Origin of the sequence: Novosphingobium sp. 63-713, from assembly GCF_001898925.1 — a bacterium.
Lineage (GTDB): Bacteria > Pseudomonadota > Alphaproteobacteria > Sphingomonadales > Sphingomonadaceae > Novosphingobium.
This window is the reverse complement of record NZ_MKVS01000026.1, coordinates 170,643-225,668: the sequence shown is the minus strand read 5'-3', so window position 1 is coordinate 225,668 and position 55,026 is coordinate 170,643. Positions and strand designations below refer to the sequence as shown.

Sequence of the window (55,026 nt, the reverse complement as noted above, 5' to 3'; positions counted from 1 at the left end):
TCGGCTGCGCCATGGTTCAGGCCATCTCCAGCAAAGCGGCGGCGCGGCGGCGGGCCTGCGCATCCACCTCATGCACCTCGTCAATAGCAGCCGGAGGGGGCGGCGCATAGGCATTGAGCACATCCTCGACCATCGCCGGAATGCGGGTAAAACCGATCCGCCCGTTGAGGAAGGCATCGACCGCCACCTCATTGGCCGCATTCAGCACCGCCGGAATGCCGCCACCCGCATGAGCCGCCTGCCGCGCCAGTTTCGTGGCGGGGAAACGCACCTCATCGGGCGCGCGGAAGGTCAATTCGCCAATCGCGGCCAGATCAAGCTGGCTCGAGAGCGGCGTCTCCATCCGCTCCAGCCAGGCGAGGCACGAGGCGATCGGCACGCGCATGTCGGACGGCCCCAATTGGGCCAGCGTCGAGCCATCGTGATATTCGACCATCGAATGAATGATCGATTGGGGATGCACGATGATGCGCAGCCGGTCCAGACCCACGGGAAACAGATGATAGGCCTCGATAAATTCGAGACCCTTGTTCATCATGCTGGCCGAATCGACGCTGATCTTGGCGCCCATGCTCCAGTTGGGATGCTTGATCGCCTGCGCCGGGGTGGCGCTCTGCAATTGCTCAAGGCTCCAGTCGCGGAACGGGCCGCCGCTGGCCGTCAACGTGATCCAGCGGACATGATCGACCTTATTGCCCGACAGGCATTGAAAGATCGCATTATGCTCGGAATCGACCGGCAACAGCGTGGTGCCATGCCGCGCCACCGCCGCGATCATCAACTCGCCCGCCGAAACCAGCGCTTCCTTATTGGCCAGCGCCACAGTGCGGCCCTGCTCGATGGCGGCCATCGTCGGGGCCAATCCGGCGCAACCGACAATCGAGGCCATCACGATATCGGCCGGACGCCGCGCCGCATCGACCAGAGCCTCCGCCCCCGCCATCGCCTCAATGCCGCTTCCCGCCAAAGCCTCACGCAATGCAGGAAGCGCAGCGGCATCGGCGCAGACCGCCACCTCGGCCTCAAACTCACGCGCCAGCGCGGCCAGCGCCTGCGCATTGCCATTGGCCGTCAGCGCGACAACCCGCCAATCCCCACGATTGCGGCGGATCAGATCCAGCGTGGAGGCGCCAATCGAACCGGTGGCGCCAAGAACGGATATTGATCGCACTTAGAATCTTCCTATTGCGCCGAATATTCCGGCAACGAACAGCACCGCGAGCAAACCGTCAACCCTGTCGAACAGTCCGCCGTGGCCCGGAATGAGATGGCCGGAATCCTTCACGCCCGCGCGGCGCTTCATCCAGCTTTCGAAAAAGTCGCCGGTCTGGGCGATAATGGCGGCCAGCACACCTGCAACGACCACCTCCAACCAGTTGATGGCCAAAGGCGATGTCGTGCTGGTCAGGTGCAGGGCGGCCATTTCACGCGCCGCGCGCCACAGCGCATAGGCCTGAACCCCGCCCACTGCCAGACTTGCCCCGATCGCACCGCCGAGCAATCCGCTCCATGTCTTGCTGGGGCTGATTTTCGGTGCGATCTTTGGCCCGCCAAAGGTACGCCCGGCAAAATAGGCGCCAATATCGGTGGCAATCACCGCCAGCACCGGAATCATCACGGAGACCGTATCTTCAGCACGCAGCACGATCAGCATCTCGGCTGCCAGCCCGACATAAGCCACACCCGCCACCAGCCAGATCAACCGCGCCCACCAGCTTGCCGCAATCGCGCGTGAGAGCTTGCTCCATTCCCACAGCACGCCCGTGGCGATCAGCAGCACGAACACCATCCAAGGCAAACCGCCCAACCAGAGCGCCCCACCCGCCACCGCCACCATCACGATGGCCGAAAGCGTGCGGGCCTTGAGATCGGAGTTTTTCTTGGGAGCCGCAGCCCCCTCGCCTTCAGCGGCCGCCAAAACGACGCTCCCGCTGACCAAAGGCGCCAAGCGCGTGGGCCAGGTGGTCAGGCGTGAAATCGGGCCACAGGACGTCGGTGAACCACATTTCGGCATAGGCCGCCTGCCACAGCAGGAAGTTCGACAGGCGCACCTCGCCGCTGGTGCGTACCACCAGATCGAGCGGCGGCAGACAGGCGGTGTCGAGCTCGGCCTCAATGCTCTCGGCCGTGATCTCGCCCTTGGCCGCCGCTGCCGCTGCCGCGCGGGCGATCTCCTGCTGGCTGCCGTAATTGAGCGCGATGGCCAGAGTCAGCTCGCGATTGCCTGCCGTGCGCGCCATCGCGCCTTCAAGCAATTCGACAATATCATCCGACAAGGCCTTGTAATCGCCGATGATTTTTAATCGCACCCCATTGGCCGCGATTTCATCGATGTCGCTGATGATAAAGCGCTTGAGCAGCCCCATCAGGTCGGACACTTCCTGTTCCGGGCGGCGCCAGTTTTCCGACGAAAACGCATAAAGCGTCACCGCCTCCAGCCCCATGCCGCGCACCCCGCGGATCAGGCGGCGCACCGCCTCGACCCCGCGCTGATGCCCCAGCACGCGGGGCAAATGGCGCTTCTTGGCCCAGCGGCCATTTCCATCCATGATGATGGCCACATGGCGGACCCCGTGTTCGGGCCCGCCAGAAGCAGGAAGCAGCGCAGCGGTCACTTGCCCAGGATTTCCTTTTCCTTGGCCGCGGCGGCTTCGTCGGCGCCCTTGATCGCCTCGTCGGTCAGCTTCTGCACTTCGGTTTCAAAGCGCTTGCGCTCGTCTTCCGAGATGAGCTTCTTGTTCTCGTCGGCCTTGAGCGCCTCCATGCCGTCGCGACGGACATTGCGGATCGCGATGCGCGCGCCTTCGGCATATTTGCTGGCGAGCTTCGCCAGTTCCTTGCGGCGTTCCTCGGTCAGATCGGGGATCGGCAGACGGATCGTATTGCCATCGGTGATCGGGTTCAGGCCCAGACCCGCCGAACGGATCGCCTTTTCCACCGGGGTCACGCTCGAACGATCCCACACGGTTACGGTCAGCATGCGCGATTCGGGCGCGGCCACCGTGGCGCAGGCGTTGAGCGGCATGTGGCTGCCATAGATTTCGACCGTGATCGGATCGAGCAGCGCGGTATTGGCGCGGCCCGTGCGCAGACCCGACAGATCGCCCTTCAGCGATTCCACCGCGCCCTTCATCCGGCGCTCAAGATCAGCCTTGTCATATTTGGGAGCAGCCATTGGTATTCTCCTGAATTACTGCACAATCGTCTGAACGCCCTGTCCGGCCAGCACACGGGCCAGATTGCCACGTTCGCGGATGGAAAAGACGACGATCGGAATCTTGTTGTCACGGCACAGCGCGACCGCGCTGGCATCCATTACCTTGAGGTTGTCGGCCAGAACAGTGTCATAGTCGATCGTATCGTAACGCTTCGCCGCAGGATCCTGCTTGGGATCGGCATTATAGACGCCGTCCACGCTGGTGCCCTTTAACAGCGCATCGCAACGCATTTCGGCCGCGCGCAGGGCCGCGCCCGAATCCGTCGTGAAATAGGGCGCGCCAACGCCTGCGGCAAAGATCACCACGCGGCCCTTTTCCAGATGGCGCTCGGCACGGCGGCGGATAACCGGCTCGCACACCTTGTCCATCTCGATCGCGCTCTGCACGCGGGTGGGCACGCCCAGTTGCTCGAGCGCATTCTGCATCGCCAGCGCATTCATCACCGTGGCCAGCATGCCCATATAGTCAGCCTGCGCGCGGTCCATGCCCTTGGCGGCGCCCGCCATGCCGCGGAAGATATTGCCACCGCCGATCACCAAACAGATTTCCAGACCGCTTTCCTTGGCCGCCTTCACCTCTGCGGCCATTTCGGCCACGAATTCCGGGTCGATGCCGAAAGGCTGGCTTCCCATCAACACTTCGCCCGAAAGTTTCAGCAAAACGCGCTTATATTGGGGCTGAGCCATGGTTTCGATCTATCCTTATGCTTCGCAAGCGCCCTTATACCGTGGCGCTGCCTGTGCCAAGGGCGCGAAAAAACTAATGTACACAGCGATAGAGAAAACAGCCGGAAGGGCCAAACAAAAAGGCCCGCCGTTTCCGACGAGCCTTCATGCTTTCCCTGAGGGAAAAGAAACTTACTTCAGGCCGGCGGCAGCAGCCACTTCGGCGGCGAAGTCGGTTTCTTCCTTTTCGATGCCTTCGCCCAGCTGGAAGCGGACATAGTCCACCAGCTTGATCGTGGCGCCGGCAGCCTTGGCGGCAGCGGCAACAACGTCGGAGACGGGGGTCTTGCCGTCCATCACGAACAGCTGCGACAGAAGGGCGTTTTCCTTGGCATACTTGGCCACGGCGCCTTCGATCATCTTGGCCTGAACGGCTTCGGGCTTACCCGATTCAGCGGCCTTTTCAGCGGCGATCTTGCGCTCACGCTCGATCAGAGAAGCGTCGAGACCTTCAGCCGACAGGGCCAGCGGGAAAGCGGCGGCAATGTGCATGCCGATCTGCTTGCCCAGCGGCTCCAGAACGTCGGCCGGAGCATTGCCTTCCAGAGCGACCAGCACGCCGATCTTGCCCAGGTTGGGGGCAGCAGCATTGTGCATGTAAGCCACGACCACGCCCTCGGAAACCGAAACGGCCTTGATGCGGCGGACCTGCTGGTTTTCACCGATGGTGGCAACGTTGCTGGTCAGCTTTTCGCCAACCGTGCCGCCGTCGGGATAGGCAGCGCCCTTGAGCGCTTCGACGTCGGTGATCTCGCCGTTCAGGGCAACTTCGGTGGTCTTGCGCACGAAGTCCTGGAACTGGTCGTTCTTGGCGACGAAGTCGGTTTCCGAGTTCACTTCGACCGCGATGCCCTTGGTGCCGGCAATCGCCAGACCCACCAGACCTTCGGCAGCCGTACGGCTCGACTTCTTGGCAGCGGCAGCCAGACCCTTGGCGCGCAGCGCGTCAACGGCAGCTTCCATGTCGCCATTGGCTTCCTTGAGCGCCTTCTGGCAATCCATCATGCCAGCGCCAGTGCGTTCGCGCAGGTTCTTCACGTCGGCGGCAGTAAAGGCCATGTCCGATAGTCCTTAGACAAGAGTTTTATACAGTTGCGCCGGGCCACATGGACCCGGCGCGTTCCAATTTTGTGACGGAGCCATTTTCAGGCCCCGTTCCAAAGGCTTATCAGCCTTCGATCACTTCTTCGGCAACCGGCTCGGCCATCGCGCCGATGTCCGCGCCCGAAGCGACCACAGCAGCGCGGTTACCCTTGGTGGCAGCAGCGGCAACAGCGTCGCAATACAGGCGGATGGCGCGCGAGGCGTCATCGTTGGCGGGGATCGGGAAAGCGATGCCTTCGGGCGAAACGTTCGAGTCGAGGATGGCGACGACCGGGATACCCAGCACGTTGGCTTCCTTGATCGCCAGCTCTTCCTTGTTGGCGTCGATCACGAACATCACGTCGGGGATGCCGCCCATGTCGCGGATACCGCCCAGCGACAGTTCCAGCTTGTCGCGCTCGCGGGTCAGCTGAAGGATTTCCTTCTTGGTCAGACCCGAAGTGGCGCTCGACAGGCGCTCTTCCAGCGTCTTGAGGCGCTTGATCGACTGGCTGATCGTCTTCCAGTTGGTGAGCATGCCGCCCAGCCAGCGGTGGTTGACGAAGTGCTGACCGGCAGCGCGAGCGGCTTCAGCGATGGGCTCCTGGGCCTGACGCTTGGTGCCGACGAACAGGACCTTGCCACCGGCCTGAACGGTCGCCGAGATGAACTCCAGAGCGCGGCTGAAGAGCGGCACGGTCTGCGACAGGTCGAGGATGTGGATGCCGTTGCGCGCGCCGAAGATATACGGCTTCATGCGCGGGTTCCAACGGTGGGTCTGGTGGCCGAAGTGGGCACCGGCTTCGATGAGCTGCTGAATCGTAACGACGGGAGCCGCCATAAATATGTCCTTCCGGTTGTTCCTCTGAGACGCTGGAACCGTGCGGCCAAGGCCATGAAGGCCCGAATTCCCGCTGCGGCACCGGTGAAGATGCGTCCCATGTGGGTTGGCCCGACCTTTGTGAAACCCGCAAAGCGCGAATCCCTCCATAGATCAGGTGCCGCGCCCTTAGCCCCAGTTCGAGAAATAATCCAGCGCCATTTTGGAGGGGACCGGGCGTAATCTTCGCAAAGAATCCTCGGTTCATCGCAAAAAGCGCTTGACCGAACGGAACAGGTGTGGAACAAATTGCCAACAGAACGGAACTAGGGAACATCCAGAGAGGAACCGTTCAAACTCCTACTGGTTATCCACATGTTGTACGCAAGGCCGGTCGTCAACGCAATCGACGATCCCGCCCGATGGACAAAGGACTATACCGCGATGCTGACTCTTGCGATCAATGGTATGACCGGCCTGATAGCCGCCCTCGTTATCGCCTCCCTGATCCAGAGCGCGCGGTCCTTCATGCCCGCGTGGCGTCAGCTCAGCGCCGAGGTAAAGCGGCTCGAAGCGGGTAGCGTGCTGCGCGTCACCCTGAGAGAGGCCGACGCGGCCGATTGGGAAAGATTGGCAGCCCCTGCGCAAACTGCGGCAACCCCGATCCCGGCGACGCAGGGCGAGCGCCCCGCCATCGCACCGATCGCGCTTATTCCCCAGCCTCGCCGCGCACTTCATACGCCTTTGCGCCACGCGGCCGCCTGACCCGCATATACATCACCAGCCCGACCGGGATCAGCATCAGATAAACAACACAGATCCCCACCAGCGTAAACCACGGCTCGCTGAGCAAAGCGGCAAAGACGATGCCGAACAGGGCAATGAGTTCAAGGCGCACCGAACGGCGCGGGCGCAAAGATTTCCAACTCAACGTCGGAATGGCAGAAATCAGCAGGAAAGCATTGAAAGCCAACCAGACGCCAACGATACGCGGATCGCGAAAAATCGGATCGCCCGAAGCTTCGCCGCCGCTGGCAATCCAAAGATAGATCGGCAAAAAGGCCAGCCCTGCCCCCACCGGCGCGGGAACGCCAGTCAGAAAACCGGCCTGCTTGCGCGGCTCGTCAGGCAAGTCGATGCGGGCGTTGAAACGGGCAAGGCGCAAGGCCATGCAGATCGCGAAGGCCAGCGCGGCAAACCAGCCAAGACGCGGCACATCCTTGAGCGACCACAGAAACACGATCAGCGCGGGCGCCACGCCAAAGGAAATGGCATCGGCCAGACTGTCAAGTTCCGCGCCAAAGCGCGACTGCGCCTTGAGCAGGCGAGCAATGCGGCCATCAATGCCGTCAAGCACCCCGGCCAGAATCACCGCCAGCACCGACTTTTCCCACTCGCCCTGAATGGCAAAGCGGATGCCGGTCAAACCGCAGCACAGCGCCGCCGAGGTAATCGCATTGGGCGCCAGCGCCCGCAGCGTCAGCCCGCCGGGCATCCGCTTTTGCCGACGCTCGTCACCGCTCACTGGCCCATCGCTCACTGGCTGACGCCCTCGATCAGGCCAACGTCGCCGATTTCGGCCAGAATGGTTTCCCCGGCCACCGTGCGCTGGCCCAGCAGGACCTTGGGCTCGGTGCCTTCGGGCAGATAGACATCAACGCGGCTGCCGAAACGAATCAGGCCGACGCGCTGGCCTGCCCCGATAATGTCGCCGGGCTTCACGAAAGGCACGATACGACGGGCAACAAGGCCCGCGATCTGGGTAAAGCCGATCATCGTGCCATTGCCGCGATCGATCAGGATATGCTGACGCTCATTCTCTTCGCTGGCCTTGTCGAGGTCGGCGTTCAGGAACTTGCCCGGAATGTAGATGACGCGCGAAACGGTGCCGTTGATGGGCGCGCGGTTGATATGAACGTCAAACACGCTCATGAAAATCGACACGCGGGTAACCAGGGCATCGGGCAGACCGGGCGTTCCGGTGCCGTCCTCCATCACCAGTTCACGCGGCGGGGCCACCTTCTGGATCAGCGTGATGAGGCCATCGGCGGGCGCCACGACATAGCGGTCGCCGCGCGGCGTCACGCGCAGGGGATCGCGGAAAAACGCGCAAATCCCATAGGTTAAAATACCGAGCGGCCATGCCAGCAAGCTCCACCCCATCAGCGCCGCCATCAGGCAGGCAAGGGCGGAAACCGCAGCGAATTTGCGCGCTTCGGGGTGTACGGCGGGCCAGTGCCATCCGGCAGTGCCACGCCCCTGGTTATCAAGAATTTCTCCGGGCATAGCCTGTGTCTCTAGGCGCAGGAAGGCGGCGCTGCAAGCATCGCGTCGCAGCCTACCCCCAGTTGTCTGCCCCGGCTGCACTATTCGCCCACCGGTTCCTCGACCAGTTCGGCGATTTCGAACACATAGCTTTTCCAGCCCCGCATCCGCGCCCCATCGCCCGCCGCCGCCTTCAGCCGCGTGGCATCGCCCAGCGAACGCGTATGGCCCCAGAACACCTCGGTCTTGCCATTGGCCAGCTCGGCCACAATGCGCCAGTAATGGGTAAAGCGGTCGCTGGTCGGACCGATCCGCTTGACATAGCCGTCGGGCATGGTGGCGGTCAGATATCGCTTTTTCTTGGCCATGCCCGCGCGCCTAGAGCGTTTTCGAACCAGATGAAACATCTGGTGCCTTGCGAAAACGCGCCAAAACAGAAATCGAGATCAATCAGTCCTCGTCATCGCCAATCCACAGGTGGTGGCTGTCGATACGCAGCCGGGTAATGGCGGCATGGGCGTCACCGCGCGCGATGCTTTCGGCGCGCGCGGCGTCCTGCGTCTGACGCTCGGCCAGCAGCAGTTCGGACAGGTCGAGCGCGCCCGCCTGAAACCCGCGGCGCACCTTGACCAGCGCGGCCTCCTGCGCACGGCGGCTCGCATCGGCGCGCTCCCATGCGTGCAAAGCGGCCTGCGCGGCGGCCAGATCGGAATCGGCGGTTTCCTGCAAAGTCCGGCGCACGGCCTGCAGATCGGCCCCGGCGGCGGCGGCATTGGCCCCTGCCTGATCGGCCAGAGCGCTGCGCCGCCCATTGCCAAAGGGCATGATGAAAATCAGCCCTGCCCCGCGCTCGATCCCGCCCTTGTCGGAAAAGACGCGCACGCCCACCTGCGGATCGGCGATCCGGTCGGCGCGGGCGCGTTCGGCGCTGGCGTCTGCCATATGGGCGGTTGCCTCGGCGGCGGCGATCTCGTGGCTGCGCGCAAAGACCAGATCCCGCAGATGCGTCAGCCCTCCATCAGGCTCATGGGGTACCGGTATCGCCTCGGCATGGTCGGGCAGCGTCATGGCGGGAAACTGGGCCTGCAACCGGCTGCGCGCGACCTTCTCACGCCCGCTCGACCTTTCGGCGGCCAGCCGCGCCGCTTCCAGCGCCGCCACCGTCTGGTCGGCCTCCAGCACCGAGGCATCGCGCAATTCCACCCGGCGCTTCACTGCCGACAGCAGCGTCTGGTAATTGGCCACGCTCTGCCGGTCCACCTCGGCCTCGCCCGCGGCCGAGAGCCACGCCCACCAGTAATCGGCCAGCATCAGCGCAGTCTGGTGGCGGGTATCCTCGGCGCGATTCTTTTGCGCGGTCAGGCCATATTGGCCGATCTCGCGGTCCAGCCGCACCTTGCCCGGCCAGCGCACGCCTTTGGTCAATTGGGCCTCAAACTCGTCATAGACGCTTTCCTGAACAATCGAGCGCCTATTGTACGAAGTCTGCAGATTGTAATCATAAGGCCCGCGCTCCAGCACGCGCAATTCGGCCTCGGCGGCGCGGGTGCGGGCATTGGCGGCCTCGACGCCGGGGTGGCTGGCCAGAGCCTGCGCCACGGCGGCCGGATCGGGCAGTCCCGGTTCCGGCGCCGCCGCCAGCACGGGAAGCGGCATCAGGCAAAGGGCGAGAGAGAAAAACTTACGCATCGGCTTTCTCCGCGCGGGTTTCGCCGAACCGTTCATACAGGATCGGCAGCAGCACCAGCGTGAGCAGAGTGGAGGTGATCAGCCCGCCGATCACCACGATGGCCAGCGGCTTTTGAATTTCCGAGCCCGGCCCGGTGGCGAACAGCAAGGGCACAAGGCCAAAGGCGGCAATCGTGGCGGTCATCATCACCGGGCGCAGGCGGCGCTTTGCCCCCACCCGCACCGCCTGGGCCAGATCGAGACCGCCATCGCGCAATTGGCGAAAATAGCTGACCATCACCAGGCCGTTGAGCACGGCGATGCCCAACAGCGCGATGAAGCCAACCGAGGCGGGCACCGAGAGATACTCGCCCGAGGCAGCCAGCGAGACCATGCCGCCCACCAGCGCAAAAGGAATGTTGACCAGAATGAGCAACGAGGCCCGCACCGAGGCCAAAGTCGCGTAAAGCACGACAAAGATCATCAGCAAGGCAATCGGCAGCACCACCATCAGCCGGGCCGAGGCGCGCTGCTGGTTTTCAAACTGTCCGCCCCAGACGATGCGATAGCCCTGCGGCAGCTTCACATTGGCGCCGATATCGGCCTTGGCCTGCTGCACATAGCCCACCAGATCGCGCCCACCGACAAAGGCCTGCACCATGGCAAAGCGCGAGCCGTTTTCGTGCTCGACCTTGACCGGGCCTTCGGTGCGCTCAACCTTGGCCACATCGCTGGCGCGCACCAGTTGGCCGGTGGGGCTGCGATAGAGGCGGTCGGCAAAGCCGGCGGGATTGGCAGCCTCGCCCTCGCCCCGGATCAGGATCGGCACCCGGCGCAGCCCTTCGGCCACCACGCCCGAACGCACACCCTCCAGTTCGGAACGCATCGCGTCCTGAAGCGTGTCGATGGGCATGCCCACGCGGCCCGCCGCCGTGCGGTCGATGTCGATCTGCAGATAGTCCACCTTGTCATTGGCCACGGTCAGCGCCTCGCTGGTGCCGGGAATGGCGCGGAGCCGCCGCTGGACCTCACCCGCAAGGCGGCCCAGTTCGGCGCTGTCGGGACCAAAGATCTTGATCGCCAGATCGCCGCGCGCGCCCGTCAGCATTTCGGAAATGCGCATCTCGATCGGCTGGGTAAAGCTGGTCTGGACGCCGGGCAGATTGGCCACCGCCTTGCGGATCTCATTGACCACCCATTCCTTGTCGCCCACACGCCATTCGCTGCGCGGTTTCAGGGTGATGAAACTGTCCGTCTCGTTCAGCCCCATCGGGTCGAGGCCCAGTTCGTCCGACCCCGTGCGCGAGATGACATTGGTCACCTCGGGCACTTTGGACATGATCGCCTTTTGCGCGGCATGGTCGATTTCCATACTGTGCCGCAGCGAGATCGAGGGCAGCTTGGTGAGCTGAACAATGGCCGAGCCTTCGTCCATCGTCGGCAAAAAGGTCTTGCCGGTCGATTGATAGGCCACCACCGCCAGCACCAGCGACAGGCCGGCCGTGATGAACACCGGCAACCGATGCGCAAAGGCCCAGTCGAGCAGCCGCCCATAACGCGGCGACAATTGCCGCATCAGCCAAGGCTCATGATGGGCATCCCCCGGTTTCAAACCAAAGAAAGACAGCACCGGCACCAGGGTCAGCGCCAGCAGCAGCGCCGAGAGCAGCGCCAGCACGATGGTCAGCGCCACAGGGGCAAACAGCTTGCCTTCCAGCCCTTCAAGCGTCAGCAGCGGCAGGAACACCAGCGCGATAATGGCAAGGCCGCTGGCAACAGGCGTGGCGACCTCGGCGGCGGCGACGAACACATTGTGCAGGCGCCCCGCCCAGGCATGGCGCGGATCATTCATCCGCTCCACCACATTTTCGACCACCACGACCGCGCCATCGACCAGCATACCCACCGCAATGGCAAGGCCGCCAAGGCTCATCAAATTGGCGGTCAGCCCCACCGCGCGCATGGCGATAAAGGTCAGCAGCACCGCCATGGGCAGCGCCAGCGCCACGATCACCGAGGCGCGCACATCGCCAAGGAACAGCAGCAGCAGCACAACCACCAGCAAGGTCGCCTCGATCAGCGCCTCTTCGACCGTGCCCACTGCGCGCTCGATCAGGTCGGACCGGTCATAGAAGGTTGCGATCTTCATGCCCTTGGGCAGGCTGGGTTTCAGTTCCTCGATCCGCGCCTTCACCCCATCGACGATCTTGGCCGCATCCACGCCGCGCAGACCGATGACAATGCCCTCGACCGCCTCGCCGCGCGCACCCTGGCTGACCGCGCCATAGCGGGTCAGCGCGCCGATCCGCACCTTGGCAACGTCTCCCACGCGCACCACGCGGCCCGTCGAACTCTTGACCACCACCGCCGAGAGATCCGCCACATTGCGGATCGCGCCCGAGGAACGCACGATCAGGGCCTCCTCGCCCGCGACCAGACGCCCCGCGCCATCATTGCGGTTCGACGTGTTGATCGCGGCCGACAGATCGCTGACCGTCAGGCCCGCCGCAGCCAGCGCCTGATTGTCGGGCTCCACCTCATAGCTTTCGGCCAGACCGCCCAGCGCGTTCACATCGGCCACCCCCGGCACCGTGCGCAGCGCAGGCCGGATCACCCAGTCCAGCACCCGGCGCTTTTCGGCCAGATCCTGCGGACCTTCGATGGTGAACATGAACATGTCGGTCAAAGGCGTGGCAATCGGGGCCAGACCGCCGCTGACCGTCGAGGGCAGATTGCCCATCACGCCCGTCAGCCGCTCGTTTACCTGATTGCGCGCCCAGTAAATATCGGTGCTGTCGTCGAAATTGATCGTGACATCGGCAATCGCATATTTGGCCACAGAGCGCAGCACGGTCTGATGCGGAATGCCCAGCATTTCCATTTCGATGGGGGCCACCACGCGGCTCTCCACCTCTTCGGGCGTCATGCCGGGGGCCTTCAGGATCACCTTGACCTGGGTTGAGGAAATATCGGGAAAGGCGTCAATCGGCAGGTTGAGAAAGGACCAGATGCCCGTTCCCGCCAGCGCCAGCGCAATCGCCAGCACCGCCATCCGCGCAGTCAGCGCCCGTTCGACCAGTTTGCGCAGCATGGATCAGGCCCCTGCGAAAATGGCTTTGAGTTCGGCCACGCCCTTGGTGACCACCTGCGCATGGGCGTCCAGCCCGCTGCCGATCACCATCCGCCCGCTGCTTTCGCCCGCGACCTTGACCACCTGACGGCGGAAATTCTTGCCGTCGCGGACAAAGACCACATCTTTGCCATCGACATTGGCCACCGCCGTGCGCGGAACGCTGACGCCCTTGGTCGTTTCGCCTGCTGCCTCGATGATCGCCGTCACGCCCTTGCCCGGCACCAGCCCCGCATCGCCCGCCACGCTGGCCCGCGCGACCAGAGAACGCGTGACCGGGTCGAGCGAGGCGCCCACGGAGAGCAATTTGCCCGTCACGCGTCGCCCGTCCTGCTCCACCGCCACCGGCATGCCGGGGCGCAATTGCCCCGCCAGCCTTTGCGGCAATTGCAGATCAAGCCGCAGCGCCGCGATATTTTCCACCACAAAGGGCGCGCCATCGGTGCTGACCGCGCCGCCGGTTTCCACGCTGACGCTGGCCACGCGGCCCGCGATGGGCGAGCGCAAAGTCACCGTGCCGTCGCGCGAGGCGCCGCCCAGCGCCAGCAGACGCCGGTTTTCCGCCAGCGTGGCCTGAACCGCGCGCAGATTGGCCACCGCTTCTTCGGCGCGCGAGGGGGCGATCACGCCTTCCTTGGCCAATTGGCTGAGACGGGCGGCATTGGCCTGCGCCACGGGCAATTCGGCCTGCGAACGCGCCATCGCCCCGCTGAACTGCACCGATTCGGCCGCCTTGACCACGCCCAGCACCGCGCCGCGCGCCACCTCCTGCCCCGGAATCACCAGCACCTTGACCGCCGTGCCGCCAAAAGGAGACGTCACCGCCACCCGCGCCTCGGGCGGCAAGGACACCGTGCCCGGCACGCTGGCCAGCGGGATCGGCGCATCGCCCTGCGCGGGCTCGACCGTAATGCCCAGTTCCTTGACCTGCGCATCGCTGAGCGCGACCAGATCGCCCTTGGGGCTGGGCGCTTCGGGCGCGGCCTCTTCGGCGCTACGCGAACAGGCGGAAAGCAGGGCGAGTGCGGCACCAGCGGCCAACAGGGAGTTTTTGCGCATCATGGCCGCCGCCATGGCGCACAAAGCTGACAGGAACTTGTCAGTTTCGTGTGGCAGGTCCAATAGTCATGAAACATACAGACATGGGGACTCGCGGCTTGCGGCTGTTGTTGATCGAGGATGACGGCGAATTGGCAAGCCGCCTGAGCAATCGCCTGCGCGATGCGGGCTTTGCCGTGGATGTCGCCGGGTCGCAGGCCGATGGCGAAGGCTGGCCCGATCTGGACAAGATCGCCGCGATCATCCTCGACCTTGGCCTGCCCGACGGCAATGGGCTGGATCTGCTGCGCTATTGGCGCGCGCGGCGGGTCGATTGCCCGGTGCTGATCCTGACCGCGCGGGGAAGCTGGCAGGACAAGGTCGAAGGGTTGAACGCCGGAGCCGATGATTTCGTGGTGAAACCGGTGCGGTTTGAGGAATTGCTGGCGCGGCTCCATGCGCTGCTGCGCCGCCACAGCGGCCAGCGCGCGCAATGGATCGAGGCGGGCGGCGTGCGGCTCGATCCGGTGGGGCGCAATGCCGAGGTGGATGGGGAGGCTCTGGCGCTGTCCAAACAGGAATTCCGCCTGCTGCAACTCTTCGTCCGCCGCCCCGGACAGGTGCTCTCGCAAGGCGACATTCTCGAACATCTCTATGACCTTGACGCCCAGCGCGACCTGAACGCCATCGAAGTCTTGGTCAGCCGTTTGCGGCGCAAGGTGGGCGCGGCGCGGATCAAGACCCTGCGCGGGCTTGGCTACAGGTTTGAGGCATGAAGCGCGTGCTGATCCCCGCCCGCTTTGCCGCGCACAGTCTGCGGCTGCGGTTTCTTTTGGCGATCCTGCTGTGGGTGGCGCTGGGCATCGGCGGCATCTGGTATTCGGCCACGCGCGTGTTCACCCGCCATATCGAGGCGCAATATCACGACGAACTCTATGGCCATGTGCGCGAACTGGCCGGATTGGTGAACATTTCAAAGGACAGCCATCTCTCGCTCTCGCGCCCGCTGTCCGATCCGCGCTATCTGGAGCCCATGTCCGGCTATTACTGGCAGGTTTCGGTGCATAAGGGCGACCGCATCCATTCGGCCTCGATGGTGCGCGGCGTGATTGACGAGGACATCGCCCATTCGCCCGAGATTTTCCATTCCATCGACAATGGCCCCACCGGCAAGACCATCGCCTATGGTTTTACCGGGTTCACCCCCGACGGGCGGATCGTCCATTACGTCATCGCGGTCGACAAGCGCTATCTGGATCAGGCCATCGCCAGTTTCACCCGCGAGCTGACGCTGTGGCTGACCGCGCTGGCGGCTGCATTGTTGATCACCGGCTATGCGGTGGTGATGTTCGGCCTGCGCCCGCTCAACCGTCTGGCCACGGCCATCGGCCAGTTGCGCGAAGGCACCAATGCCCGGCTTGAAGGCGCCTATCCTTCGGAAATCGCGCCTCTGGTCGAGGATCTCAACGCCTATATCGCGGGCAATGAGGCGGTGATCGAACGCGCACGGGTCGAGGCGGGCAATCTGGCCCATGGGCTGCGCACGCCGCTGGCCGTCATCACCGACGAGGCCGAAAGGCTGGCCCGCCAGCCCGAGAGCGCCAGAGCAGCGCGCGCGCTGCTCGATCAGGCGCATGTGATGGTGCAGCAGATCGACTTTCGCCTGGCGCGCACGCGTTCGGCGGCGGGCGCCCGCGCCTCGCTGCGGGTCAGCCATTTGCCCGAGGCGGTGCTGCCCATCCTTTCGGCCATGCGCAAATTGCACCCCGACTGCGCCTTTGACCTGTCGGCCCCCGCGCCCGTGCGTATGGCGATCGACCCGGTGGACCTGTCCGAACTGGTGTCCAACCTGCTGGACAATGCCGGGAAATGGGCCCGGCGCCGCGTGGTGCTGACCATCGCCGAAGGGCCGCGCATCCGCGTGGAAGACGACGGCCCCGGTATGAGCGAGGAGCAGATCGCCCGCGCCTGCGAGATCGGCAGCCGGTTCGACGCCGATATGCCGGGCAGCGGCCTTGGCCTTGCCATCGCCCGCGACATTGCCGAAGCCTATGGATTGCGGCTCAGGCTTTCTTCGCCGCCCGGCGGCGGCCTGGTGGCAGAACTGACATGAGGACTATCTGGCAAATTACTCTGATTATGGCTTTTTATGGCGCTGGCGAATTCATCGCCCGCCTGACCCATGCCCCCCTGCCCGCCAGTGTGATCGGTCTGGCGCTGATCCTGATCGCGCTGCATCGGCGCTGGATCAAACCGGGGCAGTTGCGCGATGGGGCGCAAGGCCTGCTGGGACGGATGCTGTTGTTTTTCGTACCCGCCGTGCCGGTTCTGATCGAGCATCGCGAATTTGTCAGCATGTTGGGGGTCCGCCTGATGCTGGCAGTGGCCATTGGCACCGTTTTGGTGATGGTCGTGACCGGCGCGGTGGTGCAGATGGTGGCACGCGCCGATGATTGATTGGGCCGCAACTGCCCTGTGGTCAGCCATCACGCTGGCCAGTTTTGCGGTAACCCGCGCCGTGCATCGGCGGCGGCCGCGCTGGTGGCTGATGCCGCTGATCACGGCGCCGCTGGGGATCGCGCTGATTTTGCTGGTGTTTCATGTGCCCTATTCCACTTACCGCGCCGGAGCGGGATGGCTGTTGTGGATGCTGGGCCCGGCGGTCACGGCCTTTGCCGTGCCGATCTATGACCAGCGGGCGATGATCCGCCGCTATTGGCGTCCACTGTTGGCCGGGATGATCGCGGGCAGCGCTACATCGTTCCTCTCGGGCTGGGCGCTGGCGGGGGTGTTGGGCATTGATGGGCCGCTGCGCCTCTCGCTGCTGCCCCGCTCGGTCAGCACGCCTTTTGCCATGGCGATTTCGGCGGAAATCGGCGGCATGCCGGATATCACCGCCGTTTTTGTGATCGCCACCGGCATCCTCGGCGCGCTGTTGGGCGAAGCAGCGGTGAAGCGCGGCATCCCCTCGGGGCGAACGGCGCAAGGGGCCATGATCGGCGTGGCCGCCCATGCCATCGGCACCGCACAGGTCCAGCCGCTCCACCCGCGCGTGGGGGCCTTGGCGGGGCTGGCGATGGTGTTGACCGGACTGCTCAATCTGGCGCTCGCGCCATTGGCTCTTTGGTTTCTGCGTGGTTAATTTTTGCCCGGCAGTTACTGCCAAAACCGAGGCGAACCGAGCCGGCGCGCGGTAAAACTTTCCGCCCTATTAACTTATTACGCCTATCATCCGGCGCGCGATGGAGGCTGATTTTCGTGAATAGGCAAGGTTATCATAATTTTGGAAAATCAGATTCCGGCGGCAAGGGCGGCCGCGGAGACAATCAGCGCGTCGATTTGACCGCCGTTTGCGAAGTGCGACAGGGCATGGCCGAATGGCGCCGTGTCACGCTGGACGAACTGTCACCGGGTGGCTTTCGCATTAACCGTTTTGGCGAGGCGGACCCCAGCCAGCCCCTGCGCATCCGCATTCCCGGCCTGCAAATGCTCTCGGCGCGGATCGTCTGGCAAAAGGATGGCGCGATCGGCTGCGCCTTTGCCGCGCCGCTGCACGAGGCGGTGTTCGCCCATGTCACGCGCAGCCTGACGCGCTGAATTATCGGATCTTGCGGCCAAATCGGCGCGTCGGAAGCGGGTGTCGCACCGCGCGAGGCACCGCCACCGGCCGCGGCATCATACTGGAACGGCGCGCCAGATGGCAGGCGATGATCTGATCCGGGTCCCAATCGCCTGCCTCATCGGCCCTGCTCTGCGATGCCGCCGCCCTGTGGCGCCCGCGATCGCGCAGATGCAGGATCAGCGCGACAAAGCCGACGAACAGCCCGGCCCCCACCAGCCCCAGAACCAGCAGCATTCCCCCCGTCGAGGCCCATGCCATATCCGCGATCCGTTTGAGATCGAACATCATCGAAGAGATGCCCCAGAACGCGGCAAAGCCCAGCGCAAACAGATTGCGCAGCATCGAACCCACAGTATCGAACAGGCTGAACATCACTAGCACCTCGCCCGCAAGGTCTAACAAGGCTTGGTTAATGACGTGCTAACCCTAAACGGCAAACCTCGTAAAAATACGGTGCGCAACAAAAAAGGGGCAGAAAGCCTGCGCTTCCCGCCCCTTTTGCCAATGGTGATGCCCGCGATCAGATATGCAGCGCCCGGCCGTAGGCCGCCAGCGTCGCCTCATGCATCATTTCCGACAGGGTCGGATGCGGGAAGACGGTGTTCATCAATTCCTGCTCGGTGGTTTCCAGCGTCTTGCCGACCACATAGCCCTGAATCAACTCGGTCACTTCCGCACCGATCATGTGCGCGCCCAGCAATTCGCCGGTCTTGGCATCGAACACGGTCTTGATGAAGCCTTCCGGCTCACCCAGGGCGATGGCCTTGCCATTGCCGATGAAGGGGAAATTGCCGACCTTGAGCGTGTAACCGGCTTCCTTGGCCTTGGCCTCGGTCAGGCCGACGCTGGCCACCTGCGGGTGGCAATAGGTGCAGCCCGGAATGTTGCGGCGGTCGAGGCCGTGGGGATGCACGTCCTTGTTGCCCAGTTCCTGCGCGATGGCTTCGGCCGCCGTCACGCCCTCGTGGCTGGCCTTGTGCGCCAGCCAGGGACCGGGCGTCACGTCGCCGATCGCCCACACGCCCTTGACGCCGGTGCGGCCATAGGGGTCGGTGGAAATGATGCCGCGGTCGGTCTTGATGCCCAGCGTTTCCAGACCGATGTTCTCGGTATTGGCGACAACGCCCACGGCCACGATCACATGGCTGAACTCTTCCTCGGTCACCTTGCCGTCGGGGGCCTTGATCTTGGCCTTCACGCCCTTGGCGTCGGCGACCAGACCTTCCAGACCCGTCTTGGTGCGGATCTTGAAGCCCTGCTTGGTCAACGACTTTTCAAGGAAGGCCGAGACATCGGCGTCCTCGGCCGGAACAATGCGGTCGGCCATTTCGACCACCGTGACGTCCGCGCCCAGATCATTGTAGAAGCTGGCAAATTCGATGCCGATCGCGCCCGAACCGATGACCAGCAGCTTGGTCGGCATTTCCTTGGGCGTCATCGCATGGCGATAGGTCCAGATGCGATTGCCGTCGGCAGGCGCAAAGGGCAGATCGCGCGCACGCGCGCCGGTCGCCACGATGATATGCTTGGCGGTCAGCGTCTCAGCGCCCTTCTCGCCGGTCACTTCCAGCTTGCCGGGGGCCAGCAGCTTGCCGGTCCCCATGTGGACGGCAACCTTGTTCTTCTTCATCAGATGCGTGACGCCCTGATTAAGCTGCTTGGCCACGCCGCGCGAACGGGCCACCACAGCGGCCAGATCGGCGGCAACGCCCGTGGCCGACAGGCCATAAGCCTTTGCATGCTGCATCTGGTGAAACACCTCGGCGCTGCGCAGCAGAGCCTTGGTCGGGATACAGCCCCAGTTGAGGCAGATGCCGCCCAGATTTTCGCGTTCGACAATCGCGGTCTTGAGGCCCAGTTGCGCGCAGCGGATCGCCGCGACATAGCCACCGGGGCCCGAACCCAGAACAATCACATCATACTGTTCAGCCACGTTGTTTACTCCTGAACCACCGGGCGGGGCCGCCCGGCGTCATCGACAGCCACAAAGGTGAAGCTCGCTTCGGTCACCTTTTGCGCCTCGTGTTGAAAACGGTCGCGCCGCCATGCCTCGATGGCAATCGTCATCGAGGAGCGACCCACCTTGCGGATTTCACCATAGACCGAAACCTCATCGCCGACCTTGACCGGCTTGAGGAATTGCACGCCATCCATCGCGATGGTCACGGCCCGGCCGCGCGAATGCCGCGCGGCCAGCAGCCCTGCTCCCATATCCATCTGACACAGCAGCCACCCGCCGAAGATGTCGCCATAGGCGTTGGCATCGGCGGGCATCGCGGTGACCCGGATCACCGGCTCAGTGGCGGGGCGCAGGGTCAAGGCCTCCATCTCAGGCCAGCAGGCCCAGCGGATTTTCGATCAGTTCGCGGAAGGCGGCCATCAGCTGCGCACCATCGGCGCCGTCAATGGCGCGGTGGTCAAAGCTGCCGGTGGCGCACATCGCCGTGGCCACGCCCAGGCTGCCGTCTTCCAGCACCCAGGGGCGCTTTTCACCGGCGCCAATGGCCATGATCATGCCCTGCGGCGGGTTGATGACGGCTTCGAACTGCTTGATGCCCATCATGCCCATGTTCGACAGGCTGGCGGTGCCGCCGATGAACTCGGTCGGGGCCAGCTTGCCTTCCTTGGCGCGCTTGGCCAGATCGGCCATGCCGGTGCTGATCGCGGCCAGACCCTTGCCCGAGGCGTCGGTGATGATCGGCGTGATCAGGCCATTGGGGATCGAGACCGCCACCGACACGTCGGCGCGGGCATATTGGCGCAGCGTGTCGCCCGCAAAGGCCACGTTGCACTGGGGCACCTGCGTCAGGGCAACGCCCAGCGCCTTGATCAGCATGTCATTGACCGACAGCTTGACCCCGCGCGCGGCCAGCGCCGCATTCAGTTCGCCGCGCAGCTTGAGCAGAGCATCGAGGCGGATATCCACGGTCAGGTAGATATGCGGCACCTGCTGCTTCGATTCCGTCAGGCGGCGCGCAATGGTCTTGCGCATGGTCGAGAGCGGCAGATCCTCATGCGGGATGCCAAAGTCGGGCAGGGCAGCGGGCGCCGAGGGAGCCGAAGCCGCCACAGGCGCGGGAGCAGCAGCCGGAGCCGCCGCCGCAACAGGCGCCGCCGCGCCGGGCTGCGCGCCCTCGACGTCGGCCTTGACGATGCGGCCATTGGGGCCGGTGCCCTTGACGGCCGCCAGATCGACGCCCTTCTGTGCGGCAATCCGCTTGGCCAGCGGCGAGGCGATCACGCGGTCGCCGCTCTTGACCGAAGCAGCAGCCGGGGCCGGGGCCGCCGCCACAGGCGCGGGAGCCGCCGCAGCAGCAGCCGGAGCGGGCGCGGCAGCAGCAGCAGGCTTGGCCACCGGGGCTGAGGCATCTTCGCCTTCACCGGCCAGTTGGGCGATCACGGTGCCGACCTTAACATTGTCGGTGCCTTCGGGGATTTCGATGGCGACAATCGTGCCTTCGTCCACCGCTTCGAATTCCATCGTAGCCTTATCGGTTTCAATCTCGGCCATGATATCGCCAGCGCTAACCGTATCACCAACTTTAACCAGCCATCGGGCCAGTTTCCCCTGCTCCATCGTGGGAGACAGAGCGGGCATCTTGATCGAGATCGGCATGAGGGCTTCTCGTCCTTATGGCTAATTTTAGAATCGGTCTGCTTCTGCCGGGGATTGCACCAATCGGCAAGATGCTTAGGCCGAATAGGAATGTGCTTGATGGCTTAACCCACAAAACTTATGCCCTGCAGGCCCCCGGGGACAAGCCCAAAAGCGACCCTTCGCGCTTCCTGCGCGGTCAAATTGCGTCGCGCCCATGTTTGTGTCATCACCGTGCATCACGGGATTTCCGGTTCAAACAGCCAGGAATTCGGTTCAAGGGGCCGGAAATTCGGTTCAAGAGGATTGTGCGATGCGTGTCTATCTGGTGATCGTGGATGAAACCGACGAAGCGCGCGTGGCCCTGCGCTTTGCCACGCGGCGCGCGATCAAGACCCAGGGACAGGTTCATATTCTGGCCCTTGTGCCGCCCCAGCCCTTTTCGGCCTTTGGCGGCATTCAGGCCACCATCGAGGAAGAGGCCCGCGCGCGCGCCGAAACCATCGCCGCCGCCGCCGCGGGCAGCGTCCTGTCGCAGGCGGGCCATATGCCGGTGATCGCGGTGGTGGCGGGCGAGCCGGTCAAGGCGGTGCGCGAATATCTTTCGCAACACAGCGAAGTGGCCGCCCTCGTGCTGGGCGCGCCTGCGGGCGCCGGGGCATCCGGCACAGGTCAGGGGCCGCTGATCGGCCACTTTACCGGGGCCGGGCTGGGCGCCCTGTCCTGCCCGTTGTTCATCGTGCCGGGCGGCATGGATGAGGCGGAGATCGACCGCCTCAGTTAACGCCTTTTGCCCTGATGGCGGATATTGGCGGGTCGCCCGCGATGGCCCACCAGATGGCTGCCGCGCCGCTTCAGCCCGGCCTTGTCCGGCAGAGGCACACCGCCCCGCTTCTCGATCCGGCCCTGCCCTTCCTCCGGCTCGAACTTCAACGCGCCCGTCAGCGCATTGGCCTCGGCCAGACGCAGGCGGACCCGATCGCCGATGGCAAAGACCGTGCCGGTGGATTCACCCACCATCCGCTGGCCCTTTTCATCATGGTGGAACCTCTCGTCGCCCAGCACAGAGACCGGCACCAATCCATCGCCGCCCAGCCCGATGATCGTGGCAAACAGGCCGAAACGCTGGACCCCGGTGATCCGGCAATCAAACATTTCGCCCACATGCATCGAGAGCCATGCCGCGACATAGCGGTCCACCGTCTCGCGCTCGGCCACCATGGCGCGGCGTTCGGCAGTCGAAATCGCATCGCAGATCCGCGCCAGATCCGAACGATCCCGTCCATGCAGGCCCGAGAGCGCGGGCAGATCGCTCGATGGCGCGGGCTGCTCCAGATGGAACGCATCGACCAGCGCGCGATGAACCAGCAAATCCGAATAGCGGCGGATGGGCGAGGTGAAATGGGCATAGGACCCCAGCCCCAGCCCAAAGTGCCCGGCATTGCGCGGGCCATAATAGGCCTGCGTCTGGCTGCGCAGCACCGCCTCCATGATGAGAGCCTTTTCGATCTCATCATCAATGCTTTTCAGCATCCGGTTGAACAGCGCGGGCGTGATCACCTGCCCCAGCGCCAGCTTGCGCTCGAACGTGGCGAGGTAATCCTTGAGCGCGATCAGCTTTTCGCGGTTTGGCGGCTCGTGGATGCGATAGACCACCGGGGCGGCCTTGCTTTCCAGCGCTTTGGCCGCCGCGACATTGGCCGCGATCATGAAATCCTCGACCACGCGATGCGCGTCCAGCCTTTCGCGCACCGCCACCGAAGCCACCCGGCCCATCTCGTCCAGCACCACGCGGCGCTCGGGCAGATCGAGTTCGAGCGGGTCGCGGCTTTCGCGCGCCTTGGTCAACGCCTTCCAAGCGCCCCACAGGTTGACCAGATGCGCCTCGGCCTCGCTCTCGTCGATGCGGCGCTGGGCCTCCTCATAGGCGATCACTTCGGCGATCCGCACAATCGCGCGGGTAAAGCGGAAGGAGGTCATCCGCCCTTCGGCATCAAAGGTCAGATGGCAGGCCATGGCCGCGCGCGGAGCGCCGGCCTTGAGCGAGCAAACGTCCGCCGAAAGCACCTCAGGCAGCATCGGCACCACGCGGTCGGGGAAATAGACCGAATTGCCGCGCTTGCGAGCCTCGCGGTCCAGCGCGCCGCCGGGGCGGACATAGAAGGAGACGTCGGCAATCGCCACCACCGCGCGCCAACCGCCCTCACCATCGGGTTCGGCCCAGATCGCATCGTCATGGTCGCGCGCGTCCACCGGGTCGATGGCCACGATGGGCAGATGAGTCAGATCCTCGCGCTGCTCCTGACTCAGCGCCTGGCGCGCCGACAGTTCGGCCTCGGCGATCACCTCGCTGGAGAAGATATGCGGCAGGCCATGCTTGTGGATCGCGATCAGGCTGAAGCTCTTGGGCGCCAGCGGATCGCCCAGCACGGCCACCACGCGCGCACCCGCGCGCGGGCTGCGCCCGGCCGGTTCGGCCATGACCAATTGACCCTCGACCGCTCCGCCCAGATCGGAGATCTGCACCGCATGGCGCTCGCGCTTGTCGATGGGGGCCAGCCAGCCTTTGCCCGCGCCGTCGATCTCGACCACGCCCATGATGCCCTCGGCATCATTGGGCAACTTCTTCATCGGAAAGGCCAGCCAGCCTTCGGTCGTTTCCTCGGTGCGGCTCAAAATCCGGTCGCCGGGCTTGAGCGCGCCCACGCCGCGCATCTGCGGCCCCTTCTTCTGGGCCACGCGCTGTTCCACCACGGTCAGGCGCGGCGGAGCGCCCGCATCGTCCGGCTCCCACTTGTCGGGCACCGCAATCGGCAGGCCATCCTCGACCCCCACCACGCGCAGCACGGTCACCTTGGGCACGCCGCCCATGCGGTGATAGGCGGTGCGCTTGCCGTCGATCAGGCCCTCCTCGGCCATGTCCTTGAGCAGCGCCTTCAGTTCGATCTTCTCCGCGCCCTTCAGACCAAAGGCCTTGGCAATCTCACGCTTGCCCACCTCGTCGGTGGCGTTGGCGATAAAGTCCAGCACCTGCTGGCGGGTGGGCATGCCCGGCTCCATCTTGCGGACGGAAAGTTTGCCGGGTTTGCGCGGGGGTCGTTTGTCAAAGGCCATATCGGATGCCTTGGCCCCAAAGCGCGCGCATTACAAGCCTAGGGCGCCGGGCGCTCATACGAACCGCCGGGCAGAGCGCTGGCAATCGGGCTTTGCGCGCCATTGGCCCCGACCGCCGAAACACCAAGGAACCAGTCATCGCCGCGCAGGCCTTTGAACGTCATCGCGGTGTTGCCGGTGGTGGCAAAGGGCTTGGCCTCCCACCCGGCGGCATCGGTGCGGCGGCGCCAGATGGCGTAAGAAATCGCGCCGGGCACCGCATTCCATTTGAGATCGGTGTCGGGAGAAACGGCAATTTTCTGCGTCACCGTGGGCGGCATGGGCGCGGCGGCGATAGCGGCGGCGGCCCGAATACTGAGCGCCGTCGCGCGGGCCAGATAGGGAAAGTCCATGAACTCGATCGTGTCGCCATACTGGACGGCCCCTTCCCGGCGGATATCCTGATGCTGATGATCGTAATTTTCGACCGCCACGGTGATGCGAACGGCGGGAAAGCCCTTCTCCTCGAAAGGCAGATGATCGCCCCCGCGCCCCACCCTGTCGGCGCGCCACACCTGCCGCACGGCCAGATCTTTGACGGACAGCCCGGCGATAAAGCGCGAAAGATTGCGGCTGGGGCTGTCATTCTCACCGCCTTCGCGGCGCTGGGCGGCGGTCAGTTTAGAATCGGCATTGGCGCGCGGCCCTTCGGAAAAGACGCGGATATGCGTGTCATCCACCAGCCCGTCCGACCCGCGCGTATTACCGACAATGTCATTGTTGAGCACCGCTTTCACCTTCCACCCCCGCTCGGCCGCGACATCGGCCAACAAGCGGCCGCCCAGCAGGCCCTGCTCCTCGCCCGAAAGCACCGCGTAAACCACCGTGGTGGGGAATTTGCGCTGCGCCATGATCCGCGCCGCCTCGATCACCAGCGCCACGCCCGAGCCGTCATCATTGGCGCCCGGCGCATCGGCGGTCGCATTCATCACGTCCGAGACGCGTGTGTCGATATGGGCCTGAATGATGGTTACTTCGTCGGGCCGCTCCGTGCCCTTTTGAATGGCCACGACATTGACCAGCCGTGCGGGCGTGGGGATGCGCGCGCTGGTCACCATGCGTTCGGGCAGTTCGATGGACAGGCATCCGCCGCATTGCGCCCCGATGGCGTGGAATTGGTCCTCAGCCCATTTGCGCGCCGCGCCGATCCCCCGTTTGGGGTCATCCTGAGCGGACAAAGTATGGCGCGTGCCAAAGCCCACCAGCGAAGTCACCGTGGCGCGCAGGCGATCAGGCGAAGGCGCCGCGTTTTGGGCGAAAGCGGCGGCGGGCAGCAGGGCGGCGGCGATGAGGGTGTGGCGGATCATGGCGGCGAATGTGCCATGCCCACGCCCCCGCGCAAGGGGGCAAACTAGCGTAGTTTTTCCAGCCAGATGGTGCGGCGGATCGTCTCGTCCACCATGCAGGAGCTATATTCGATCGCCTCCAGCGAACCGCCCTCAGCCTCTTTCGATTGCAGCAAACAATGCTTTTGCCGATCGGCAATCCATGCGCGCTCGGCGCTGCGCAACGCGGTCTGGCGCGCGGGCGGCAGGCGTTTGAACGTCACCGCCCATGTTGCGTTTAGCTGCGCATCCTGCCGCTTCATCTCCTGCGCATTGCACTGGTCATGCAGGATCGTGTTGAGATCGCGGCGCGCCAGGCACCGCCGATAGGGCGACGAATAGCGCGCGTCGATCTCCGGATGGCTGGGCGCCGGATCGGCCAGCGTCAGGATCGGCCCAAAGGAATAGGCCGGAACACCTGCTGCCAGAGCCAGCGCCAGCAGCATCAATAGGCCCGCGCGACGTAGATGCGCTCAACCGCCGCTTCGCCGGTGAAGGGACAGAGACCTTCGGCGGGCGCGGCGTCGAGCGCGGTGTTGCGGATGGTGAGCTTCAGCGCCTTCAACTGCTCGACCACCTTTTCCAGCGCATCGCCGGTCGGGCGGCTCCAGTTCAACTCGACCCAGCCGGGATAACGCTTATCCTCGGCAAAGAACTCGGTCAATTCGGCAAGCGTGGTCAGGCCGCGCGTGATATTGGCGTCGCGCTTCTCGGTCGCTTCGCGGTGCAGGCTGGCCTGAATATCCTCCAGCAGTGCGGCGGCCCCGGCAACGAATTCCTCGCGGCTCTGACCCACGAAATTGGTCTTGGCGTCCTCGCGCCAGATGCGGTCGCGGCGCAGCGCGGACACCATGCCGCCCGCCGCATCGCGCCCGCCGATTTCCAGAATGATCGGCGCGCCCTTCTTGACCCAGGCCCAGCGCTTTTGCGTCGCCTTGCCGGGGCGCTTGTCGAGCAGCACGCGGATCGGTTCGCCCAGAGCCGAGAGCTTGAGCAATTCGCGGCGGATTTCCTCGCAATAGGCCAGCAGCGCCTCGTCGCCGTCATCCTCGCGCAGCATCGGCAGGATGATGATCTGATGCGGGGCAATCGCGGGCGGCACCCGCAGACCGTCATCATCGCCATGCGTCATAATGACGCCGCCGATCATGCGGGTCGAAACGCCCCACGAGGTGGTGTGCGCCAGTTCCTGCGCGCCTTCCTTGCTCTGATAGCGAATGCCTGCCGCCTCGGCAAAACCGGTGCCGAGGTAGTGGCTGGTCCCGGCCTGCAGCGCCTTGCCATCCTGCATCATCGCTTCGATCGAATAGGTGGCGACGGCGCCGGGGAAACGCTCGTTCTCCGGCTTTTCACCGGCCACAACGGGCATGGCCAGCACAGTCTCGGCAAAATGACGATACATTTCGAGCGCGCGCAGCGTTTCCTTCATTGCATCATCGCGGTCGGCATGGGCGGTATGCCCTTCCTGCCACAGGAACTCGCTGGTGCGCAGGAACATGCGGGTGCGCATTTCCCAGCGCACGACATTGGCCCACTGGTTCACCATCAGCGGCAGATCGCGCCAGCTTTGCACCCAGCGCGCCATCGCCGCGCCGATCACCGTTTCCGACGTGGGGCGCACGATCAGCGGTTCTTCCAGCTTGGCCTCGGGATCGGGGATCAGCCCGCCCTTGCCGTCGCCGATCAGGCGGTGATGGGTGACGACCGCCATTTCCTTGGCAAAGCCCTCAACGTGATCGGCTTCCTTGGAAAAATAGCTCAGCGGAATGAACAGCGGGAAATAGCAATTGTCGACACCCGCTTCCTTGATCGCAGCGTCCATGATCTTCTGGATGCGTTCCCAGATGCCATAGCCCCACGGCTTGATGACCATACAGCCGCGCACGCCGCTTTCCTCGGCCATCTCGCCTTCGGAGACGACTTGCTGATACCATGCGGCGAAGTCATCTTCGCGCTTCACGGTCAGGGCGTGGCGGATCTGGGCGGGCTTTTGCGTTTTCTGATTCATGGCGCGCAGCGTTTAAGCAAGCCGCCGAAAAACGGGAACCGGTTTTTTGCAAAAAACGCTGCGAGGCGCGAAATTCCTGCCCCGGCCCCCTTCATGATCGGCGCAGCCCCCGCTGCGCCCGGCAAAATGCTTACTTGGCCAGCTTGTCGAGCATCTTCTGCATTTCCAGCATCTGATTGCGCAGCGCGTCGATCTCCGACTTGGTGCCGGTCTCGGCCTCCGGCTCGCGTGCGGGTTCGGCGGGCTTGGGCGGCGTGCCATCGGCGCCGGGCATGAAGGCGGCGGCGGCGGCCTGGAACATGGCGATGTTCTGCTGGGCCAGACGGGCCAGCGGATTGCTCTCCATACTGTCCTCAAACGCCTTGCGCAGCTTCATCTGGTTGGCGCGGAACTGCTCCATGCTGGCTTCGAGGTAATGGGGGATCAGCCCCTGCATCGAATTGCCATACATCCCGATCAACTGGCGCAGGAAATTGACCGGCAGCATCTGCTCGCCGCTGGCCTCTTCCTCCATGATGATCTGGGTCAGGATCTGATGCGTGATATCGGCGCCCGATTTGGCGTCCAGCACGCGAAATTCGATACCCTCGCGGGTCATCTTCGAGAGGTGATCGAGCGTGATATAGCTCGACGATTGCGTGTTATAGAGACGCCGGTTAGCGTATTTCTTGATGATAACCGTGTCGCTTTTGCCTTCGGCCTTTTCGGTCATGCGCCCTCGCTCCTCCCAGAGTTGTAGCTTACGCTAACACCGTATGGCGGTGCGGTGCAACATATTGCTGCTGCGCGGCAGTGGTTTGTCACAATTGAATTTATGCGCCTGCGCTTTCGCCTTTTGCAAACCCGGAAAATGCCTGCAACACAGCGCGCCAGCCCAGCAAAATCGCCCCGTGGCGGCCCGGAAATGCGCGCGCCGGGGCGATGGCGGCAAGGCCCGGCCAGTCAGGCAGATCCCCCTCGCCCGCCAGCCAGCGCATGAGATCGGCCTCGGCGCGGGCAAAATCACCTTCGCCGCGCCCGATGGCGGCATCGGCCATGATTGCGCCTGCCGCCTGCCCGATCGCGCAGGCCTGCGCGGCAAGACCGATCCGCGCGATCCGCCCTTCGGTGTCCAGATCGATCCCCACCTTCATCGTGCTGCCGCAACTGGCCGAGCGCGCCGCGCCTTGCAGGGTCAGCGCATCATCCCAGCGATGCCGGACCAGCCCTGTCGCCAGCATCAACACCTCAGGCGTATAGAGAGCGGCAACCGAGGCCATCTCAATCGACCGCGCGATGCGTCTTGCGCCTAGCGTGAGTCGTCGGCGTGTGAGTCGGCCCGGGGCTGGGCTCGGCCTCGTCCTTGGCGCGATCCTCGGCGGCCTCGCGGCGGCGCTGCGAGATCATCTTGACCATCGCCTCGCTGCTGGCATCAATGAAATTATACGTGCGCGAGTGGGTGATCCATCCCGGCCGCCCTTTGGGCCCCCAGATCGTGTCATAGGCCAGAATCAGCACCGAATAGCCCAGCACGATAATCAGCGTGCCCTTGACCGCGCCAAAGCCGAAACCCAAAACCCGGTCCACTGGCGCCAGCGCCGAGGCGCGGCTGGCCGTGCCCAGATAGCGCGCCACCGCCCGTACCAGCACATAAGGCACGATCAGCAGCAGAAAGAACGCCAGCACGCTGGCCCCGCTTTCCGTACCGATATGGGGCGTCAGCACCTCGGCCAGCGGCGTGTGCAGCGTATGGATCGCAACAATCGCCACCGCGCCAGCGAAAAGCGAGATCGCTTCCTGCACAAAACCGCGCAGAAAGCCGAAGGTGGCGGCAAGGCCGACCACCACAAGCACAAGAATATCAAATCCGGTCATAGCCCAAGGGGGTTATTCGTCCCCCACGATGCGGTCAACGAGATTTGGCAGCAGGTTGATGGCGCTGTGCCGCATTTCGGCAGGCGTTTCCCCCGAACCGCCGCTTTCCTCCGGCCCATAGGCCCGCTCAAACCCCAGCTTGGCCCCCTCGCGCAGGCGCAGGCCGCCATGGGCCACCGGGCGGATTTCCCCCGCCAGCGACACTTCACCAAACCATATCGCCCGCGCGGGCAAAGGCTTGTCCGCCAGCGCCGAAACCAGCGCCGCCGCCACGGCCAGATCCGCAGCCGGATCGGCCAGACGATAGCCCCCCGCCACATTCAAATAGACCTCGCAGGCCGAAAAATTCAGCCCGCAGCGCGCCTCCAGCACCGCCAGCAGCATGGCAAGACGCCCATTGTCCCAACCCACCACCGCGCGCCGGGGCGTGGCCCCCGACTGCAACCGCACGATCAGCGCCTGAATTTCCACCAGTACCGGACGTGTACCCTCGATGGCGGGGAACACCGCGCTGCCCGGCACCGGATTTTCGCGGCCCGACAGGAACAGCATCGAAGGATTCGACACTTCCTCCAAACCCTTGCCTGCCATGGCGAAAACCCCGATTTCATCGACCGGACCAAAGCGATTTTTCAGGTTGCGCAGGATGCGATATTGATGGCTGCGCTCGCCCTCAAAGGCCATCACCACATCGACCATATGCTCCAGCACACGCGGGCCCGCGATATTGCCGTCCTTGGTCACATGGCCCACCAGCACCAGCGCCGCGCCATTCTCCTTGGCATAGCGGATCAGTTCGAAGGCGCATCCACGCACCTGGCTGACCGTGCCTGGTGCGCCCTCGATCTGGTCGGAATGCATGCACTGGATCGAATCGATCACCAACAGCGCGGGCGCCTCCATCCCGCCCAGCGTGGTCAGAATATCGCGCACAGAGGTTGAGGAAGCGAGCCGAATCGGGGCACTCTGCAAGCCGAGCCGCTCAGCGCGCAGACGGATCTGGCCCGGCGCTTCCTCCCCGCTGATATAGACCGCCAAGCCACCGGCCTGCGCCACTCTGGCGCTGGCCTGAAGCAAGAGCGTCGATTTGCCGATGCCCGGATCGCCGCCCATCAAAATCGCGCTGCCCGGCACAAGGCCACCGCCCAGCGCGCGGTCAAACTCGGCAATCCCCGTGCTGCGCCGCACCAGCCGGTCATCGGCCTTGTCCAGCGGTTCAAACAGGATCGCCCGACCGCCGCTCGACAGATCATGCTTGGCCGAAAACACCGTCTGGGGCGCTTCCTCGCTCAACGTGTTCCATTCGCCGCAATCGACGCATTGTCCCTGCCAACGGGTGGTGACGCTGCCACAGGAGGAGCAGACGAAGCGGCGTTTCGGTTTGGCCATGGGACGCATCGTAGGGAGAACAAAAGGGGAAATCAAGGGAGGAAAGTGGGCCTCCGGCGGGCCAAGGGTCTCGACCCTTGGCAATTCCATTGTTGGGGTGGTGTTTCAGAGGCAACCGAGAGCCACACCAAAAATAAAACCTGCGGCGCCGTTATGCTGCGCCGCAGGTTTTAAAATTCAAACACCGCGCCAGCCCCAAAGGCCGAACCACAACGCGACTTAGACAATAACGGGATTGCAAAGGGACCGAGTCCCTTTGCCCGCCGGAGGCAAAAAGCCCCCAACCTTACTCCGTCAAATCGCTCCAGGCATCCTTTAACCGGTCAAAGAAACCCTTGGCCTCGGGACATTCCTCGCCCGTTTCGGTCGCCTGAAACTCGCGCAGCAATTCCTTCTGGCGCGCGGTCAGCTTGGTCGGCGTTTCCACCGCCACCTCAACCACCAGATCGCCCATCCCGCGCCCGTTCAGCACCGGCATACCGGCGCCGCGCTTACGCAATTGCTTGCCGGTCTGGATGCCTGCGGGAATGTCGATGACATGCCTGACGCCATCCATGCCGGGAATCTCGATCTGCCCGCCAAGAGCCGCCGTGGTAAAGCTGATCGGCGCGCGGGTCAGCAGCGTCGTGCTCTCGCGGTCGAACACCGGGTGGCGCTTAATGTGCAGGAAGATGTAGAGATCGCCCGGCGGCGAACCATTGGGCCCGGCCTCACCCTTGCCCGACAGGCGGATGCGGTTGCCATTGTCCACACCCTTGGGGATCGCGACTTCCAGCTTCTGGCGCTGATCGACGCGGCCTTCGCCATGGCATTTCTTGCACGGCTTTTCGATGACCTCGCCCCGGCCATGACAGGTCGGACAGGTCCGCTCGACCATGAAGAAGCCCTGCTGCGCGCGCACCTTGCCATGCCCGCCACACAGGTTGCAGCGGCGCTTGCCCGTGCCCGGCTCCGCGCCCGATCCCTTGCAGGGTTCGCAGCCCGTGGCCACCTCGACCTCGATTTCCACGGTCTTGCCATGGAACGCATCGTCCAGCCCGATTTCGAGATCATAGCGCAGATCAGCCCCGCGCCGCGCCTGTTGACGCCCTCCGCCGCCGCCAAAGGCGTTGCCGAAGATGCTCTCAAAAATATCGCCGATGTCGCCGAAATCGCCGCCGCCCTGAAAGCCGCCAGCGCCCGGTCCGCCGTTTTGAAACGCGGCATGGCCGAAACGGTCATAGGCCGCGCGCTTTTGCGGGTCCTTTAGGCAATCATAGGCTTCGCTGATCTGTTTGAACTTGGCCTCGGATTCCTTGCAACCGGGGTTGCGGTCCGGGTGAAATTTCATCGCCAGTTTGCGATAGGAAGATTTTAGCGTCGCCTCATTGGCATCGCGCGAAACTTCCAGCAGTTCGTAATAGTCGATTTCAGCCGACATTGCACATTTCCCCTGAAGAGAGGCCCGCCCCGTTCAGAGCGGGCCTCTTTCATCGCAACATCAGGCCTTCTTGTCGTCCACTTCCGAGAACTCGGCGTCGACCACATCGTCCTGCGCCGGAGCAGCGCCCGGAGAGGCCGCAGCAGCCTGTTCCTTCTCATAGATCGCCTGACCCATCTTCATGGCCTTTTCGGTCAGGGCCTGGGTCTTGGCGGTCATTTCGGCCGGATCATTGCCTTCGATGGCGGCCTTGGCATCGGCAATGGCGGCTTCGATTTCAGCCTTCAGCGAGGCGTCGATCTTGTCGCCATTTTCCGCCAGCTGCTGCTCGGTGGCATGGACGAGGCTGTCGGCGTTGTTCTTGGCCTCGGCGGCCTCACGACGCTTCTTGTCCTCTTCGGCAAACTTTTCGGCATCCTTGACCATCTGGTCGATGTCATTGTCCGAAAGGCCGCCGCTGGCCTGGATCTTGATCTGCTGTTCCTTGCCGGTGCCCTTGTCCTTGGCCGACACGTTCACGATGCCGTTGGCGTCAATGTCGAAGGTCACCTCGATCTGGGGCACACCGCGACGCGCAGGCGGAATGCCGATCAGGTCGAAATTGCCCAGCATCTTGTTGTCCGCCGCCATTTCGCGCTCGCCCTGGAAGACGCGGATGGTCACGGCCTGCTGATTGTCATCAGCGGTCGAGAACACCTGCGACTTCTTGGTCGGGATCGTGGTGTTGCGGTCGATCATGCGGGTGAACACGCCGCCAAGCGTTTCGATGCCCAGCGAGAGCGGGGTCACGTCGAGCAGCAGCACGTCCTTGACGTCGCCCTGCAGCACGCCCGCCTGAATGGCCGCGCCCATGGCAACCACTTCGTCAGGGTTGACGCCCGTGTGGGGTTCCTTGCCGAAGAATTCCTTCACCGCTTCGCGCACCTTGGGCATGCGGGTCATGCCGCCCACCAGCACCACGTCGTCGATCTGCGCGGCGGTCACGCCCGCGTCCTGCAGCGCCTTGCGGCAGGGTTCCATCGTGCGCGCGATCAGATCGGCCACCAGACGTTCCAGATCCGAACGGGTGATCGTTTCGACCAGATGCAGCGGCGTGGTCGCCCCTGCTTCCATGCGAGCGGTGATGAAGGGCAGGTTGATTTCGGTGGTCTGCGCGCTCGACAGTTCGATCTTGGCTTTTTCCGCCGCTTCCTTCAGGCGCTGAAGCGCCAGACGGTCGCCGCGCAGGTCCAGACCTTCCTTCGCCTTGAACTTGTCGGCCAGATATTCGACGACCTTGGTGTCGAAATCTTCACCGCCAAGGAAGGTGTCGCCGTTGGTCGACTTCACCTCGAACACGCCGTCGCCGATTTCGAGGATCGAGACGTCGAACGTGCCGCCGCCAAGGTCGTAAACAGCGATGGTCTTGCCATCATTCTTTTCCAGACCATAGGCCAACGCGGCGGCCGTGGGTTCGTTGATGATGCGCAGCACTTCAAGGCCCGCGATCTGACCCGCGTCCTTGGTGGCCTGACGCTGGGCGTCATTGAAGTAGGCGGGCACGGTGATGACGGCCTGCGTCACGGTTTCGCCCAGATACGATTCGGCCGTTTCCTTCATCTTCTGAAGGGTGAAGGCGGAAATCTGCGAAGGCGAATAGTCGGTGCCACCGGCTGCAACCCATGCATCGCCATTCTTGCCCTTGGCGATGGCATAGGGAACCAGTTCCATATCCTTCTGGGTCATCGGATCGTCAAAACGACGGCCGATGAGGCGCTTCACAGCAAAAATCGTGTTGTCGGGGTTGGTCACCGCCTGACGCTTGGCGGGCTGGCCGATCAGGCGCTCGCCATCCTTGGTGAAGGCCACGATCGAGGGCGTGGTGCGCGCGCCTTCCGAATTTTCGATAACCTTGGGCTTGCCCCCATCCATAACAGCAACGCAGCTGTTGGTGGTGCCAAGGTCAATACCGATTACTTTACCCATATCGTCGATCCCTAAGTCCAGTGTTGACACCACCCTTTGGCTTCCCGAAAAATCCGGCAAAGCGGCTCGATGGCTCGTTTGACTTGGCGGCATATAGGTGGGCTTTTGCGCCTAACAAGGGCCTTGGCGCGCGAAGCATCACTTCATCCACGACCTTGGCGCATTTTGCCGCTCATTTTCGGCGCGATCGGCATGGTTTTCCTTTTTGGATGGCCCGCCCGGCCCGTGATATTTTTGCTCCCCTGCGCCGCATTCGCGCGCGGGCCTGCGCGGTGATGCTTGGAAAAGCGTGCAAAATTGCCTAAACCCGCGCTCCGCCGCGATCCGCAAGCCGGACGTGCCGCCGCCCTTTGTGTCGCATCATGATCCAGAACCCAAGGATTGCCGCCGGATGAAAAAGATCGCTTTGGCCCTTTGCCTGCCCCTCGCCCTTGGCGCCCTGTCGGCATGCAAGGGCGAGAAAAAGGCGCAGCCCCCCGCCGGTCTTTCGGCCATGGACGGCATGTTGGTCCATGATGGCCGCCTCGTCCTGCCCGCGGTCAAGGGGCGCCCGGCGGCGGGCTATTTCACCGTCTCCAATCAAAGCGGTTCGGTCGCCACCCTCACCGGGGTCGGCGTGGCCCATACCGGCAAGGCCGAGATGCATGTCACGCTCGACGGCATCATGGAGGCCGTGCCCCGGCTCGACATCGGTTCGGGCCAGAGCGTGGCCTTTGGTCCGGGCGGCAAACATGCGATGGTCTTCGACGTCTCGCCCGATCTCAAGGCCGGGGGAGCGACCGAACTGACGCTGACCTTTTCCGACGGGCGCAAGTTGACCGCGCCGATGCAGATCGAAGCGCCCGGCATGATGGGGTCGGGTATGACCGGACCGGGCATGGATCACTCCAAAATGTGATCGCGCACGCCTGCCCATTAAGGAAAAGCCCGCCTGTCGCGATGACAGGCGGGCTTTTCCTTAACGGGGCTTCCTCCGGCCCGTTCAGCAGCGAACGCGATATTCGCGGCCGCGATCATCCATGCGATAGCAATTGCCGTCGCGCTTGCGCACTGTCGAACCGGCCACACCGCCCGCCGCCGCGCCAATCGCCGCGCCGGTGGCCACATCGCCGCCCGACACACCGGCCACAACCGCACCGACGCCCGCGCCTGCCAGCGCGCCCTCGCCGCCATAGTTGCGGGCGCAGCCCCCGGTCATCACAAGAGCACCGGCCAGCACGCCCACCATCAGAAAATTGCGCATAACAGCCTCCTTTCCTCGTTACCAAGGAAAGGGCCAAGGCGGGGGAAAGTTCCACCCGCCCCGCGCGTCCTGTTTATTCCGGCTTCTTGGCCACGGCCACCATGGCCGGACGCAGCAGGCGATCCTTGATCGAATAGCCATGCTGAAGCACCTGAATCACGGTGCCGGGTTCGGCATCATGGGGCACTTCGATCATCGCCTGATGCTGATTGGGGTCCAGCGGCAGGCCATGGGCGGCCACCTTCTGGATGCCATGCTGGCCAAACACCTTGTCCAACTCGCGGCCCGTGGCCTCGATCCCGGCCAGCAGCGCCTTCAGACGCTCATCCTCGCGCAGATCGGCGGGAATGGCGTCGAGCGCGCGCGACAGATTGTCGGCCACGCTCAGCATATCGCGGGCAAAGCTGGTGCTGGCATAGGCGCGCGCGTCGGCAATGTCCTTTTCCAGACGGCGGCGCACGTTCTGTGTGTCGGCGCGCGCGTAAAGCACGTCATTGCGCGCGGCTTCCAGATCGTTTTCGAGTTGGGCGATGCGGGCGGCCAGATCGTCTCCGGCCTCATTTTGACCCTGCGTAGTTTCTTCCGTCATTGTTCCGATTATTCCAGTTTCAACCGATCAGTTTGCCCAGGGACTGGGCTGTGAAATCCACCATGGGGACGAGACGCGCATAATTCAACCGCGTTGGCCCGATTACCCCCACAACACCGATCACCCGCCCATCGCGATCCCGATAGGGAGATGCAATGACCGATGAGCCGGAAAGCGCGAAAAGCCGGTTCTCGCTGCCGATGAAAATGCGCGTCGCGTCGCCCTGTTTGGCGCGGTCGAGCAATTCGGCCACCGATTGTTTGTTTTCCAGATCGTCGAGCAGCGAACGCACCCGATCAAGATCGGACAATGCCGCCTCGTCCAGCAGATTGGCCTGTCCGCGCACGATCAGGACGGGGCGATGGGCCGCATCCTCGCTCCACACCGCCAATCCGCGCTGGACCAGATCGGCGCTGGCCGCATCGAGCGCGCTTTGCCCGGTGATGATTTCGGCCTGCATCGCGCGCGCCGCCTCGGCCAGAGTGCGCCCGCCCAGATGCGCGGTGATATAATTCGACGCCGCCTCCAGAGCGCCCGGCCCCAGCGAGGCGGGCAGCGCCAGAATGCGATTTTCGATGCCCCCGTCCTCGCCCACCAGCACGGCCAGAGCGCGGCCCGGCGAGAGCGGCACAAGGCTCATCTGCGCCAGTCGCGGTTCGCGCTGGGGCACCATCACCACGCCCGCGCAGGCCGACAGGTCCGAAAGCGCCGCGCTGGTCGCGGCCAATGCGGCCTCGATCGGGCCGGGCTGGTGCAGCGAACGCTCGATGGCGGCGCGCTCCTCCATGCTGGGTTCGCGCACCTGCATCATGCCGTCGACAAACAGGCGCAGCCCCTGCTCGGTCGGCATGCGTCCCGCACTGGTATGGGGATGCGAAAGCAGGCCGATCCCCTCCAGCTCGGCCAAAACGCTGCGGATAGAGGCAGGCGAAAGGTTAAGCGCCCCGCCGCCTGCCAGCGTTTTCGACCCCACCGGCTGGCCCGAATGCAGATAGGCCTCGACCACCTGCCGAAAGACTTCGCGCGCGCGCCCCGTCACCTCGGGAAAGGAAAGGTCGGAAGGAGGGGAATTGGCCATCTTCACCATATTGGGCGGCCCATCCCATCAAATCAAGAGAGATGGCACATCAGGCGATACGTCAAATCAGGCAGAACCGGCAGGCAAAACCTTGCCCCTGCCCGCGGGACGCGATAGGGCCGCGTCAACTTCATCAGGAACCAAACTTTACCTATAGAAAGGCCTGCCATGCGTCCCTCTGGCCGCGCGCCCGACGAAATGCGCGAGATCGAAATCATCACCAATTTCACCAAGCATGCCGAAGGCAGCGTGCTGGTCTGCTTTGGCGACACCAAGGTTCTGGTCACGGCCAGCGTCGAGGAACGCGTGCCCCCGTTCCTGCGCGGCAAGGGCGAAGGCTGGGTGACGGCGGAATATTCGATGCTGCCGCGCGCCACCCATACCCGCGGCAGCCGCGAGGCCGCCAAGGGCAAGCAGTCGGGCCGCACGCAGGAAATCCAGCGCCTGATCGGCCGCTCGCTGCGCGCCGTCACGGATCTGAAAAAGCTGGGCGAGCGCCAGATCACGCTGGATTGCGACGTGATCCAGGCTGACGGCGGCACCCGCACGGCCTCGATCTCGGGCGCCTGGGTGGCGCTGCGTCTGGCGGTCAACGGGCTGATGGCCAAGGGGCTGATCGCTGAGGACCCCCTGCCGCGCAAGGTGGCCGCGATTTCCTGCGGCATCGTCAATGGCGCGGCGGTTCTCGACCTTGATTATATTGAGGATTCGGGCGCGGATGCCGATGCCAATTTCGTGCTGATCGAAGGCGGCCATATTGCCGAGGCGCAGGCCACCGCCGAGGGCGCGACCTATGACGAAGAGGGCCTGCTGCGCCTGCTGCGTCTGGCCCGCATCGGCTGCGACCGCATTTTTGCCGCACAGGCCAAGGCGGTCGGGGCTTAATTGCCCCACCGGCCTGCCGTACAACATCCAAATATCCTCCAAAGGGGCCAAGCGCCGATGACCAGACTTTCCGGCAAGATCGTGATCGCCACGCATAATCTGGGCAAACTGGCCGAGATGCAGAAGATGCTGGCCCCCTATGGACTGGAATGCGTGTCGGCGGGCGAACTGGGGCTGGAAGAACCCGAGGAAGTCGGCACCACCTTCATCGAAAACGCCCTGATCAAGGCGCGTTTCGCGGCGGTGGAAAGCGGGCTGCCTGCGCTGGCCGACGATTCGGGCCTGTGTGTTCAGGCGCTGGGCGGGAGGCCCGGCGTCTACACTGCCGACTGGGCCGAGCGCCACTGGTACGAAGGCCCCGAAGGCCGCGACTGGTTCATGGCCATGGGCAAGGTCGAGGGCCTCCTGTGCGAACACGGGCCGGACGTGGGCCGCGCGGCGCATTTCGCCTGCGTGCTGGCGCTGGCATGGCCCGATGGTGTCGATGCGGTCTATGAAGGCCGCGTCGACGGCACGATGACATGGCCCCCGCGCGGACGTCTGGGCTTCGGCTTCGACCCGGTGTTCATCCCGCGCGGCTATGACCAGACCTTCGCCGAAATCCCCCCCGCCGATAAGGCCAGGATCAGCCATCGCGCCGATGCTTTTGCCAAATTGGTGGCGGATCAGTTTGGGTGAGGTTTATGCCTCCGGCGGGCAAAGGGACTTGTCCCTTTGCAATCCCGTTAATGTAGGCGTTGCGCGCATGGTTCAGCCGAAACGCTGAAAGCGCGGCGTTCAGATTTTAAAGCCTGCGGCGCTGTCGGGTGTTAGCTCACCGCGCCGCAGGCTTTAAAACGACAGCACATCATGTTTCGTTGCAAATCATGCACAACCCCATAATGGGATTGCAAAGGGCCCCCGCCCTTTGCCCGCCGGAGGCATAAAATCTCACACCCCCCTCACGGCACCTTCTGCCCAAAAATATTCCCCGCCGGCCAATAGCGGCAAACGAGGAAATCGTCCCGAGGCCCGCGCGCCATGGCGCAGCCCACCTTCTGCGTCCCGCGCCAGACGATCTGTGTGTAATGGGCAACATTGCGCCAATTGCCATCGCGGGTGACGGCGGGGAATGTGCCGGGCAGGAAATCGTCGCGTTCGGAGATGAACTGCTCGATCATGGTTTCGATCGGGTATGCGCCCGCCGTGCCCATGAACAGGTTTTCGCCCGCCTTTTTGCGTCGTTCGGCCGAGGCATGTTCGAACTTTCCGCTGCGGGCCAGTTCCTGCGCCCAATCGAGCGCGCCTTGCGCCAGCGCTTCGTCCCAGACCAGCGGTGCCTCGCTCATCCGCGCCCTTTCGCGGTTGTGCGCGGCCAGCGCGCGGGCGGCGAGCGCAGGAGTCATGGCCGGGGCGCCGGAGCCATAGACGGCAACCGGAGTGATTGCGGGCGCGGCCGCAACCGGGCCGCCGATCAGGCAACAGAGGACAAAAGCATGGCGCATCATAGCCACCTCTTGACATCTCAACCTTAAACCAGCGTGAAGAAGCCATGGCGCGCGCACTTTATATTCACTGGCCCTTCTGTCTCAAGAAATGCCCCTATTGCGACTTCAACAGCCATGTGCGCGATGGAGTGGACCATGATCTTTGGCGTGGGGCGCTGCTGGCCGACCTGCGGCGCGAGGCCGAGATGGCGGGCGGCGAGGCGCTGGAGAGTATCTTTTTCGGCGGCGGCACGCCCAGCCTGATGCCGCCCGCGCTGGTCGCCGCCTTGCTGGAGGAGGCGCAGCGGCTCTGGGGTTTTGCCCCCGGCATCGAGATCACGCTGGAGGCCAATCCGTCGAGTGTGGAGGCCGCCAATTTTGCCGCGCTGGCCAGCGCGGGGGTCAATCGCGTCTCGCTGGGGGTTCAGGCTCTCGATGATGCGGCTCTGCGTTTCCTTGGCCGCCTGCATGGTGTGGACGAGGCACTGGCCGCGCTCGGCGTGGCGCAGGAGCATTTTTCCCGCGTCAGCTTCGACCTCATCTATGCCCGCCCCGATCAGTCCGCCGATGCGTGGGAGGCCGAACTCAACCGCGCCCTCGCGCTGGGCACCGATCACCTCTCGCTCTATCAACTGACCATCGAGGAAGGCACGCGCTTTGCTACTCTGGTGCGCGAGGGTGCCTTTGCCCCGCTGGAGGATGATCCGGCCGCCGACCTGTTTGCGATGACCCGCGCGATCACCGCGCGCGCCGGATTGCCCGCCTATGAAGTGTCGAACCACGCAAGGCCGGGACAAGAAAGCCGCCACAACCTGACCTATTGGCGCTATCTCGACTATGCCGGGATCGGGCCGGGCGCGCATGGGCGGCGCGGAGGATTTGCCACGACACGGCATAAAAAGCCCGAAAACTGGCTCACATCGGTCGCCGCCAAGGGCCATGGCACGCAGGAGGAGCGCGCACTTTCCCCCGCCGAACAGGGGGCCGAAGCGGTGCTGATGGGCCTGCGTCTGGCCGAGGGGATGGATGTGGGCGCGCTGGCCTCCCGGCTGGGTCTGGCGCAGGGCGATCTGATCGAGGCGGACAAACTGGCGCTCTTCATCCGACAGGGGCTGATGTGGCAGGAGGCCCCGCGCATCGGCGCGACCGAGGCCGGAATGCTGGTCTTGAACAGCCTGATCGCGCAGGTCACGCCCGACGGTTTGGCCGGATGAACGAAGCGGCCGCCTTCCTCGCCGCCCGCGCCGAAGTGCTGGCCGCATGGCACGCGCATCTGACCGACGCCCGCCGCCGCAGCCCGCATACGGTGCGCGCCTATATGGCCACGGCGGGGCGGCTGATGGATGCGCTGGAGGCTTATGACTGGGCGGCGCTGTCGCGGATCGACACGGCGGGCCTGCGCCATTTTCTGGCCGAGCGGCGCGAGGATGGCATCGCCAATATCTCGGTCGCGCGCGAATTGTCGGCCTTGCGCGGTTTCCTCAGCTTTGCCCGCGAAAAGGCGGGCATGGTAAAACCCGCCCCGCCCCGGCTGCGCGGCCCCCGGGTCAAGCGCGGCATCCCCCGCCCGGTCACGCCCGACGAGGCGACCGACCTTGCCGATCTGGTGCATGTCAATGCGCGCGATGATTGGCAGGGCTTGCGCGACCGGGCAGTGCTGCTGCTGCTCTATGGCGCAGGACTTCGTATCGCGGAGGCTTTGTCGCTGACCGGCGCGGACTGGCCGATGGGCGACCGGCTGACCATCACCGGCAAGCGGAGCAAGCAGCGCGTGATCGCCATCCTGCCCGCCGTGCGCGAGGCGATTGCGGCTTACCTCAACGCCTGCCCCTATCCGGTGGAACGGGACAAGGCGCTGTTTCGCACGGTAAAGGGCGCGGCGCTCTATCAGTCGGCGGTGCAAAAGGCGGTGGCCGATGCGCGCGGGATGCTGGGCCTGCCCGATACGGCCACGCCCCATGCGCTGCGCCATTCCTTTGCCACGCATCTGTTGGGCGCAGGGGCGGATCTGCGCTCGATTCAGGAATTGCTGGGCCATGCCAGCCTGTCCTCGACGCAGGTTTACACGAGGGTCGATGCGGCCGTGCTGCTCGACGCCTATCGCAATGCGCATCCCAGAGCCGAAGATTAAACGCGCGGAAGATTAACCTCGGAACCACCCGTCAATCCGGGGCCGCATCCAGCGCAGCACCGGCACCTCGACCCAGCGATAGACCGCCACCGACAGCGCCACCACGGTCAGGCTGACCAGCCCCGCCCATGGCAGCCATGGCAGCGCATCATCACCCAGCCAGTCCTGCACCGCCAGCGCGCCATGCACCACCGGCAGATGCACCAGATAAAGCGCAAAGGAGGCATCGCCCAGCAGGATCAGCCAGCCTTGTCGCGCCAGCCATCCCGACATGGCCCCGCCGCCCGCACCAAAGATCCAGATGAACAAGGCCATCAGCGGCAGATAGGCCAGTTGCATCCGCCACACATCGGGCAGGCCCAGCAAAGGATAGGCCACCATCGCGCAGAGCAGCAGCGCGAGCGCGGCCGCCTCCGCCCCCGTCCCGCCCCGGCGCGGCAGGCGATAGACCAGCATCCCTACGATAAAATCGAGCAGCCGCGAAACCGGGCTGATATAGGTCAGCCAATGAGTCAGCGTAGGCTCATCGCCCGCGAGAATCGCCCCCTGCCCCGATGCCACGCGCCAGACCACTACGCCGAGATTGAGCGCCAGCAAGCCCGCCGCCAGCAAGCCCAGCCGCCGCAGCGGCATCAGCGCCAAACCGGCAAAGCAGGCATAGAAAAACGCCTCGTCCGACAGGCTCCAGCTTGGCTCGTTGATGGTGAAATACCAGCCCGAGCGCGGCACCCATGCTTGTAGCAGCGACAGATTGACCGCCACCTTGGGCCAGACGCCCGCGCCTTCCTGAACCAGCGCCAGCACCGCCAGCGGCACGCCCACCAGCCAGTGCAGCGGCAGCACCCGCGCCAGCCGGAGCGTGAAATAGTGCCAGCCGCCGATCCGCCCTTCTGCCAGCCGCGCCTGATAGGTATGGGCAAGGATATAGCCGGAAAGCATGAAAAAGAAGGACACGCCCGCATAGCCCTCGTGAAAGAGGGTGCGCGCGAGGGGCTGCAACGCATTGGGATATTCGGCCAGCGGCCAGAGATGCGAGGCCAGCACCGCCAGCGCCGCGAAGAACCGCAGCGCCGTCAGTTGATCGAGGCGGACCATTAACCTGCCGTCATATCCTTATGCCGCCGCTCGATCGCGGCCCAGATCATCGCGCCGCAATCGCTGTTGTTGAAACGGTCGATGGCGACGATGCCGGTGGGCGAAGTCACGTTGATTTCCGTCAGCCATTGCCCGCCGATCACGTCAATGCCGACAAAGACCAGCCCGCGCGCGCGCAATTCCGGCCCCAACACGCGGCAGATTTCCGCCTCGCGTTCGGTCAGCTCGGTCGCCTCGGCGCTGCCGCCCACGGCCAGATTGCTGCGGAATTCGCCCTCGCCAGGCTTGCGGTTGATAGCGCCCGCCACCTCGCCGTCGACCAGCACGATGCGCTTGTCGCCCTTGGACACATCGGGCAGGAAGGGCTGCACCATGAAGGGTTCCTTCCACATCTGGGTGAACACTTCGATCAGCGCGCCCAGATTGTCGCCGCTGGCGGGCACGCGGAACACCGCCTTGCCGCCATTGCCATGCAGCGGCTTGATGACCAGATCGCCGCCGAAACCGCGCTCGACCATGCGCTTTTGAAAGCCGCGCACATCCTCGATCCGGCGCGCGACCAGCGTTGGCGGCATGAACTGAGCGAAATCGAGCACAAAGACCTTTTCGGGCGCATTGCGCACCTGTTCCGGGTCATTGACGACCAGCGTCTGCCCTTTAAGCTTTTCAAGGATATGCGCGCCGGTGATATAGCCCAGATCGAACGGCGGGTCCTGACGCATCAGCACCACGTCAATATCCGCGCCAAGGTCGATATTGGCAAATTCGCCCAGCTTGTAATGCGATTCGCCCGCCTGCGGGCGATGCACGATGACGGGGGCGGCCCATGCCGAAACCCGGCCCTTTCCGTCCGCCGTCGATTCCCATGCCAGCGTGCCGACATCATAATACCACAGCGAATGCCCCCGCGCCTGCGCCGAGAGCATCAGGGCAAAGGTGGAATCGCCCGCAACATTGATCGAGGGCAAGGGGTCCATCTGGACGGCAACACGCAGCGACATTGGCAAAATCTCCACTCCGCCGGGTGGCGGAAGACCGAATAACACCGATCAGATCGGCATCCATGCGTTGGCGATGTGGCGCACCATCGCGCCGGGCGCAAGCAACAGAATATCTACCCGCATATCATCCCCGGCTTTAGCATAGTCCGGCCACAGCAATTCGGCCGCGCGCGCCACACGGGTCAAACGGCGCTGGTCGATGGCAAAATCGAGATCAGCCTCGCGGGCGCGCCATTTGACCTCGACGAAAACGACCAGCCCCGGCTGGCGAGCAATGATGTCCACCTCGCCGCGCGGGGTTTTGACGCGCTGGGCCACGATCTCGAAACCTTGATCGCGCAGCCAAGCGCAGGCCAGTGTTTCCCCATGCCGCCCCCTCGCCTCGGCGGCAATGCGGTCGGCCTCGCGTTTCCAGTTCATTTCAACGTGAGCGCCAAAGCATACAACGCCTTGCGATCCAGCCCGGTGGCCTTGGCCACGGCGGCGGCGGCCTGGCTGGGCTTCAACTCGCGCAATTGCTCGCGCAGCAGCTTTTCGGCATCCTCCATACTGGCCGCCTCCGCCACCGCGGGGCCGACCATCAGCACGATCTCGCCGCGCGGCGGATTGGCGGTATAATGCTCGATCAGTTCATCGGGCGTGCCGCTGCGGCATTCCTCGAACATCTTGGTCAATTCGCGCGCCACGGCCACCTCGCGCCCCGGCAGAACCTTGGCAATCGCGGCCAGAGCATCGGTCAGGCGCGGCGCGGTTTCATAGAACACCAGCGTCGAAGGCACCACCGCCAGCTCGGCCAGAGCATGTTCGCGCGCCTTTTCCTTGGGCGGCAAGAAACCGGCAAACAGAAACTTGTCCGAAGGCAGGCCCGAAAGCGTGATGCCCACAATCGCCGCGCTGGGGCCGGGAATCGAGGTGACGGGAATGCCCCGCTCGCGGCATTCGCGCACAAGGCGATAGCCGGGGTCCGAGACCAGCGGCGTGCCCGCATCCGACACCAGCGCCACCGGATGATCCGCCATCAGCGCCAGCAAGCCCTCACGCGCTCGCTCGTCGGCATGGTCGTCATAGCGGATCATGCGTGCTTTGATGTCCAGATGCTGCAACAAACGCCCGGTAACCCGCGTATCCTCACAGGCCACCGCCGCCACGTCTCGCAATGTCTCGATAGCGCGCAGGGTGATATCGCGGAGATTGCCAATTGGCGTGGCGACAATATACAGGCCAGAAGAGAGTTTTTGTTCCATAGGTCAGCTTCATAGCAGGGCCGACCGGAGCAAGCCAACAGGACAAAAAAGATGGAACAGCCCAAGGCCCCCGCAAGCCGCACGCTTTGGCGCAAAAGCATGACCCTTGGCGTCACCGCTCTGCTTTCGGCCTGTACGGTCGTGCCCAAGGGACCGGTGGAAACGCCCAATGCGCCGCCCCCGCCCACCGCGCAACTGCCCGCCGACGAAGGACGCCATCGCATCGCGCTGCTGGTGCCGCTTTCGGGCCCGGGCAGCGCGGTGGGTCAGGCGATGGCCAATGCCACGACCATGGCCCTGCTGGACACCAACGCCACCAAGATCCGCATCACCACCTATGACACATCGCCCGGCCCGGCGGCGGCGGCGGCCAAGGCGCTGGCCGATGGCAACCGGCTGATCCTGGGCCCGATGCTGGGCGAGGATGCGCTGGCCGTGGCGCAGACGGCGCGCCCGGCCCATGTGCCGGTGATTTCCTATACCGGAGACGCTGGCGTGGCGGGCAATGATGTGTTCGTGATGGGGGCGGTTCCGGCCCAAACTATCGCGCGCGAGGTCAAATATGCGCGCGCCCAGGGTCTGACCCGCTTTGCCGCGCTGATGCCGCTGGGCAATTATGGCGAACGGGCGGGCAATGCCACCATTGCGGCGGTGCGCGCGGCGGGCGGCACGCTGGTGGGCATGGAAAGCTATGATCGCTCCAAGGGCTCGCTGACGGCGGCGGTGCGGCGGCTGAAAGGGCGCGGGGCGTTTGATGCGGTGGTGATCGGCGATACGGCGGCGATGGCCGCGCAGGCCGCGCCGCTGCTGAAAATCGCGGCGCCGGGTCTGCGCATTCTGGGCAATGAACTGTGGGCCGGAGAGGCCGTGGTGGCGCGCACGCCCGCGCTGAACGGCGCATGGTTTGCCGCCCTTTCGGATCAGCGCTTTGGCCGGTTCACCGAAAGCTACAAGGCGCGCTTTGGCCAGCCGCCCTATCGCGCGGCCACGCTGGGTTATGACAGCGTGCTGCTGAGCTTGCGCATTGCGCGCGAATGGGCGCCGGGCACGCCCTTCCCCACCGGGCGTCTGCTGGATCGGGGCGGGTTCCTCGGGCTGGACGGCATCTTCCGCTTCAACAGCAATCAGGTGATCGAGCGCGCGCTGGAAGTGCGCGAGGCGCGCGGCGGGGCGATCAATGTGCTCAGCCCCGCTCCGTCGCGCTTCGAGGACTGAGGTTTCAGGGGATTTCAGGGCGTGGGGCGCTTGCGTTCGGGACCAACGCCGGTCTAGTCTGTCGTTCATGTCGGACGATCTGTTTGAAACCCCACGCGGCCCCTCGGGCGAGGCCTATGACGCCAATGCGATCGAGGTGCTCGAGGGCCTTGAACCGGTGCGCCGCCGCCCCGGCATGTATATCGGCGGCACCGACGAACGCGCGCTCCACCATCTTGTGGCTGAAGTCCTGGACAATGCGATGGACGAGGCCGTCGCGGGCCATGCCAACCGCATCGAAGTCATGCTTGAGGAAGAGCCCGGAACGCCCGGGCGCATCACCATCATCGACAATGGCCGCGGCATTCCCGTGGGCGAACATCCGAAGTTTCCCGGCAAATCCGCGCTGGAGGTGATCCTTTCAACGCTCCATTCGGGCGGCAAGTTTTCCGGCAAGGCCTATGCCACCAGCGGCGGTCTGCACGGCGTGGGCATCAGCGTGGTCAATGCGCTTTCGACGCTGACGCGGGTTGAGGTGGCGATCAACAAGGAATTGTTCGCGCAGGAATTTTCCAAGGGCCAGACCCTCGGCCCGATCAAGAAGGTCGGCGCGGCGCCCAACCGGCGCGGCACCAGCGTGCAGTTCACGCCCGATACCGAAATTTTCGGCACGGATGCCCGCTTCAAGCCTGCCCGCCTGTTCAAACTGGTGCGCTCCAAGGCCTATCTGTTTGCGGGCGTTGAAATCCGCTGGAAATGCTCCCCCTCGCTGGCCTCCGAGGATGTGCCCGCCGAGGCCACGTTCCAGTTTCCCGGCGGCCTGGCCGACCATCTGGCCGAACAACTGGCCACGCGCGAATGCGTGACCGCCGCACCCTTTGCCGGATCGCAGGACTTCCCCGGCGAAATGAATGGCCGCGTCGAATGGGCGATCGCCTGGCCGCTGTGGTCCGAAGGCGCCTATTCCTATTATTGCAACACCATCCCCACGCCCGATGGCGGCACCCATGAACAGGGCCTGCGCGCGGCGTTGACCAAGGGCATCCGCGCTTTTGGCGATTTGGTGGGCAATAAAAAGGCCAAGGACATTGCTCCCGAAGACGTGGTGACATGCTGCGAGGCGATGCTCAGCGTCTTTATCCGCGACCCGCAGTTTCAGTCCCAGACCAAGGACCGCCTGACCAGCCCCGAGGCCGCGCGTCTGGTGGAAAATGCGGTGCGCGACCATTTCGACCATTTCCTGACCGACAATATGGATCGCGGCAAGGCGCTGCTGGGCCATGTGATGGAGCGGATGGACGAGCGTCTGCGTCGCAAGGCCGAGCGCGAGGTCAAGCGCAAGACCGCCACCAATGCGCGCAAGCTGCGCCTGCCGGGCAAGCTGACCGATTGCAGCGGCGAAGGCGAAGGCGAGACCGAACTGTTCATCGTGGAAGGCGATTCGGCGGGCGGCAGCGCGAAACAGGCCCGCGACCGCAAGACGCAGGCCATCCTGCCCATTCGCGGCAAGATCCTGAACGTGGCCAGCGCCTCGCTCGACAAGATCCGCGCCAATCAGGAAATCGCCGATCTGTCGCTGGCGATGGGCTGCGGGCTGCGCAAGGACTGCAATCCCGACCTTTTGCGCTATGACCGCATCATCATCATGACCGACGCCGATGTCGACGGCGCACATATCGCTACGCTGCTGATGACCTTCTTCTTTCAGGAAATGCCCGATGTGGTGCGTAAAGGTCATCTCTATCTGGCCCAGCCGCCGCTGTACCGCCTGACGGCGGGCAAGGAGAGCGCCTATGCCCGCGACGACGCACACCGGGCCGAGCTGGAAAAGACCAAGTTCAAGGGCAAGAAGGTCGAGGTGGGCCGGTTCAAGGGCCTTGGCGAAATGAACCCGCAGCAATTGCGCGAAACCACGATGGACCCGGCCAAGCGCAGCCTGGTGCGCATCACCCTGCCGCAGGAATATGAGGACCGGGCGCAGGTCAAGGATCTGGTGGACCGCCTGATGGGCCGCAACCCGGAACACCGCTTCCACTTCATCCAGAACCGCGCCGCCGATATCGACCCCGAAATGATCGACGCCTAATGGCCACCAAATCGCATTTCGAGGTGCTGGACGGCTTGCGCGGTGTGGCTGCGCTGCTGGTTCTGGTGTTTCATATCAGCGAGATCTTGTCCAAGGGCGTGATGGCGGACAATTGGCTGCCGCACGGCGCGCTGGCGGTGGATTTCTTCTTTGCGCTCTCGGGGTTTGTCATCGCCCATGCCTATGACCGGCGTATGGCCGAAGGGCTGGGCTTTGGTGGGTTTATGCTGCGCCGCTTTGTCCGGCTGCACCCCATTGTGCCGCTGGCCACGCTGATCGGCGCGCTGGCATGGGTTTACGCCCCCTTCCCCCATGCGGCGCATGTGGTCGATGGGCGGTTCTGGACGGCGGTGGTCATGGGGCTTTTCCTGCTGCCCTATCCCACACTGGCCGACCGGGCCGAGGACACCCATTCGCTCGACGGGCCGACATGGACACTGTTTCAGGAATATATCGGCTCGATCGCCTATGGGCTGGTGCTGCACCGCCTGTCGCCGCGCGTGCTGGCATGGTTGCTGATCCCGGCGGGCGGGCTGCTGGCTTGGGGCGCGGTGGTCTATGGCAATCTCTCGGTCGGCTGGGGGTGGAGCCACTGGTGGATGGCGGAGGCTCGTCTGGCGTTTCCCTTCATCTTCGGCATCCTGCTTCGCCGCATCCTGCCGAGCCTGACGCCATTGCGGATGAGTTTTGGCGGATTGGCCATCGTGATGACGGTAGCCTTTGCCGCGGGTGTGCCGGGGGGTAAGCCGGGCTGGGCCAATGGACTGCTGGAATTCGCCTATGTTGCCCTGCTCTTTCCGCTTATCATTCTGATGGGCGCCCATTCGCGGATGAGCGCGGGGATGCGCAAAGTCGCCAAGGCGCTGGGCCGCCTGTCTTACCCATTGTATATCATCCATTATCCCTTCATCTATTGGTATTGGGATATGGCGCTGGATCCGTATCCGCATGACCTCGCCCTTTGGGCCCCGGTGATTTACATTGGCTCGGTGGCGCTGGGCTGGGCGGCGCTGCGGTTTTGGGATGAACCCCTGCGGCGCTGGGCCACGGCGCGCTTGATTGCCAAAGGAGATGGCCAATGACGCATACCGGACCCCATACTGGTCAATGCCTGTGCGGCGCGGTCAAGCTCTCGCTGAAGGGCGATCCGATTGCCGCGCGCATGTGCTGGTGCCATGACTGCCAGCGGCTGGCCAGCGGGTCGGCCACGGTCAACGCCCTGTTCGCGCCGGAAAATGTGACGGTGACGGGGCCGGTGACGCTGCACCACAAGACCGCCGACAGCGGCAATACGGTCGAGCGCGCCTTTTGCAGCGCCTGCGGCAGCCATGTGTTTTCGCGGCCGCTGCTCGATCCGCCGGTGGCCTATCGCATCCGTGCGGGGGCCTTGGATAATCCTGAGATCGCCAAGCCCACCGGCATCATCTGGACAGCCAGCGCGCCTTCATGGGCGGTGATGGACCCGGCGCTGCCGCAATTTCCCAAGGCGCCGCCGGCGTAAATCCAGCGGCGCCCATGGGCATCAATCCTGCGGGCGCAGCTTTTCCATCGGCACTTCGGCAAACATCTTCTGCACGGCCGGGCGCGCGTTGATCTGGGCGATCCAGCGCACCAGATGCGGCGCATCAGCCTCGTTCACCAGTTCGGGGAAGCTGTAATTCATGCCATTGGCGATAGCGAAATTGCAGATATCGGCCAGCGTGAACATATCGCCCGCCAGCCATTCATGGTCGGCCAGATGGTCATTGAGGCGCGTGACCGAAAAGGCGATCTTGCGCATTTCCTCGTCCAGCAGATCCTGCGGGAAGCCTTCGCGCGCGCGGCGCCATTTGACCTGCTGCTCAAAGACCGGGATGGCCTTCACCTTCTCCTCGAACGCCTCATCGCTCAGGCTTTTGACCATATTGCCGACATAGCGGTGCCAGCCGATGGTCGAGACACACCAGCAGAAATATTCATCGACCCACTTGGTCCAGATCCGCATTTGCGCGCGGCCATAGGAATCGGCAGGGCGCAGCTTGACCTCACCGGGGTGTTCGTCTTCCAGATATTCGCAGATCACCGTGCTTTCGGTAATCACCTTGTCCCCATCGACCAGAGCGGGCACCTGTCCGCGCGGATTGATGGCCTTGAACCAATCCTGATGATGTTCAAAGATGGCCGGGTTCAGGCGGTGCCCTTCGAACGGCGTGCCCTTTTCATAGAGGGTAAGCAGCGGCTTCATCGAATTGGCGGCCGGGCCGAAAGAATAGAGTTTGAGCATCGTCTAGGCATCCTCTTGTGCTTTGCCCCGACCTTAAGGAATGTAAGCAATGCATACAAGTGGTGGGAAAAATACCCGTCAGATTCCGCCTATCGGCCCCACCCGATTTGCCGCCATCCGCGCCCGGATCGAAGCTTTCGCCCCGCGCCCCGGATGGCGCACATGGGTCTATGAATTCCTGCTCTTCGGGTTCAAGCAAGGCTGGGCATGCCTGTTCGGCGGCCTGATGCTGGCCCTGCTGCTGATGACGCATCTGTTCTATCCGGCGCATGCGGCGCTGGCCCGCTATGACATGCTGACGCTTTCGGCGCTGGGCATACAGGTCGCCATGCTGGCGCTGCGGCTGGAAAGCCGCGAGGAGGCATGGGTGATCGCGGCCTTTCACATCGTCGGCACGGTGATGGAACTGTTCAAGACCGCGCAGGGGTCATGGGTCTATCCCGAGGCGGGGTTTCTGCGGATCGGGAATGTGCCGCTGTTCTCCGGCTTCATGTATGCGGCGGTGGGCAGCTATATCGCGCGGGTCTGGCGCATCTTTGATTTCCGTTTCAGCCATTATCCCGATGAAAGGCTGACGGCGCTGGTGGCCGTGCTGATCTATGTGAATTTCTTTGCCCATCACTGGCTGCCCGATATTCGGCTGGGGCTGTTTGCGGCGATCGGCATGCTGTTCTGGCGCACGCGGGTCTATTTCCGCAACTGGCGGGTGCATCGCTGGATGCCGCTGCTCTTGGGGTGGTTTCTGGTGGCGGGCTTTATCTGGATCGCGGAGAATATCGCCACTTTCGCCAATGCATGGCTCTATCCGGGCCAGCGGCATGGCTGGGTGATGGTTTCGCCCGGCAAGCTGGGGGCGTGGTATCTGTTGATGTATATTTCGTTTGTGCTGGTGGCGCGGCTGCATCGCGCCGCGCCACGCAAGGGTCAATAAAGGAGATAAGGAGCGATTTCCTCCGCCCAGCGCGCCTCGTCCGGCGTGGTGATCGCGTCGAGATCGGCGGCGCAGGAACCCGCATCCTCCACCCATTCGCGTAAAGCCGGACCGCCGTTGATGACATCAATGGCAAGGCGCGTCAGCTCATACTCATAGGGGAAATCGCGCCACAACGGATAATCGGGATAGAGCCGCCGGATCGCCTTGAAGGCCAGCGCCTGCAAACGCCAGGGGCGGAAGGCCTGATGGTCATAAAACCCGCCCTCGGCATGGATCATCAGCGCGCTGCACAATTGGCCGACATGCTTGTGGAATGTGGGCGTGAACCAGCATTCGCGCAGGGCACATCCCGTCATCCATTGCGGCGCAAATGCCTGCATCTCGGCCAGCACAGCCTTGGCATGCACGTCCGGCGCGCCGAACAGCACCTCCAGAGGCCGCGTCGTGCCGCGCCCTTCGGACAGGTTCGTGCCCTCCAGCATCACCGTCCCGGCATAGGCGCGGGCCATGTTGAGACTGGCCGCATTCGGGCTGGGGTTGATCCAGAGGCGCTCCTCGGGCCAGCCAAAACCGGCAAGGCCAGCGCGCGCCGGAGCATCGGGCGTCCAGCCCTCCATGGTGATGACGCGGTAATCGACATCCAGCTTGTAATGGTCGACGAACCAACGCCCCATCTCGCCCAGCGTCAGGCCGTGGCGCATCGGCATCGGCCCGGCGCCGACAAAGCTCTCCTGTCCGGGGATCAGCGTCAGCCCTTCGATGGGGCGCCCCGCCGGATTGGGCCTGTCCAGCACCCAGACCGACTTGCCCGTGCCCGATGCGGCTTCCAACAGATAGAGCAGCGTGGTGACGAAAGTGTAGATCCGGCAGCCAAGATCCTGAAGATCAAACAGGAAAATGTCGGCCGTATCCATCATCGCCGGGGTCGGGCGGCGCACCTGTCCATAAAGGCTGAACACCGGTATGCCGAGCGCAGGGTCGAACTCGTCCTCCGTCTCGACCATATTGTCCTGCTTGTCGCCCTTCAGCCCGTGCTGGGGGCCAAAGGCGCTGGTCAGGTTCACATCGCCGCAAGCAGCCAGCGCATCAAGACTATGCACCAGCCCCGAGGTCAGCGAGGCGGGATGCGCCACCAGCGACACACGGCGTCCGGCAAGCGGGGCACGAAGCGAGGGATCAGCGAGCAGGCGGTCAAGGCCGAACAGAACAGTCATGGTGCCTCCGCTGCCGCAAGCTGGAGCGTGAAGCAAGAGCGCTTGTGAAAATCGGGCCGCCCTTCGCCATGGGCGAGCGCCCAATAGGATTTATGGCCGCCTGCCTCCTCGATCACAGCGGTCAGACCAGCGCAAACCGCGCCATCCAAAATCGCGCGCGGCAGCCGGACCTGGCAGATCGCCACGTCGCCCGCCCCCGTTATGGCGATCGCCGGGGCGATGGGCATATCCGCATTCCGCTCGCCCTCACGATAATCGGCAAAACCATAGGTCGCCCAGCGCGAGGAGGGCGAGAAGTTGAACTCCTGATAGCTCGTCCCCGCCTGCCCCAGAAACAGCTCGAAACAGGTCGCCTTCCACAGGTCATCATGGCGTTCAGGCGCGGTGGCCGCAGGCAGCACCACCCCCCCCGCCCCGCCCACGCGATATGTCAACGTCAAGGCATCGCCGCGCGCTTCCCAATCCACGCTTACGGATTTAACCCCTACGGCGGGCGTTTGCGGATGACAGATCAGCGAGAAAGTTCCCAAAATGAATTCTCCGTGCTAGGCGGCGCGCTCAATCAAGAGGCAAACATGACCGAATACAAGTCCGACCTGCTGCGCCTGCTCGACGAGCGGGGCTATATCCACCAGTTGACCGATGCCGCCGCGCTCGATGCGTTGGCCTGCAAACAGGTGGTGCCGGGCTATATCGGCTTCGATCCCACGGCGCCATCGCTGCACGTGGGGTCGATGGTGCAGATCATGCTGCTGCGCCGTTTGCAACAGGCCGGGCACAAGCCCATCGTGGTAATGGGCGGCGGCACCGGCAAGATCGGCGACCCCAGCTTCAAGGACGAAGCGCGCAAGCTGATGACCGACGAGATCATCGCGGACAATGTCGCCTCGATCCGCCGCGTTTTCGACCGTTTCCTGACCTTTGGAGACGGGCCGAGCGATGCGATCATGGTCGACAATGCCGAATGGCTCGACAAGCTGGGCTATATCTCGTTCCTGCGCGAGGTGGGCCAGCATTTCAGCGTCAACCGGATGCTGTCCTTCGATTCGGTCAAAACCCGGCTTGATCGCGAACAGTCTCTGTCCTTCCTTGAATTCAACTATATGATTCTTCAGGGCTATGACTTCCGCGAATTGTCCAAGCGCTATGGCTGCCGCCTGCAGATGGGCGGGTCGGACCAATGGGGCAATATCGTCAACGGCATCGAACTGACCCGCCGTATGGACGGCGTGGAGGTGTTCGGTGTGACCACTCCGCTGCTCACCACCGCCGATGGGGCCAAGATGGGCAAATCGGTCAACGGCGCGGTCTGGCTCAATGATGATGCGCTGCCCGCCTATGACTTCTGGCAATATTGGCGCAACACCGACGACCGCGACGTGGGCCGCTTCCTCAAACTGTTCACCGACCTGCCGCTCGATGAAATCGCTCGTCTTGAGGCGCTTGAGGGCAGCGAGATCAATGCCGCCAAGATCGTGCTGGCCAATGAGGTGACGAAACTGGTGCGCGGCGAGCAAGCCGCCAAGGCCGCCGAAGCCACCGCCAGCGCCACTTTTGCCGGCGGCGGTCTGGGCGCGGATCTGCCGGTATGGCATGTTCCGGCCGAAGGCTGCACGATCATCGATGCGCTGGTCGGAATTGGATTTGCGGCGAGCCGTGGCGAAGCCAAGCGCCTGATCGCGGGCGGCGGGGCCAAGCTGGACGGCGTTGCCGTCAGCGATGAAAATCTGCCGATTAGCCTTGAAAGCGGAGAAATCCGCCTTTCCTCGGGCAAAAAGAAGCACGGGATTCTCAAGGCTTTGTGATGCTTTCGGAGGCGGCAAGCTCTTGCCGCCTCCACCGGCAGCTTCTTGCCATATTTACCATTTTTTCGCCATTTGTGTCCTAAAAGCCTCTCCTTGACGTAATTCATGCAGGAGATTGACACATGGCATCAGGGGCACAGCTTTCGGTTACCGAACTGCGCCGCGCGCCATCCGGTCAGTTTCCGGGTGGTGGCCGAACACCGGCGCGTGGGCGATGTGATGCTCGACATCGCCAATATTTCGATCCACGGCTTCATGGTCGGCAACAAGGTCGAATTGGGGCGCGGCGAAAGGGTAACGATCCGCTTGCCCGTCGTCGGGCGCATCGAGGCTCATCTGATCTGGTCGACCGATGATCGTTCGGGTTTTCAATTTGAACGCATCATCCGTCAGGACGATTTCACCAACATGATCGCCGCGCTGCAACCCAACCCGCGCCTGCGCCGATAAGACAGAACCGGGGGGCGCCGACCAAAGGCGCCCACAAGCCAGATTTTTCCCTCAACAAGCACTGGTATCT

58 protein-coding genes are annotated in these 55,026 nt (G+C 64.0%); 20 read left to right on the top strand and 38 right to left on the bottom strand.

Annotation, left to right across the window (positions count from 1 at the left end; translation table 11 throughout):
* Positions 1-16: 16 nt before the first annotated feature.
* From BGP00_RS11745 to rpsB, 7 genes are all read right to left on the bottom strand, one after another.
* A complete protein-coding gene (locus BGP00_RS11745; RefSeq protein WP_292689408.1) occupies positions 17-1,171 on the bottom strand; it encodes a 1-deoxy-D-xylulose-5-phosphate reductoisomerase in 1,155 nt (384 codons plus the stop codon).
* The gene (locus BGP00_RS11740) at positions 1,172-1,918 is read right to left on the bottom strand and encodes a phosphatidate cytidylyltransferase (protein WP_292689407.1); all 747 of its coding nucleotides are present in this window, start codon (positions 1,916-1,918) and stop codon (positions 1,172-1,174) included. It abuts the gene before it with no gap.
* On the bottom strand, positions 1,905-2,549 hold the full coding sequence (gene uppS, locus BGP00_RS11735) for a polyprenyl diphosphate synthase (RefSeq protein WP_292689711.1): 645 nt from the start codon (positions 2,547-2,549) through the stop codon (positions 1,905-1,907). Before uppS ends, BGP00_RS11740 begins: the two co-directional genes overlap by 14 nt.
* A 62-nt stretch (positions 2,550-2,611) precedes the next feature.
* Positions 2,612-3,175: a ribosome recycling factor gene (gene frr, locus BGP00_RS11730; protein WP_168602628.1), complete on the bottom strand. Its 564-nt coding sequence runs from the start codon at positions 3,173-3,175 to the stop codon at positions 2,612-2,614.
* 15 nt (positions 3,176-3,190) lie between these two features.
* Positions 3,191-3,904: a UMP kinase gene (pyrH, locus tag BGP00_RS11725; protein WP_273618806.1), complete on the bottom strand. Its 714-nt coding sequence runs from the start codon at positions 3,902-3,904 to the stop codon at positions 3,191-3,193.
* A 171-nt stretch (positions 3,905-4,075) separates the two neighbouring features.
* Positions 4,076-5,002: a translation elongation factor Ts gene (tsf, locus tag BGP00_RS11720; protein ID WP_168602626.1), complete on the bottom strand. Its 927-nt coding sequence runs from the start codon at positions 5,000-5,002 to the stop codon at positions 4,076-4,078.
* A 109-nt stretch (positions 5,003-5,111) separates the two neighbouring features.
* On the bottom strand, positions 5,112-5,867 hold the full coding sequence (rpsB, locus tag BGP00_RS11715) for a 30S ribosomal protein S2 (RefSeq protein WP_168602625.1): 756 nt from the start codon (positions 5,865-5,867) through the stop codon (positions 5,112-5,114).
* A gap of 354 nt (positions 5,868-6,221) precedes the next feature.
* Between rpsB and BGP00_RS11710 the strand changes: the two genes are divergently transcribed.
* On the top strand, positions 6,222-6,611 hold the full coding sequence (locus BGP00_RS11710; RefSeq protein ID WP_292921401.1) for a hypothetical protein: 390 nt from the start codon (positions 6,222-6,224) through the stop codon (positions 6,609-6,611).
* Here the strand turns inward: BGP00_RS11710 and BGP00_RS11705 are convergent.
* The 6 genes from BGP00_RS11705 to BGP00_RS11680 all read right to left on the bottom strand — a co-directional run bounded on the left by BGP00_RS11705 (position 6,556) and on the right by BGP00_RS11680 (position 13,971).
* A complete protein-coding gene (locus BGP00_RS11705) occupies positions 6,556-7,341 on the bottom strand; it encodes a phosphatidylcholine/phosphatidylserine synthase (RefSeq protein WP_292689710.1) in 786 nt (261 codons plus the stop codon). The two genes, BGP00_RS11710 and BGP00_RS11705, sit on opposite strands and share 56 nt — an antisense overlap.
* Before the next feature lie 41 nt (positions 7,342-7,382).
* Entirely contained in the window at positions 7,383-8,132 is a 750-nt protein-coding gene (locus BGP00_RS11700) for a phosphatidylserine decarboxylase (RefSeq protein WP_168602623.1), read from the bottom strand.
* A gap of 80 nt (positions 8,133-8,212) precedes the next feature.
* A complete protein-coding gene (locus tag BGP00_RS11695) occupies positions 8,213-8,479 on the bottom strand; it encodes a hypothetical protein (RefSeq protein ID WP_168602622.1) in 267 nt (88 codons plus the stop codon).
* Between the two features lie 82 nt (positions 8,480-8,561).
* Positions 8,562-9,800 carry a TolC family protein gene (locus tag BGP00_RS11690; protein WP_168602621.1) on the bottom strand — a complete coding sequence of 413 codons (1,239 nt, stop codon included), beginning with the start codon at positions 9,798-9,800 and terminating at the stop codon, positions 8,562-8,564.
* Positions 9,793-12,870: a CusA/CzcA family heavy metal efflux RND transporter gene (locus tag BGP00_RS11685; protein WP_292689405.1), complete on the bottom strand. Its 3,078-nt coding sequence runs from the start codon at positions 12,868-12,870 to the stop codon at positions 9,793-9,795. The genes BGP00_RS11690 and BGP00_RS11685 overlap by 8 nt, the downstream gene beginning before the upstream one ends.
* A 3-nt stretch (positions 12,871-12,873) precedes the next feature.
* Positions 12,874-13,971, bottom strand: coding sequence for an efflux RND transporter periplasmic adaptor subunit (locus tag BGP00_RS11680; protein ID WP_246869994.1), 1,098 nt, complete (start codon positions 13,969-13,971; stop codon positions 12,874-12,876).
* A 65-nt stretch (positions 13,972-14,036) separates the two neighbouring features.
* On the opposite strand from BGP00_RS11680, the gene BGP00_RS11675 reads away from it, so the two are divergent.
* The 5 genes from BGP00_RS11675 to BGP00_RS11655 all read left to right on the top strand — a co-directional run bounded on the left by BGP00_RS11675 (position 14,037) and on the right by BGP00_RS11655 (position 17,544).
* On the top strand, positions 14,037-14,723 hold the full coding sequence (locus BGP00_RS11675) for a response regulator transcription factor (protein ID WP_292689404.1): 687 nt from the start codon (positions 14,037-14,039) through the stop codon (positions 14,721-14,723).
* Entirely contained in the window at positions 14,720-16,060 is a 1,341-nt protein-coding gene (locus BGP00_RS11670; RefSeq protein WP_292689403.1) for a HAMP domain-containing sensor histidine kinase, read from the top strand. The genes BGP00_RS11675 and BGP00_RS11670 overlap by 4 nt, the downstream gene beginning before the upstream one ends.
* A 26-nt stretch (positions 16,061-16,086) precedes the next feature.
* Positions 16,087-16,404, top strand: a complete 318-nt coding sequence (locus BGP00_RS11665; RefSeq protein WP_292689402.1) for a CidA/LrgA family protein — start codon at positions 16,087-16,089, stop codon at positions 16,402-16,404.
* Complete coding sequence (locus BGP00_RS11660; protein ID WP_292689401.1) at positions 16,397-17,089, top strand: LrgB family protein; 693 nt, start codon at positions 16,397-16,399, stop codon at positions 17,087-17,089. Before BGP00_RS11665 ends, BGP00_RS11660 begins: the two co-directional genes overlap by 8 nt.
* A gap of 116 nt (positions 17,090-17,205) precedes the next feature.
* Positions 17,206-17,544: a PilZ domain-containing protein gene (locus tag BGP00_RS11655; protein WP_349237655.1), complete on the top strand. Its 339-nt coding sequence runs from the start codon at positions 17,206-17,208 to the stop codon at positions 17,542-17,544.
* 1 nt (position 17,545) lies between these two features.
* On the opposite strand, the gene BGP00_RS11650 is transcribed toward BGP00_RS11655, so the two are convergent.
* From BGP00_RS11650 to BGP00_RS11635, 4 genes are all read right to left on the bottom strand, one after another.
* Complete coding sequence (locus BGP00_RS11650; protein ID WP_292689400.1) at positions 17,546-17,971, bottom strand: hypothetical protein; 426 nt, start codon at positions 17,969-17,971, stop codon at positions 17,546-17,548.
* A 118-nt stretch (positions 17,972-18,089) separates the two neighbouring features.
* Entirely contained in the window at positions 18,090-19,502 is a 1,413-nt protein-coding gene (gene lpdA / locus BGP00_RS11645) for a dihydrolipoyl dehydrogenase (RefSeq protein WP_292689399.1), read from the bottom strand.
* 5 nt (positions 19,503-19,507) lie between these two features.
* A complete protein-coding gene (locus BGP00_RS11640; RefSeq protein WP_292689398.1) occupies positions 19,508-19,897 on the bottom strand; it encodes an acyl-CoA thioesterase in 390 nt (129 codons plus the stop codon).
* A gap of 1 nt (position 19,898) precedes the next feature.
* The gene (locus tag BGP00_RS11635; protein WP_292689397.1) at positions 19,899-21,185 is read right to left on the bottom strand and encodes a pyruvate dehydrogenase complex dihydrolipoamide acetyltransferase; all 1,287 of its coding nucleotides are present in this window, start codon (positions 21,183-21,185) and stop codon (positions 19,899-19,901) included.
* A 292-nt stretch (positions 21,186-21,477) separates the two neighbouring features.
* On the opposite strand from BGP00_RS11635, the gene BGP00_RS11630 reads away from it, so the two are divergent.
* On the top strand, positions 21,478-21,948 hold the full coding sequence (locus BGP00_RS11630; RefSeq protein WP_168602611.1) for a universal stress protein: 471 nt from the start codon (positions 21,478-21,480) through the stop codon (positions 21,946-21,948).
* On the opposite strand, the gene BGP00_RS11625 is transcribed toward BGP00_RS11630, so the two are convergent.
* The 10 genes from BGP00_RS11625 to dnaK form a co-directional block, all read right to left on the bottom strand.
* Positions 21,945-24,212 (bottom strand): VacB/RNase II family 3'-5' exoribonuclease, encoded by a 2,268-nt coding sequence (locus tag BGP00_RS11625; RefSeq protein ID WP_292689396.1) that lies wholly within the window; start codon positions 24,210-24,212, stop codon positions 21,945-21,947. The genes BGP00_RS11630 and BGP00_RS11625 overlap by 4 nt on opposite strands.
* Before the next feature lie 104 nt (positions 24,213-24,316).
* Positions 24,317-25,624: a M20/M25/M40 family metallo-hydrolase gene (locus BGP00_RS11620; protein WP_292689395.1), complete on the bottom strand. Its 1,308-nt coding sequence runs from the start codon at positions 25,622-25,624 to the stop codon at positions 24,317-24,319.
* A gap of 44 nt (positions 25,625-25,668) precedes the next feature.
* A complete protein-coding gene (locus BGP00_RS11615) occupies positions 25,669-26,088 on the bottom strand; it encodes a lysozyme inhibitor LprI family protein (RefSeq protein ID WP_292689394.1) in 420 nt (139 codons plus the stop codon).
* Positions 26,088-27,650, bottom strand: coding sequence for an aminoacyl--tRNA ligase-related protein (locus BGP00_RS11610; RefSeq protein ID WP_292689393.1), 1,563 nt, complete (start codon positions 27,648-27,650; stop codon positions 26,088-26,090). The genes BGP00_RS11615 and BGP00_RS11610 overlap by 1 nt, the downstream gene beginning before the upstream one ends.
* Positions 27,651-27,780: 130 nt before the next feature.
* On the bottom strand, positions 27,781-28,362 hold the full coding sequence (phaR, locus tag BGP00_RS11605; RefSeq protein WP_172338890.1) for a polyhydroxyalkanoate synthesis repressor PhaR: 582 nt from the start codon (positions 28,360-28,362) through the stop codon (positions 27,781-27,783).
* Between the two features lie 100 nt (positions 28,363-28,462).
* On the bottom strand, positions 28,463-28,909 hold the full coding sequence (locus BGP00_RS11600) for an iron-sulfur cluster assembly scaffold protein (protein WP_292689392.1): 447 nt from the start codon (positions 28,907-28,909) through the stop codon (positions 28,463-28,465).
* Between the two features lies 1 nt (position 28,910).
* Positions 28,911-29,504 (bottom strand): CvpA family protein, encoded by a 594-nt coding sequence (locus BGP00_RS11595; RefSeq protein WP_273618785.1) that lies wholly within the window; start codon positions 29,502-29,504, stop codon positions 28,911-28,913.
* Between the two features lie 12 nt (positions 29,505-29,516).
* Complete coding sequence (gene radA, locus BGP00_RS11590) at positions 29,517-30,893, bottom strand: DNA repair protein RadA (RefSeq protein WP_292689391.1); 1,377 nt, start codon at positions 30,891-30,893, stop codon at positions 29,517-29,519.
* 286 nt (positions 30,894-31,179) lie between these two features.
* A complete protein-coding gene (dnaJ, locus tag BGP00_RS11585; RefSeq protein WP_168602603.1) occupies positions 31,180-32,313 on the bottom strand; it encodes a molecular chaperone DnaJ in 1,134 nt (377 codons plus the stop codon).
* A 60-nt stretch (positions 32,314-32,373) separates the two neighbouring features.
* Entirely contained in the window at positions 32,374-34,278 is a 1,905-nt protein-coding gene (dnaK, locus tag BGP00_RS11580; RefSeq protein WP_168602602.1) for a molecular chaperone DnaK, read from the bottom strand.
* Positions 34,279-34,298: 20 nt separating this feature from the next.
* Here dnaK and BGP00_RS11575 point away from each other — a divergent pair, with 20 nt between their 5' ends.
* A complete protein-coding gene (locus tag BGP00_RS11575; RefSeq protein WP_292921410.1) occupies positions 34,299-34,583 on the top strand; it encodes a hypothetical protein in 285 nt (94 codons plus the stop codon).
* Positions 34,584-34,669: 86 nt separating this feature from the next.
* Positions 34,670-35,176, top strand: a complete 507-nt coding sequence (locus tag BGP00_RS11570) for a copper chaperone PCu(A)C (protein ID WP_292689389.1) — start codon at positions 34,670-34,672, stop codon at positions 35,174-35,176.
* 84 nt (positions 35,177-35,260) lie between these two features.
* Here BGP00_RS11570 and BGP00_RS11565 read toward each other — a convergent pair whose 3' ends face one another.
* The 3 genes from BGP00_RS11565 to hrcA form a co-directional block, all read right to left on the bottom strand.
* Positions 35,261-35,521 (bottom strand): hypothetical protein, encoded by a 261-nt coding sequence (locus tag BGP00_RS11565; RefSeq protein WP_168602600.1) that lies wholly within the window; start codon positions 35,519-35,521, stop codon positions 35,261-35,263.
* 73 nt (positions 35,522-35,594) lie between these two features.
* Positions 35,595-36,110, bottom strand: a complete 516-nt coding sequence (grpE, locus tag BGP00_RS11560; RefSeq protein WP_168602599.1) for a nucleotide exchange factor GrpE — start codon at positions 36,108-36,110, stop codon at positions 35,595-35,597.
* Between the two features lie 19 nt (positions 36,111-36,129).
* The gene (hrcA, locus tag BGP00_RS11555) at positions 36,130-37,188 is read right to left on the bottom strand and encodes a heat-inducible transcriptional repressor HrcA (protein ID WP_292689387.1); all 1,059 of its coding nucleotides are present in this window, start codon (positions 37,186-37,188) and stop codon (positions 36,130-36,132) included.
* A gap of 168 nt (positions 37,189-37,356) precedes the next feature.
* On the opposite strand from hrcA, the gene rph reads away from it, so the two are divergent.
* Positions 37,357-38,073: a ribonuclease PH gene (gene rph / locus BGP00_RS11550; protein ID WP_168602597.1), complete on the top strand. Its 717-nt coding sequence runs from the start codon at positions 37,357-37,359 to the stop codon at positions 38,071-38,073.
* A gap of 57 nt (positions 38,074-38,130) precedes the next feature.
* The gene (rdgB, locus tag BGP00_RS11545; protein ID WP_292689386.1) at positions 38,131-38,751 is read left to right on the top strand and encodes an RdgB/HAM1 family non-canonical purine NTP pyrophosphatase; all 621 of its coding nucleotides are present in this window, start codon (positions 38,131-38,133) and stop codon (positions 38,749-38,751) included.
* Between the two features lie 263 nt (positions 38,752-39,014).
* Here rdgB and BGP00_RS11540 read toward each other — a convergent pair whose 3' ends face one another.
* The gene (locus BGP00_RS11540; protein WP_292925751.1) at positions 39,015-39,458 is read right to left on the bottom strand and encodes a CAP domain-containing protein; all 444 of its coding nucleotides are present in this window, start codon (positions 39,456-39,458) and stop codon (positions 39,015-39,017) included.
* A gap of 146 nt (positions 39,459-39,604) precedes the next feature.
* Between BGP00_RS11540 and hemW the strand changes: the two genes are divergently transcribed.
* Positions 39,605-40,753: a radical SAM family heme chaperone HemW gene (gene hemW, locus BGP00_RS11535; RefSeq protein ID WP_292689384.1), complete on the top strand. Its 1,149-nt coding sequence runs from the start codon at positions 39,605-39,607 to the stop codon at positions 40,751-40,753.
* Positions 40,750-41,670 carry a tyrosine recombinase XerC gene (locus BGP00_RS11530; RefSeq protein ID WP_292689383.1) on the top strand — a complete coding sequence of 307 codons (921 nt, stop codon included), beginning with the start codon at positions 40,750-40,752 and terminating at the stop codon, positions 41,668-41,670. The genes hemW and BGP00_RS11530 overlap by 4 nt, the downstream gene beginning before the upstream one ends.
* A 12-nt stretch (positions 41,671-41,682) precedes the next feature.
* Here the strand turns inward: BGP00_RS11530 and BGP00_RS11525 are convergent, their stop codons facing one another.
* Genes BGP00_RS11525 through rsmI form a run of 4 tightly spaced genes read right to left on the bottom strand, consistent with a single transcriptional unit; the run spans position 41,683 to position 45,010 of the window.
* Positions 41,683-42,765: an acyltransferase gene (locus tag BGP00_RS11525; RefSeq protein WP_292689382.1), complete on the bottom strand. Its 1,083-nt coding sequence runs from the start codon at positions 42,763-42,765 to the stop codon at positions 41,683-41,685.
* Positions 42,765-43,766: a glutathione synthase gene (gene gshB, locus BGP00_RS11520; RefSeq protein WP_292689381.1), complete on the bottom strand. Its 1,002-nt coding sequence runs from the start codon at positions 43,764-43,766 to the stop codon at positions 42,765-42,767. The genes BGP00_RS11525 and gshB overlap by 1 nt, the downstream gene beginning before the upstream one ends.
* A 48-nt stretch (positions 43,767-43,814) precedes the next feature.
* Positions 43,815-44,186 (bottom strand): YraN family protein, encoded by a 372-nt coding sequence (locus BGP00_RS11515; RefSeq protein ID WP_292689380.1) that lies wholly within the window; start codon positions 44,184-44,186, stop codon positions 43,815-43,817.
* Positions 44,183-45,010: a 16S rRNA (cytidine(1402)-2'-O)-methyltransferase gene (rsmI, locus tag BGP00_RS11510; protein ID WP_168602589.1), complete on the bottom strand. Its 828-nt coding sequence runs from the start codon at positions 45,008-45,010 to the stop codon at positions 44,183-44,185. Before rsmI ends, BGP00_RS11515 begins: the two co-directional genes overlap by 4 nt.
* Positions 45,011-45,061: 51 nt before the next feature.
* Here rsmI and BGP00_RS11505 point away from each other — a divergent pair, with 51 nt between their 5' ends.
* From BGP00_RS11505 to BGP00_RS11490, 4 genes are all read left to right on the top strand, one after another.
* The gene (locus BGP00_RS11505) at positions 45,062-46,225 is read left to right on the top strand and encodes a penicillin-binding protein activator (protein ID WP_168602588.1); all 1,164 of its coding nucleotides are present in this window, start codon (positions 45,062-45,064) and stop codon (positions 46,223-46,225) included.
* Positions 46,226-46,292: 67 nt separating this feature from the next.
* Positions 46,293-48,290 (top strand): DNA topoisomerase IV subunit B, encoded by a 1,998-nt coding sequence (gene parE, locus BGP00_RS11500; RefSeq protein ID WP_168602587.1) that lies wholly within the window; start codon positions 46,293-46,295, stop codon positions 48,288-48,290.
* Positions 48,290-49,372 (top strand): acyltransferase, encoded by a 1,083-nt coding sequence (locus tag BGP00_RS11495; protein WP_292689379.1) that lies wholly within the window; start codon positions 48,290-48,292, stop codon positions 49,370-49,372. Before parE ends, BGP00_RS11495 begins: the two co-directional genes overlap by 1 nt.
* A complete protein-coding gene (locus BGP00_RS11490) occupies positions 49,369-49,791 on the top strand; it encodes a GFA family protein (protein ID WP_292689378.1) in 423 nt (140 codons plus the stop codon). Before BGP00_RS11495 ends, BGP00_RS11490 begins: the two co-directional genes overlap by 4 nt.
* A gap of 21 nt (positions 49,792-49,812) precedes the next feature.
* Here the strand turns inward: BGP00_RS11490 and BGP00_RS11485 are convergent, their stop codons facing one another.
* Entirely contained in the window at positions 49,813-50,553 is a 741-nt protein-coding gene (locus BGP00_RS11485; protein ID WP_168602584.1) for a glutathione S-transferase family protein, read from the bottom strand.
* 49 nt (positions 50,554-50,602) lie between these two features.
* Between BGP00_RS11485 and BGP00_RS11480 the strand changes: the two genes are divergently transcribed.
* Positions 50,603-51,484 (top strand): DUF817 domain-containing protein, encoded by an 882-nt coding sequence (locus BGP00_RS11480; protein WP_292689377.1) that lies wholly within the window; start codon positions 50,603-50,605, stop codon positions 51,482-51,484.
* On the opposite strand, the gene BGP00_RS11475 is transcribed toward BGP00_RS11480, so the two are convergent.
* Complete coding sequence (locus BGP00_RS11475) at positions 51,478-52,701, bottom strand: DUF1343 domain-containing protein (RefSeq protein WP_292689376.1); 1,224 nt, start codon at positions 52,699-52,701, stop codon at positions 51,478-51,480. The two genes, BGP00_RS11480 and BGP00_RS11475, sit on opposite strands and share 7 nt — an antisense overlap.
* Complete coding sequence (locus tag BGP00_RS11470; RefSeq protein ID WP_292689375.1) at positions 52,698-53,141, bottom strand: DOMON-like domain-containing protein; 444 nt, start codon at positions 53,139-53,141, stop codon at positions 52,698-52,700. The genes BGP00_RS11475 and BGP00_RS11470 overlap by 4 nt, the downstream gene beginning before the upstream one ends.
* Positions 53,142-53,276: 135 nt before the next feature.
* Between BGP00_RS11470 and tyrS the strand changes: the two genes are divergently transcribed.
* Both tyrS and BGP00_RS11460 read left to right on the top strand, forming a co-directional pair.
* A complete protein-coding gene (tyrS, locus tag BGP00_RS11465) occupies positions 53,277-54,506 on the top strand; it encodes a tyrosine--tRNA ligase (protein ID WP_292689374.1) in 1,230 nt (409 codons plus the stop codon).
* Between the two features lie 105 nt (positions 54,507-54,611).
* Entirely contained in the window at positions 54,612-54,956 is a 345-nt protein-coding gene (locus BGP00_RS11460; RefSeq protein WP_366522329.1) for a PilZ domain-containing protein, read from the top strand.
* Positions 54,957-55,026 lie beyond the last annotated feature (70 nt).

Excerpts from the sequence above, each read along its gene's own strand:
- uppS (WP_292689711.1), bottom strand. The coding sequence starts at position 2,549 with ATGGATGGAAATGGCCGCTGGGCCAAGAAGCGCCATTTGCCCCGCGTG.
- frr (WP_168602628.1), bottom strand. The coding sequence starts at position 3,175 with ATGGCTGCTCCCAAATATGACAAGGCTGATCTTGAGCGCCGGATGAAG.
- pyrH (WP_273618806.1), bottom strand. The coding sequence starts at position 3,904 with ATGGCTCAGCCCCAATATAAGCGCGTTTTGCTGAAACTTTCGGGCGAA.
- tsf (WP_168602626.1), bottom strand. The coding sequence starts at position 5,002 with ATGGCCTTTACTGCCGCCGACGTGAAGAACCTGCGCGAACGCACTGGC.
- rpsB (WP_168602625.1), bottom strand. The coding sequence starts at position 5,867 with ATGGCGGCTCCCGTCGTTACGATTCAGCAGCTCATCGAAGCCGGTGCC.
- BGP00_RS11710 (WP_292921401.1), top strand. The coding sequence starts at position 6,222 with ATGTTGTACGCAAGGCCGGTCGTCAACGCAATCGACGATCCCGCCCGA.
- BGP00_RS11705 (WP_292689710.1), bottom strand. The coding sequence starts at position 7,341 with ATGCCCGGCGGGCTGACGCTGCGGGCGCTGGCGCCCAATGCGATTACC.
- BGP00_RS11700 (WP_168602623.1), bottom strand. The coding sequence starts at position 8,132 with ATGCCCGGAGAAATTCTTGATAACCAGGGGCGTGGCACTGCCGGATGG.
- BGP00_RS11695 (WP_168602622.1), bottom strand. The coding sequence starts at position 8,479 with ATGGCCAAGAAAAAGCGATATCTGACCGCCACCATGCCCGACGGCTAT.
- BGP00_RS11690 (WP_168602621.1), bottom strand. The coding sequence starts at position 9,800 with ATGCGTAAGTTTTTCTCTCTCGCCCTTTGCCTGATGCCGCTTCCCGTG.
- BGP00_RS11685 (WP_292689405.1), bottom strand. The coding sequence starts at position 12,870 with ATGCTGCGCAAACTGGTCGAACGGGCGCTGACTGCGCGGATGGCGGTG.
- BGP00_RS11680 (WP_246869994.1), bottom strand. The coding sequence starts at position 13,971 with ATGATGCGCAAAAACTCCCTGTTGGCCGCTGGTGCCGCACTCGCCCTG.
- BGP00_RS11675 (WP_292689404.1), top strand. The coding sequence starts at position 14,037 with ATGAAACATACAGACATGGGGACTCGCGGCTTGCGGCTGTTGTTGATC.
- BGP00_RS11670 (WP_292689403.1), top strand. The coding sequence starts at position 14,720 with ATGAAGCGCGTGCTGATCCCCGCCCGCTTTGCCGCGCACAGTCTGCGG.
- BGP00_RS11665 (WP_292689402.1), top strand. The coding sequence starts at position 16,087 with ATGGCTTTTTATGGCGCTGGCGAATTCATCGCCCGCCTGACCCATGCC.
- BGP00_RS11660 (WP_292689401.1), top strand. The coding sequence starts at position 16,397 with ATGATTGATTGGGCCGCAACTGCCCTGTGGTCAGCCATCACGCTGGCC.
- BGP00_RS11640 (WP_292689398.1), bottom strand. The coding sequence starts at position 19,897 with ATGGAGGCCTTGACCCTGCGCCCCGCCACTGAGCCGGTGATCCGGGTC.
- BGP00_RS11635 (WP_292689397.1), bottom strand. The coding sequence starts at position 21,185 with ATGCCGATCTCGATCAAGATGCCCGCTCTGTCTCCCACGATGGAGCAG.
- BGP00_RS11630 (WP_168602611.1), top strand. The coding sequence starts at position 21,478 with ATGCGTGTCTATCTGGTGATCGTGGATGAAACCGACGAAGCGCGCGTG.
- BGP00_RS11625 (WP_292689396.1), bottom strand. The coding sequence starts at position 24,212 with ATGCCCACCCGCCAGCAGGTGCTGGACTTTATCGCCAACGCCACCGAC.
- BGP00_RS11620 (WP_292689395.1), bottom strand. The coding sequence starts at position 25,624 with ATGATCCGCCACACCCTCATCGCCGCCGCCCTGCTGCCCGCCGCCGCT.
- BGP00_RS11615 (WP_292689394.1), bottom strand. The coding sequence starts at position 26,088 with ATGCTGCTGGCGCTGGCTCTGGCAGCAGGTGTTCCGGCCTATTCCTTT.
- BGP00_RS11610 (WP_292689393.1), bottom strand. The coding sequence starts at position 27,650 with ATGAATCAGAAAACGCAAAAGCCCGCCCAGATCCGCCACGCCCTGACC.
- phaR (WP_172338890.1), bottom strand. The coding sequence starts at position 28,362 with ATGACCGAAAAGGCCGAAGGCAAAAGCGACACGGTTATCATCAAGAAA.
- BGP00_RS11600 (WP_292689392.1), bottom strand. The coding sequence starts at position 28,909 with ATGGCCTCGGTTGCCGCTCTCTATACGCCTGAGGTGTTGATGCTGGCG.
- BGP00_RS11595 (WP_273618785.1), bottom strand. The coding sequence starts at position 29,504 with ATGACCGGATTTGATATTCTTGTGCTTGTGGTGGTCGGCCTTGCCGCC.
- radA (WP_292689391.1), bottom strand. The coding sequence starts at position 30,893 with ATGGCCAAACCGAAACGCCGCTTCGTCTGCTCCTCCTGTGGCAGCGTC.
- dnaJ (WP_168602603.1), bottom strand. The coding sequence starts at position 32,313 with ATGTCGGCTGAAATCGACTATTACGAACTGCTGGAAGTTTCGCGCGAT.
- dnaK (WP_168602602.1), bottom strand. The coding sequence starts at position 34,278 with ATGGGTAAAGTAATCGGTATTGACCTTGGCACCACCAACAGCTGCGTT.
- BGP00_RS11570 (WP_292689389.1), top strand. The coding sequence starts at position 34,670 with ATGAAAAAGATCGCTTTGGCCCTTTGCCTGCCCCTCGCCCTTGGCGCC.
- BGP00_RS11565 (WP_168602600.1), bottom strand. The coding sequence starts at position 35,521 with ATGCGCAATTTTCTGATGGTGGGCGTGCTGGCCGGTGCTCTTGTGATG.
- grpE (WP_168602599.1), bottom strand. The coding sequence starts at position 36,110 with ATGACGGAAGAAACTACGCAGGGTCAAAATGAGGCCGGAGACGATCTG.
- hrcA (WP_292689387.1), bottom strand. The coding sequence starts at position 37,188 with ATGGCCAATTCCCCTCCTTCCGACCTTTCCTTTCCCGAGGTGACGGGG.
- rph (WP_168602597.1), top strand. The coding sequence starts at position 37,357 with ATGCGTCCCTCTGGCCGCGCGCCCGACGAAATGCGCGAGATCGAAATC.
- rdgB (WP_292689386.1), top strand. The coding sequence starts at position 38,131 with ATGACCAGACTTTCCGGCAAGATCGTGATCGCCACGCATAATCTGGGC.
- BGP00_RS11540 (WP_292925751.1), bottom strand. The coding sequence starts at position 39,458 with ATGACTCCTGCGCTCGCCGCCCGCGCGCTGGCCGCGCACAACCGCGAA.
- hemW (WP_292689384.1), top strand. The coding sequence starts at position 39,605 with ATGGCGCGCGCACTTTATATTCACTGGCCCTTCTGTCTCAAGAAATGC.
- BGP00_RS11530 (WP_292689383.1), top strand. The coding sequence starts at position 40,750 with ATGAACGAAGCGGCCGCCTTCCTCGCCGCCCGCGCCGAAGTGCTGGCC.
- BGP00_RS11525 (WP_292689382.1), bottom strand. The coding sequence starts at position 42,765 with ATGGTCCGCCTCGATCAACTGACGGCGCTGCGGTTCTTCGCGGCGCTG.
- gshB (WP_292689381.1), bottom strand. The coding sequence starts at position 43,766 with ATGTCGCTGCGTGTTGCCGTCCAGATGGACCCCTTGCCCTCGATCAAT.
- BGP00_RS11515 (WP_292689380.1), bottom strand. The coding sequence starts at position 44,186 with ATGAACTGGAAACGCGAGGCCGACCGCATTGCCGCCGAGGCGAGGGGG.
- rsmI (WP_168602589.1), bottom strand. The coding sequence starts at position 45,010 with ATGGAACAAAAACTCTCTTCTGGCCTGTATATTGTCGCCACGCCAATT.
- BGP00_RS11505 (WP_168602588.1), top strand. The coding sequence starts at position 45,062 with ATGGAACAGCCCAAGGCCCCCGCAAGCCGCACGCTTTGGCGCAAAAGC.
- parE (WP_168602587.1), top strand. The coding sequence starts at position 46,293 with ATGTCGGACGATCTGTTTGAAACCCCACGCGGCCCCTCGGGCGAGGCC.
- BGP00_RS11495 (WP_292689379.1), top strand. The coding sequence starts at position 48,290 with ATGGCCACCAAATCGCATTTCGAGGTGCTGGACGGCTTGCGCGGTGTG.
- BGP00_RS11490 (WP_292689378.1), top strand. The coding sequence starts at position 49,369 with ATGACGCATACCGGACCCCATACTGGTCAATGCCTGTGCGGCGCGGTC.
- BGP00_RS11485 (WP_168602584.1), bottom strand. The coding sequence starts at position 50,553 with ATGCTCAAACTCTATTCTTTCGGCCCGGCCGCCAATTCGATGAAGCCG.
- BGP00_RS11480 (WP_292689377.1), top strand. The coding sequence starts at position 50,603 with ATGCATACAAGTGGTGGGAAAAATACCCGTCAGATTCCGCCTATCGGC.
- BGP00_RS11475 (WP_292689376.1), bottom strand. The coding sequence starts at position 52,701 with ATGACTGTTCTGTTCGGCCTTGACCGCCTGCTCGCTGATCCCTCGCTT.
- tyrS (WP_292689374.1), top strand. The coding sequence starts at position 53,277 with ATGACCGAATACAAGTCCGACCTGCTGCGCCTGCTCGACGAGCGGGGC.
- BGP00_RS11460 (WP_366522329.1), top strand. The coding sequence starts at position 54,612 with ATGCAGGAGATTGACACATGGCATCAGGGGCACAGCTTTCGGTTACCG.